This is a genomic window from Sporosarcina sp. GTC18466 (assembly GCF_055389225.1).
This window is the reverse complement of the sequence record NZ_AP044037.1, coordinates 2,090,535-2,148,205: the sequence shown is the minus strand read 5'-3', so window position 1 is coordinate 2,148,205 and position 57,671 is coordinate 2,090,535. Positions and strand designations below refer to the sequence as shown.

Sequence of the window (57,671 nt, the reverse complement as noted above, 5' to 3'; positions counted from 1 at the left end):
CTCCCGCCGAGCAGCAGGGACCGTGCCTTGTTCTCCGTCTCTTTGTATTCCAGCGCAGGGATGGAGTCCGCGACGATGCCGGCGCCTGCCTGGACGACTGCCTTTCCACCCTTCACAAGCATCGTGCGGATGGCGAGGGCGAAGTCGATGTTGCCATTCAGCCCGATATAGCCGATTGCGCCGCCGTACAGGCCGCGCGGGGAGGGTTCGAGATCCGCAATCACTTCCATTGCCACCCGTTTCGGCGAGCCGGTTACGGTTCCGGCCGGCATCGTGCCTCTCAGCGCGTCGAGCGGATGAACGCCACTCGCCAGCCGGCCTTCCACTTCCGATACGAGATGCATGACATGTTCGTACCGGACGGTTTCCATATCCGCTGTCACGCACACCGATTCAGGCATGCAGATTCCGGCCATTTCCCTCTTGCTGAGCTTAACGAGCATCCGGTGCTCCGCCAGCTCTTTCGGATCGTGCCGTAATTCAGCCTCAAGCGCCTGATCCTCCGCTTCGTCATGCCCCCGCCGCCTTGTGCCGGCAATCGGATTCGTCACGACTAGGCCATCCGTTACGCGGACAAGGCTCTCGGGAGACGATCCGACCACGGCGTGATCATCGAACTCCATGTAGTACAGATAGGGCGACGGGTTCCGCTTGCGCAGCCGGCGGTAAAGCTCGAATGGATCGCCTTCCATGTCTGCTGTCAGCCGGCGGGACAAAACGATCTGCTCTGCCGCCCCTTCGGCAATGAACTGCTGAGCCTCGCGCACCCGCTCTTCGAATTCCTGCTTCGTCTGATCACTAGTGAATCCGGATAGCTCTGCTCCGGCCTCCATCTCCGCCGGTCCATTCAGAATCTGCTCCGCGAGCGCCTCCAGATCAGGCGCTTCCCTGGCTTCTACGCTGATATCGGCATGAAGGAGAGTCACATCATTTGCCAGATGGTCGAACACGATCACCGTGTCATACAAATGGAAATATAAATCCGGCAGGCCGGCATCTTCACCGCCAACGCCTGTTGCCCCGTAGCTGAAATAACCGACCGCCCCGCCCATGAATGGAAACTCACCCGTTTCTTCCATGCGGGGCAGCAGGCGCTTCATCAACGAAAACAGCTCCCCCGCATGTTCATACCGTTCTCCCGTCTGATAGACATATTCCTCCAGTTTCCCGGCAGTACCGCGGAACCGCTTGACCGGGTTCACGCCAATGAATGAATATCGTCCCGAACCCGCATGTTGCGCTGAACTTTCCAGCAGAAAGCGGTGCTTGCCGCGCAATCGCCTGAAGATCAAAACAGGTGTCAAAGAATCCCCTTCCAGCCGTTTCATCGTCACTCTCGTTCTCGTCTGTTCCATCTCTCATCTCTCCTCATCTCGTTTTGGCCAATAAAAAAATCCTCTGCAAACGGACAGAAAAATCCGTTTGCAGAGGACGAGACATGAAGTTCCCGCGTTGCCACCTCAAATTGAAGCCTTTCCCGGCTTCCGCTTGGCGCGCCTACCCGGCGCATCCCGTAACGTGGGAAAGACGTCCGCCCTGTTATCAAGGCAGCTCTCGTAAGTCCATTCACATCCGGCGCGGATCAGTTTCCACCATCCACTGACTCTCTGCACGCGCGGCCTGGATGCTACTCCTCTCACTCTTCAATTTCTCGGCTATGCTCTTCTCGTCTCAGCTCTTCTGCTCTCTGGGCGGCCCCGCTCCCGGCGCCTCTACCCTTATCCGAACAAAAAAGTTGACTCTACTTTACTATCATTTCGATCTAGTGTCAACCTTTCGACTAGATTGATTTCCGTCTTACCGGTGATCCTTTTGCTTCCATCAGATGAACACGATACAATAAAGAAAACAACTTCCGAAATCAGGTGACTTTCGATGCGTATCAATAAATTCCTAAGCGAGGCGGGCATTGTATCCCGCCGGGGCGCGGATAAATGGGTCGAGGACGGCCGCGTCACGATCAATGGCAAGCAAGCTGAACTCGGCAGCCAGGTCGAAGCGGGCGATGACGTCCGTGTCGACGGCAAACCGGTACAGGCCGAAGAGCAGCTCGTCTATCTTATGCTGAACAAACCGGTCGGTATTACGAGTACGACGGAGCGGCATATCAAAGGGAATGTCGTCGATTTCGTCAACCACCCGCTCCGCATCTTCCATATCGGGCGGCTCGATAAGGACTCCGACGGCCTGCTGCTGCTCACGAATGACGGGGATATCGTCAATGAAATCCTGCGCGAGGAGCATGGTCACGAGAAAGAGTATATCGTCACCGTCGACCGTCCCATCACCAAGGAGTTCATTCAGAAAATGGAATCGGGCGTTGACATCCTCGATACGACGACAAAGCCGTGCAAAGTGAAACAGCTCGGTCCGCGCAAGTTCAATATTACGCTCACGCAGGGGCTCAACCGCCAGATCCGCCGCATGTGTTCAGCGCTCGGCTACAATGTCCGCCGCTTGCAGCGCACGCGCATCATGAACCTCCACCTCGGCAGCCTGCCGATTGGCAAATGGCGCGACCTAACGGAGCAGGAACGAAAGGAACTGTTCCGTCTCCTTGATTACAGCCCGAAGCGATGACCAGTTGTATCGGCTTTTGCCGACTTTCAAAAGGAGACGTCCGCAAGCTGCAGGCGTCTCCTTTTCTTTCTTCAAACTCCTCTCACCACTGCTGCACGCTCCCTTCTCTTCCGCTGCCCTGCCCCTATGGCAAGCGAAGCGCCACCGACCAAAAGCAGTGCCGCGCCGAGGAGCAATGCACAGCCGAGGTATATACCGACCGCTGGATTATTCAGCAGTGTCAGAATCTCTCCGTCCACAATCTTCGGCACGTTCAAATACAGGAACGGCGAATAATGAGCGAAGTCATCCAGTTTTAAGCTGAGTATATAGCCTCCCGCACTGACGATCGCCGTCAGCGCATAGACGACGAGCGGCTGGCGCGCAACCAGGCCGATCACGTTGGCAAGTGCGATCAGGAATAGGGTGACGCACGTATAGAGCAGCAATGCTTTCAAGACATATTCACCGAGGGGCATGAGTGTATAGGCGCCTTCGAATGCGCGCAACCCGGTGAAATCAAAGGATTGTTTTTCGTAATTGCTATGAAAGCGGAGTACAGGGTAGGCCCAGTCGCCGAATCGATTGAATACGGTGCCGATCAGCACGACAAACAGGAACACCGCAAATGCGCTGCTGACCGCGACCACCGATGCATGGATGGTCTTCCCAAGGAATAGGGAACGCCTTTTGATCGGCAATGTTTCCAGCAGATGAAGCGTCGGCCGCTTTCCCCGCTCCCCGGCGAAACCTGCACCGACAAGGAACAGAAGCAGAAGAAGCGGGATGAAATACAGCTGATCACGAAACACCATATAGAGCGAAAAAAGTCCGCTATGATCCGCTTTCCGGTTCGCCTGTTCCCTCCATCGCTTCGCATCTTTTTCACCAGGTTCATACTGGTCATGAAAGCTTGGGTTGTACGTGCCTGCAAATACAGGTTTGATATTGTGCTCTTTCATCCATTCCAGTTGCGAGATGGCTGTCTCGTAGCCAAAGAAGGTATCTGATAGGGGAAAACCACCTTTCTTCGCCTCCGCCATCATGTCATGACTCCGCTGCGTTTCGAACAGCTGGTAGTCATACAGTGGTGCCCAATCACCCTGGCTATAGGCAGCGGCCGCTTCCTCGGCTAAGACCGCCTTTTCCTTTTGCTCCTCTATCAGCCCGTTGAAATAGTCGATATTATGACCGTATATGGACTCGCCGTCCTCCCCATTCCGGTTCGCCTCTTCGATTGAAGCCTCCGTGTCCGCGATCCACTCTTCGTAACCGGGGATTATTTCATCATTGATAGATTTTGGCTCGGCCGCGATTCTGCCGATCACATCGCGTTCTTTCTCCTTCACCTGCTCCGTCAGGAAAATGTAGCCCGCGACAGTTGCGACTGCAAGTACGATCAGCGCATGGCCAAGAAGCCCTCTGCGCCTCGACTTGCGCCATTCGAACGCACCTGCCGAGAGTGCCGGGAGAAGCTGATGAGGCCGCCCTTTCCGGAATGGCTTCCGTTCTTCCGCCGACTTGAACAGCCCCCTCGCCCTTTCCGGGAGAAGAATGGCGGCAGTGAGGAACAATGTGCTCCAGACGATAGCAGATAGTGCATACTGCCAAACCGGGAATGCCGGGTATTCCGCTAGAAAGCGATCTCCGCGGAATAGTTCAAACGGATTCCACGGCACCTGCAGCAGGCTTGCCGATTCCGTCCCCACGACCCCGAGCAACAGCAGGAAGCCGGTCAGCATGATAGCGGAAAACGAGGTCCGAAGCTGCGTACTGATGGCAAGCAGAAATGCGGACAGGAAAGCCGCCGCAGAGAGGAACAGCAGAGCGAACCTCCCGGAAAACTGCCAGGCGGGAACCAATGTGAACAGATTATCCGTCTCTAGGAAGACCGGGTAGTTCCAGTCATTGAACGTATCCCCGAGCAGTGAAGGAACAGCAAGGCCAGCCGTAAAGACGAGCACAATATATAGGCCAGCGATCCATAGAAGGCCGGCATATTTTGATAACAGGAAAGACTTCCTGAGAATAGGCTGCGTCCGCACGGACAGAACTGTCTGCTGCTCTTTCTCGCTCGTGTAAGCGCTGCCGAACAGAAGCAGCAACAGCAGAAGTCCTGCCGGTCCGAGCAGAATGGCTGAGACTTCATTCAGCAGCAGGAAAGGTGATATGGGCTTTGTCACTTTCGCGTAAGGCAATTCATGCTCGATCAGATAGGCATTCTTCGCAATCGCCTTGTCACGCTCCGTTCCTTGCAGCGCATCAAAGACGCCCCCTGCCTCCTCAAAGTGTTCTAAATTCTCCAGGAAATTCTTCTCATGGCCAGGAATTTCCCCCCAGCGCTGTTCATAAATCGCGCCTTTCCAATGAAAGATTGCATTCGCCATATTATTCAAGCTGTCAAACTGGATCTTCTGTTCATCGGTCAACTTGTCTTCCCGGTCGAGCGGGCGCAATTGGGCATACAATTGGTCGGTCTTCAGAACGGTCATCAGCAGTGCATCTTCCGCCTCTTTCACCATCCGCCCCTGCTCTTGCTTATTCTCATAGAAGAACCATCCCGTGCCAAGGAGTGCAACAACGAGCAGCCAGATCAGCTTTTTCTGACGCCAGATCTTCTTCAGCTCAAACTTCAACAAGCTCATGGGCCTTCGTCTCTTCCGCAAAGATTTTCCGGTACCGCTCCTCGGAACCGAACACTTTCTTGTCTACATCTTCCACCAAGATCCCCTCTCGGCTGAAAAGACGCAATATACGCTCCAGTGCGGCGTCCACCTGATAGACCTGCAGCTTCCCGCCGCTTGTTTCAAACGGGATGCCCGCAGCCTTTAGGATCCGTTCCGCTTTCTCCAGCCGGTCAACAGTCATCTGATACTGGACCCTCTCAAATGCGGACATGTCCTCCTGGATCAGATGCCCTTTCTTCAAGAATAGAATGGACGACGTCACCCGGTCGATCTCCGCCAGGTTATGCGAGGACAGCAGAATCGTCGTCCCTTCCTCACGCAGGGCAAGCAGCAATTCGCGCACTTTGATCGCGCTCGTCGGGTCGAGCCCGTTCAGCGGTTCGTCCAAGATGAGCAGTTTCGGCTTGTTGACAATCGCCATCGCGAGCAGCAAATGCTGTTTCATCCCGAGCGAGTAGTTCTTCACTTTTTTATGCATATACCGCGTAATTCCGATGCGGTCGGCCGCGGAGAGCAGCTGTTTCTTGGAAAGTCCCTGCACGTCGCAGATGAACTGCAAGTGATCATACCCGGTCAGATATTCATACAGCACCGTGTTGTCCTGCATGAACGAGATCTCCCGGAACATATTTGGATCCTTGTTGCTTTTGCCTAGAACCGTCACGTTCCCCTTATCCGCCGGTAGCAGATTCGTAATGATGTTCAGCAGCGTCGACTTCCCTGACCCGTTGGGCCCCACCAGCGCAATGATCTGCGGCTCCTTCAGTTCAATGGTGACCCCCTTCAGCACCTGCTCCCTGCCGTACGACTTGTAGATGTCTTTTACAGATAAAATCATATCCATCCCCCTGTCAATTGACTTATAGGCATCGTACCATATTTCACCAACCAAGTGATCCAAAGTTCCGATTATTTTATTCAATTAAATAAAGTCATGGCAACATAGACGACTCCCGTCACCGTTATCCCGCTCATGACGGTCGAGAAAAGGACTGTTTGGGCAGCCAGGTCCGGACAGACATCATACTCGAGGGCCAGCGAAGAGCTGTTCCGCGAGGTTGGGAAAGAGCTGGCGATAAGCAGCGATTGGGCGACGACCCCGTCCAGCCGGAACAGGTAAATGAGTGCAAGGGAAACGGCCGGCCCGAGGAGGAGTCTGCCGATAGTACCGATGACAATGGTGCGGTTCACGATCGTCTTCAGTTCAATTTGCGCGAGTTGTGCACCCAGCAGAATTAGTGCAATTGCCAGAAACGCGTCGGACAGATGGCTGATGGGCGCAAAGAGGAACTGCGGAATTGGGACACCTAAGAAGTTCAGCAGCCCGCCGAGCAGCATCGCGTGGATGATCGGCATGCGCATCAGTGATTTGATGATCTCCCAGCCTGATTTGGTGGCTGAGATGAGATTATAAAGACCGTATGTATATGTCAACACGTTCTGAAACACCATCACGATGATCTGGATGGAAATGCCGAGCGGGCTTGCCTGGAAGAGCAGCTGGCTGACTGGAATCCCGTAGTTCCCCGAATTGATGAGGGTCATGCCATTTTTGAAAACTGCCGCCTCCCCTCTGTCAAGCCCGAGCAGTTTGCTGAGCAATGTGGTGACGATGATGAGGCACAGGCTGAATGCCAGCAAGTACCCGAGGATCTCAAGCAACACGCGCCCATTAATCTCCGTCTTATAGAGATTGATGAATACGGCGGCCGGCATGAGACAGTAGGTGATCAAATTCGAAATCGCCCGCAGATTGAATGCGAATTTCCGCTGTAACCCTGCGCCGATAACAACTAGGATCAGAATTGGAACAATTATATTGATAAAAATGCTTCCTATGAACATGAATGCCTCCCCCTGATAAAAAACGCCTATCTGATGTAATCCTATGATTATACTACACGGCAAGGGAGGAGTTAGGTAAACCATCGGATGCGAAAGCGAGAAACTGAATTTCGTTATGTGCAATAGCCAATGACGAGTCGGCTCATGTGTATCGGAACATAAATAAGCAGCCTCCCCTTTCACAATGGAAGCTGCTGCCTGGAACCTATTATGAATTCAATCCATAGAACTCCTTATACTTCTCCTCCAGTGCCACAGAGCTCTGCTGGACGGCCTGGATTTTCGCCCCGCTCTTGATCAACTGCTCCAAATACAATTCCACCTCAACTGAAGGATCGGTCAGCAGTCCGCTAGCGTATGTCTGGTAAGGCAACTGGCTGCCTGTCATCAGCTGGTCCACTGTCTGCCCTTCCTTTAGCTGGATGTCGATTTGATAAGGTGCTTTGTCCTCCACGCCAATTCCGGTCTTAACCAATTCGCCATCTTTGATGAACCAGATGGTCTTCGTTATATCTTCTAAAATATCCAGGTTATGCGTTGAGACGAGAATGCCGATCCCTTCCGCCCGCAAATCATGGATCAATTGCTTCAGCTCGATGATGCTCGTTGGATCAAGTCCGTTAAACGGCTCATCCATCAAAATGACAAGCGGCTTGGTCAAAATGGACAAGGCGATCAGCAAATGCTGCCGCATCCCATAAGAATAGGATTTGACGGGATCATTTACATAGGAGCGGATGCCGATGCTGTCAACCACCTCTTCAATCGCCTCTTTGCCGAGTCCGTACACATTTGCCACGAACGCCAAATGATCGTATCCCGTCAAGTGCATATACAAATAGTTGTCACTCGGCAGGAATGAGACATATTTGAAAAACTCCGGCGTCTGATTCGAGACCCCCTGCACGGTTACCGTCCCTTCATCCACCTCTTCCAGCGCAAGGATGGAACGCATGAGCGTCGACTTCCCCGCGCCGTTCGGTCCGACAAGCCCGATGACTTCCCCTGCGCCCAGCTCGAACGTGACTGTTTGCAGGACAGGTCTTTTTCCATACCGTTTCGTCAGCTTCTCCACCTGTAACATTAGACATCACGACACCTTTCCCTTTTTTGAGATCAATCCCGCCAAGAAAAGCACAACTCCCGCAGTGAACAGTACGAGACACCCCATCCACACATTGACGAGGGCCGACTCCGTAATAATCGATTTCCAGCCATCCACGACCTGCCATGTATCAAAATACAAAAACGGATTCAGCATCATCATATCAGCAGCTGGATAATAGCTGGCTGCTAGATATCCCACCGCTGTGATGATGAGCGTAGTGACGATGACCACATACTGGTTCCCCGCCCATCTGCCGATCAGGCTGAACAGGCTATTTAAAAAGAAAATCTGCGCCAGAATAAGGGCTATACACTTCAGGACCATCCATAGCAGACTGTCAAAGAAGAAATAGACGTTGTCGACAGGCGAAAAAAATTGACCTTTGCCATTTCCATTCTCCGCAACCGCATACGTCGGGATCGGATAATCCGCTTCCCCAAGCCCCCCTAGCGTCCAGCTGACCACGAAGGTGACCGCGCCACTGAACAGGAAAAGCAAACATGCTGCTATCAGGTTGTATGCCCACTTGCTGACATAGACCGATCGGAGACGGAGCGGCTTCGTCACGAGGAAATAGAGAGTTCGTGCCGGCCGTTGCTCCTCCGCCAAGCTTGCCCATGTCACGAAGAGGAATACGCCCAGCACAAGCCACGCAACATTCCTATTCATGTAGGAAAAGGCGGTGAATAGTGCGCTTTTCCCATATTTTTCATTCCCCTCTTGCAATCTCTCCAGCAATCGCTGGTGTTCATAGCTGAATGCCTTTCGGGGATCATCAAAACGGGTAGCCCATAAGTCGCCGATCGGCCATGGATGAATCCCTCTTTCCCGCAAGAGGTTGAGCTGTTCTTCGGAAGCCATAACGGTCATATCCCAAAGACGGGGCTCCAACTCCTTGTAAGAAGTGAACGAGTTTAAGGATTTCATCGTTTCTCTATACAGATCCAGAAAGGCCGGGGAACCCGCCTCTTTCTTCAAGTCATCCAAGACGGAGATGCTCTGCTTTGCGTCTTCCACCCATTCGGTATACGGATTCTCATAAGTCGGATATTCCACTTCATGCTCTTCCTGTAATAATTCGTTTGTAACTTGTATGGAAAGAAAATGATTCTGTGTTTCTTCAATGGCGCGTACCATGTTCTTCTCAACGTTCTGATATTGCTGGTTCACAAATATGGACGTTCCGATACTGATACCAAGCAGCAAGAGCACTGTCAACAGAAGTCTGCTTTCACGCCTTTTCTTCAAATGCTCGAACCAGAAAATCTTCCATTTCCGTTTGGGCTCATATGTTTTATGGGCTTCCCTTCTTCCCTTCTGCTGAAAAATCGTCCATTTTGAATGGAAGATCGGATAGGAGATTATCACAAAAACAAGCAATAGCAGCAGCATGCCCGCCAAATAAGCGACGAACCGGTTGGATGTCAGGAGTTCAGTCTCATAGCCTGTGACTAGATGGATTGGATTCCCCATCGAGAAACCGGATTGATCGGCGACCACATACAGCGCCAGAAGCGGTACGGTAAGGAAGCCCGCCAGAACTCCTAGCGAGACACGCTGCTTACATAGCCAGGACGCCACGAGAAGAAGCAGGGAAACGAACAACCCCCAGCCGAGTGGCACGAAGAGCAGCCACTTCCATATGGGTACCATCCTGGTCTCCCCGCCCGAAACGACTTCCATAGGATAGAAAACTGTGTCCATCTGCCCTGTGACAAGCGGCGGCAAAAACGCCAAAATGACCGAAAACAAAAGATAGCCGGCCATAAACAGCCAAAACGAAATGACGTAGCCCGTATAGATCGCCGGATTGGCCAGCGAGTTCAGTTTGAGTAAGTCGAATATCCGGTTCTGCCGGTCGCTTGTATATCTATAGCTGAAAATGAGGAGATAGAGCAGGGCGGTCAGCGGATTGAATAACAGATGCAACAACTGCTTGGTAAATAACGCCGTTTGATACGGGGTCTCCTGTTCGGTGAAAGACAGTCGATGAGCAGCTAAGTCTTCCGCCTTCCTTTTCTCAACCTCCAATTGCTCTTCGTTGTGATAGTCAACAACTCGGTATGCTTTATATAGTTCATATTCCTCTATATAGGCGAGAATATCAGGTGCTATGTACAGATCGTTATCAGCAATCTTTTGAGAAATGACTTTGACGTAGTCCTCTTGAATCAGTAAACTTTCCAGTGCTGCCTCTTGGTTTTCCGGCAGTCCTACATGTCGTTTCTTATTCAGCGTTTTTCCGATTAAGGTGTCCAAAAAGTCTTTCCTATCATCAAATATCTCTTTCAGTTCTGTTTGAACAGAGTCTGTTGATTGATAGTTGATCGTCCACAGCGAAACGGAAAAAAGGATAATTGCGAGCGGTAAGTAAAATGTATATCTACTTTTTAAAATACCTTTTATTATGAACTGTACGGTCTTCCCCATGGAACTCCCCCCTATACTGCAAGCCAGATGCCAGCAGAGGCATGCACAAAACACTAGAAATCGAATACATCAGTATGTCCGTTGTATTCGATTTCCAGTTTATTATTGATCATCCGTCGACAACATTATCTAACGACAAACAGGAGACACTTCATTCATCAGGGTTTAGAACATTTGGCATATGTGGGCCCGCTATTAAATATCCAGTGAATGCCACTGTCCTCCCATCCCTGTCAGCAGCCCCTCTGTTATAAAGTAATCCTGAATACGTCTTACCATTTATAACTTTAGTAACCCACATGGTTGGATTGTTTGTTGCAGCCACAACTTCCCGTACAAAAATTTGATCAGTAGCCTGTGTTACTTCTTGAGGTTGAAGCGCTTCAGACGCATGTGCATTTGAAACTTGCCCTATGAAGCCAATGCTCATAGCAGCGACCGCACTCAATGTAAGGTATTTAAACTTCTTCATTTGGTGCTCCTCCCTTTTCATCCTTCCTCATCTATCGATTCGGAATATGTCAATTCGAAGGACATCGGCCGATAGTTCTTACAATTCAATCATTCCATGCCATTTAACTAATGTCCACCTTTGTTTTTTACACAAATAGAAATGAAAAAGGATTGATTTTCGCATGTTTATAATCGTTACTTACATGAATCTCTTTGCTTTATCCCTCTTGAATCAAGGTTTCCGAAGATAGGCCTGGTAGATCCTCTTCTTCCCCCCCAACCGGGCTATCATTTTTTTCTGCAAAAAAGAACAAAACAAGGAGCAGAATTAGTAACCATCGTTTCATATTCAATATCTCCCTTCCTCCATCGACAGTTTCAAATAGTGGACCGCCTTTTTATACTTACGATTTTCAGCATAGAAGTTTCCAAGTCGCTCTGCATACTCTCTCCACTCGGGGTAATTGCCCCTCCTCTTAAATACGGAGAGAGCCTGTAAAAGAGCTTGTTCCGTCGCTGAATCGTCTCGCGTACAGACGGCTTCGAAGATGGTAAAGTGCGTTTCATAGTACTCCTGCTTTTTGGCAGTCAGTTTTGGCAATAAAGATTTTCCTTTAGTTAACCAGAAGACGACCTTGTCATATTGTTTGTTCTTTTCATACTCTTGAACGAGGGCCAAAATTGAATACATGCTCTCTAATGGCATTTTTTTAAGTTCAAATGCTTTGTTAAAATGTGCGATAGCCTGTTCAGTCTTTTCCATCCGTGAATAGACGCTTCCAATATTTTGATAGAGAATGCCAAGCAAAGAAGTGATCCCGTTATGCATGCAAATCTGTTCCGCCAGCTTAAACTTGTCCAGCGCCTTACATAGTCGGCCGCTGTTTTTATAGGCGACTCCACTGATAATATGGCTCTCGGCAACACGCTGCACTGCTATGATTGATTGGAAATAAGTGAGGGCCTCGCTCAGCTGCTCAAGCGCTTCAAATCCATCATCATTTCTCATCAGGATAACCGCTCGGATGTAAGCGAAGTCCGCACGCTCTCGCGGTTCCAGAGACAATTGCTCCATCATACCAGCCGCTTCCTCAAGAGCTGCCAAACAGTTTTTCATGTCCCCGTTTTCGTAGAACGCCATCCCCATCATCTGTTCCACCCGGAAGGCTTGCAGGGGAGTCAAGTTCCCCTCAATCGCCTTATACACAGTCAACTCATGTAAGAGCTTCTTCGTGTCTTTCGTAACAAACCGCAGCCGGAGCACGAGCAATTCGAGGTCAACTTTGGCCTGCCATCCATAGTCCGCAGCCGCGAGACGTTCTCTAATCAGCGCACTTAGTTGAACTGCTGCCTGTTGATCGCGGAAATGAATCGCATGCCATAATTGGGCCTCCAGCTCCATATACTCATCTGCTGTAATCGGTTCTTCATTAGTTGGCAAAGCGATGCCCAGCCACTTCACCAATTGCAATATCACTTCTTCACTCGGCTTTCCGATACTATTCTCAAATCGACTTAAGTGAGCAGGCGAACAAATATTGTCTGTAAGCGCTTCCAATTTCATTTCATGTCGCAGACGTTCTTGTTTAATTCGAACACCGAGCATCATATCAATCCCCCCAGTTGATAGTTACCATATTCCAACACAGATAGTGACAAGTAGGCAGCATACTGGAAAATGAAAAAGAACGATATACCGAAATGAAGAAGGAGACCAAGACGCATAGAGCACATTAAGAAAATTTCTGCAACAAAATTTACATCATATGGACATAAGAAAAGCAGCCTCCCAATTACAAAGGAAGCTGCTTTTTCTTTCACACATTCACCATCTCTAAAAACTGGCGTGCGCGTTCGTTTGTTGTATAGTTGAAGAAGGTGTCCGGGTCTTCGTCTACGATGATGCGCCCTTTGTCGAGCATGATGACACGGCTTGCGACTTCTTTGGCGAATTTCATCTCGTGGGTGACGACGACCATTGTCATGCCTTCGTTCGCAAGGTCCTGCATGACTTGCAGCACTTCGCCAACGAGTTCCGGATCGAGCGCGGATGTCGGTTCGTCGAACAACAGTGCTTTCGGTTCCATGGCAAGCGCTCTAGCGATGGCGACCCGCTGCTTCTGGCCGCCTGACAGCTTGTTCGGGTAGACGTCCGCCTTATCGGACAGACCTACTTTTTCAAGCAGCTCACGCGCGAGCTGTTCCGCTTTCGCCTTGTCCATCTTTTTCACGATTATCGGTGCTTCGATGATGTTCTCCAGCACCGTCTTATGCGGAAACAGGTTGAAGTGCTGGAACACCATGCCGACTTCCGCCCGGACGTCCGGCAAGTTGTCCTTTTTCCGGTCGACGGGATGGCCGTCGATGATGATGCTGCCTTTCTGCGCTTTTTCGAGGAAGTTCAGGCAGCGGAGCAACGTACTTTTCCCGGAGCCACTGACGCCGACAAGGACGACAACTTCACCTGGCGCGACGTCGAGGCTGATGCCTTTCAGCACTTCCAGCTTGCCGAATGATTTATGGAGATCTTTTGTTTTGATCATAGCTGTTTCCTCCTCACACTCTGTCCACGTTAAGTTTGTTCTCATACAGCCGGAGCAGTCCTGTGAAGATGAGGACGAGGACGAGATAGTAGAGTCCGACTACCATGAATGTCTCAAACGGCATGAACGAGGATGCCGCTTCACGGTTCGCGAGCCCAAACAGTTCGGTGACACCGATTACGTATACAAGAGACGAGTCTTTCAGTGTAATGATGAATTGGTTGCCAAGCGGCGGAATCGCAATACGTAACGCTTGCGGGAAGATGATGCGGCGCATGGTCTGCGCGCGGTTCATCCCAAGTGCAAGGCTCGCTTCTCTTTGCCCGCGGTCGACACCTTGGATGGCTCCCCGGAATATTTCCGCGATGTAGGCCCCGTTATGGATGCCGAGCGCAATTGCGCCAGCCCAGAAGTTGGATAATACAATGATGGATGTAATTCCGTAGTAGAGGAACATGATCTGAACGATCAGCGGTGTCCCCCTAATGACAGCGATATAGACACCTGCTATCGAGCTAAGTATTTTCGAATTCGAAATCCGCATGAGTGCGAAAACAATCCCGAGCACAGTCCCGATGACGAGGGCGATCGCTGTGATTTCGAGCGTGACGAGGGCTGCTTTCAAGAAGCCCTCGTACGTCCGCATGAATACTTCGTATAAAGTCACGAATATGTTATCTTCCACTGGTCACTCCCTCTTTCCGTCCATGGTCTATTATTCAAGCAGTTCCGCATCGTCGAGATCGATCTCAAGCAAGTTGCGGTCGAACCACTTTTGTGAGATTTCATCGTATGTGCCGTCGTCGATGATCTCTTTCAATGCTTTGTCGAGTTCATCACGAAGCTTTTCATTGTCCTTCCTAACGGCGATGGACGGCTGCTCGACCCAAAGCGGAGTGCCGACTTCTTTGATGGCGAATCCATTGTCTTTCGCTTCAAAACCGACGATGTCCGACGTGACGACAGCGTCCAGTCTTCCTGCGACCGTCAAGTCTTTCAAGGCGACAACGTCACTGCTGTAGTATTGGATATCGTCTGAAAGTGTCTTCGCCGGCTCTTCGTATGTGGATTGTGCAACAACGCCGATCTTCTTGCCTTTCAGATCATCGGGGGATGTGATATCGTTGTTATCCGCGGATACCCAGATCATCCCGCCCGAATAATAGTACGGCTCTGTGAAAGCGGCCTGCTCTGCACGCTTTTTCGTATACGCCATCGAGCCGATGATTGCGTCATATTTTTTTGCGACAAGTCCCTGCAAAATCGTTTCGAACGGGTTGGTCACCGGATTCGGCTCAAGGCCCATCTTCTCAGCGATCGCTTTCCCGATTTCCACGTCAAACCCTGTAAGTTCTCCATTCTCTTCAAAGTTAAAAGGTTTATAAAGTCCGCTTGCTGCATATGTCAGCTTTCCTTTGTTTACAAGCTCATACCCTTCATCTGTCGTGGTAGCACTACCCTTGCCATCCTTGTCATCGTCTTTCTTCCCGCATGCCGCGAGGACGAGCGTCAGTGCTGCAAGTACGACGATCCACTGTTTCCATTTTCCCATTTGAACCTCTCCCTTTTTAATTCCGACATAGAATGCCGTTTTTTAGGTCACTAACTCACTTTCCCTACTATCTTTTCGATAAACATGTTTTTTTAGTTGTTTCCGATTGTTTGATTGAGGGAAGTAGTCTCGATAGGATGCTATACGTGTGAATAGGAATCGAGGTGGAGAGGATGACAATTAAAGGAAACCAGGAAGAGGTGCTGCGGGCGCTCATCCAGCTGCTGCGGGAAGGGAAGATTGAAACTGCCAAAAAGGCGATCGACGAAATGCCGCCTCATGATATGGCGGCCCACTACCGCGGTCTGCCGAAGAAGCGCCGCCCTTTATACCTGGAGATCTTGTCAACCGATCAATTGGTCATGTTGCTCCGGTATTTAACGAAGAATGAGCAGCTGGCCGTCCTTCGTTTCATCGGGCCGAAGCGGGCGCACGAACTGCTTGATAAGATGAAGAGCGAAGACTTGTCCTACTTGCTGTCAGACCTCCCCGACAAAGATGTCGAGCGTATCATCGCTGAGATGAGGCAGGAGGAGAAGCGGGAGATCCGCAAAATGATGAAGTACCCGAAACGGTCTGCGGGGCGCATCATGACGAGCCGCTATGTCTGGGTGCACAAATCCTATTCAGTAGCAGACGCGATCTCCAAGCTGAAGGCGTATCGGGAATACGCCCACTATCTGAATTACATCTATATTATCAATGATGAGAAGCAGCTCGTCGGTGTTCTGTCCTATCGCGACTTGCTGCTCGCGCTGCCTGACGAGTGCGTGGAGGATATCATGACAAAGGATGTTGTTCGCGTGAACGAGGACACCCAGCAAAGTGATGTGGCCAAAATGATCGGCCGCTACGATTTCGTTTCGGTGCCTGTCGTCAATGACGAGAACATCCTCGTCGGCATCATCACCGCGGATGACGTTCTCGATATCGTCGTACGGGAAGCGAATGAGGATATCGAGATGCTGTTCGCTTCCGGGAAGGAGATCGATTTCGAGACGCCCCCCGTGACCGCCGCCCGCCGCAGGTTGCCGTGGCTTATTCTGCTTTTATTCATCGGATTGGTCTCCGGAAGCATTATATCGAAGTTCGAAGAGACGCTCGAGGCCGTTGTGGCGCTCGCCTTCTTCATGCCGATGATCGCGGGGATGACCGGGAACACAGGGACGCAATCCCTCGCGGTCGTCGTACGGGGACTTGCATCCGGCGACGTCAATTTTAAACAAGGACTGAAACTCATCTTCAGGGAACTCATCGTAGGTGTCATTCTCGGGGTCGTCTGCGGGGCGGTCATCGCCGTCATCGCTTATTTCTGGCAGGGCAGCATGACGCTCGGTCTCGTAGTCGGTTCGTCGCTCGTCGCGACACTGATCATCGGGACCTTCGCAGGTACTGTCATACCGCTGATCCTCAATAAATTCAAAGTCGACCCTGCTGTCGCTTCAGGGCCTTTGATCACCACGATCAATGACATCCTTTCGCTGCTGATCTACTTCGGCATCGCGACGATGTTCATCTCAAGACTGATGTGAACCATGCTAAGAACCGGCCGCCCTGCTTGGGACGGCCGGTTTCGTCTTGCTTATACCGTTTCTGAAATTGCTGGCCGCATCGTGCCGTGCTCCCGAAGGTTCGCGTGCCAGGAGAGGGCCTTTTCGAGGGCATGCGGCGTGTGGCCGCCCCGCTCCAGCGCTTCATTGTAATAGGACCATAATTCCTGGCGATAGGACGGGTGCGCGCAATGTTCGATGATCCGGCCGGCGCGCTCCCGCGGCGCGAGCCCCCGCAAATCGGCATACCCCTGCTCCGTGACGAGGACATCGACGTCATGCTCGGTATGATCGACATGAGAAGCGAACGGGACGACACTTGAGATATCTCCGCCTTTCGCAATCGATTTTGTGACAAAAATGGCAAGCCGCGCGTTGCGTGCAAAATCTCCTGAACCCCCGATGCCGTTCATCATATTCGTGCCCGTCACATGGGTGGAGTTGACATTCCCGTAAATATCAAACTCTAGCGCCGTGTTAATGGAGATCAGACCGAGACGGCGGATGATTTCAGGGTGGTTCGAAATTTCCTGCGGCCGCATGACCAGCTTGTCTTTGTAGCGTTCCATTTTCGAGAACACTTGGTCCATTTTCTCCTGGGACAGCGTGATTGAGGCGCAGGAGGCGAAACGCACCTTCCCTGCGTCGATCAAGTCGAATACCGCATCCTGCAGCACTTCCGAATAGACTTCCAAATCCTTAAACTCAGAATCAAGCAGCCCATGCAGCACCGCATTCGCCTGTGATCCGATCCCCGACTGAAGCGGTGCAAGGGAGTTTGTCAGGCGGCCTGCCGCCACTTCCTTCCTCAAAAAATCGAGCAAGTATCCAGCCATCACTTTCGTTTCCGCATCGGGCTGGTCGATCGTTGACGGTGAATCCGGCTGATGGGTGATGACAATGCCGCGGATTTTCTCCACATCCACCGGAATGCCGGCCGTACCGATCCGATCATCTGGCCGGGTAAGAGGAATCGGTCCGCGCTCCCCTTGCTTGCCTGGATCGTACAGATCATGCAAGCCTTCAAGCGCCGCCGAATGCGCCGTGTTGATCTCCACTATGATCGCCTGGGCGTGCTGCGCGAAGGAGTAAGAATTGCCGACAGACGTGGATGGGATGATCATGCCGTCTTCCGTAATTGCAACCGCTTCCAAAATCGCGACATTGACACGGTCAATCACGTCTGCACGGATCCACTCCGCCGTATGCGAGAGATGATGATCGCAGAACAGGATATTGCCTGCATTGATTTCATTGCGCATCGCCCGCTCTGCTTGGAACGGCAAACGCTTCTTCACAATGCCCGCTTCCGCAAATAACTTGTCGATATCAGACCCGAGAGAGGCCCCTGTATACACATTCACCTTGAACGATTCTGTCTCCGCCCGTTTCACAAGCGCCATTGGAACCGCTTTCGCATCACCCGCTCGTGTAAAGCCGCTCATGCCAAGCGTCATTCCATCCTCGATCCACGAAGCCGCCTCTTCCGGCGACACGATTTTCTCTCTGAGGGATTCAATCCGAATCCGATCTGCATGCTGATTCATCTAGTCTTCCCCTTTTCATGACTTTTCGATATACATAGTATTATCGTACCCCACTTGCCATAGTGCAGAGCGAATCTCGCATAAGCAACGGAATTATGGGGCGAGAGAGGAAAAGAGCAGGATAAGCCAGCATGCGTCGGCAGATGGCGTGCAAAGGAAGCAATTGTGGTGCTATTCGAAGCAACACAGCCCGATGAATGCGCAATCGCGTATGTCACAGAAGCAACTAAGGCCGTTTCTGAAGCAATGCGGCCAAGTTCCGAAGCAATCGAGGCTGTATTCAAAGCAACAGCCATCAAAAAAGCCCCTTGCACGAAGGGACTCGTTTGATAATTTATTCAAAACCCAAGCATTTTCCGGAAGTGGCTGGAATAGGATTGGCTGACGGGAACCTTTGCGCCATTCGTCATGGCAAGGACGAACGTGGAGTGGGTATCCGGGTAGATTTCTTTGATATGGTGGACATTGACGATGAACGAACGGTGGCAGCGGACGAATTGATCGTGCGGCAAGGTGTATTCGAATTGCTGCAAGGAATTGCGGTGCGTGCCCGTGAACTGAGCGCCGACGACGTATGTTCTGCGGTCTGACACTTCGATGTATTCCACGTCTTTGAATGGGACCGGCACCCAGCCGTCCTGTGTTTTGACCGTAACAACAGACTTTCCCTCTGTAAAAGCTGGATGGATGGCTATGACACAGCCGGCCACTTGCCCACCCGTATGATAGGGAACCGCCATGCCGTGATACGGGACGCCAAATACGTCACGGTGAATAAACTCGGACACTTTCTGATCGCTGTGAATTGCTTTATACGCAATCGTCCCCTCTTTGACGCAGTCCCCTGGTCGGATTTTCAGGTCAACACGTTTACTGGGGCGGTAGTAGAGGTATTTCTTAGTATTAGACACGACTAATGAGATTTCATCCGAGAATAGTTCGCCGATTACATCCAGCAATTCCTTCAGGCTTAACGCTTCCATTTTCAAGCTCCTTTTTGCTTCATTTACTAGAATTAGTATAATAGCGCTTGCTAAAGTTTCAAGCGTTCCATTATAATATAGTTTAATCAATATTTTGATAAGACAGAACAAAGGGGGATTTCCATGCACATCCGAGATTTGACACTAGAGCGGCTAGCGGTCGCAACTCTAGGAATTGACGAGACCGTAAAAAATGCACTGATGAAGATCAAAGAAACTGGCTATCGCTGCATCCCGGTCGTGGACAAGGACGACAATTACAAAGGGATGATCTATAAAGTTGATGTCATCGAGCACCTGTACGAAAACGGGGACGGCGATTCCAGCATTAAACCGCTCCTCAAACATCAGGATGTCTTCATCGCGGAGGATGAATCCTTCCTGGATGCGCTTTTGCAAATCAAAGCGCTTCCTTTCATCAGCGTTGTGAAAAACGGCAAACTTCAAGGCATTTTGACACACAACAAAGTGGAAAGCGTCTTTGAGGATGCATTCGGCCTCAAAACCGGAGGCATCAACATCACTGTAGCCTCCACGGAAGCGAAAGGCATGCTGAACCGCCTGACGAAGGCTTTGAAAGACGATAATATCGAAGGGCTTCTGACTCTGGATAATGGCTCGGCTCTTGCCCGTCGCGTCGTTCTCACTTTGGAAGATACCAGGACGGACGAAGAGATTGCAAAACTTCGGGAGAAATTGGAGAAGAACGGTTTCCGCATCCTGCAAGTTTCGCGTTTGACAAAAACATTTTAATCTCACCCCCTTGGCGCTGAACTTGCCGCCAAGGGGGTCTTTTTTCTGTTAGCAGAATAAATTCGTAAAACCTTTGTCTTGTTTTCTGATGAATCGGAGTAGCAAGCCAGATCTTTAACTGCTATAATTGGTGAGAACGTACCGTGAAAAAAGTCATGTTATATTCATCAATTAATTGGTATTCATATATACATTTCTACCATCTCTAAGAATTTGGAAAGGAAACGGGCCATGATCCTTGAAGAACTAAAAAAACATAACTCCATCTATCTGCTCGTCAACGAGAAATTTTGTGTATCCATCATCGATCGAAATGGCGTCCTTTTGCATGTGAACGAAAACTTTTGCAAGCTCTCTAAATACCAGGCCGATGAATTGCTTGGCCAAGAGTACGGTATCGTCAACCCTGTCTATGACAGAGTATCCTTCCTCGAAGAACTTGAGAGGAATCTGGAACATCATCACTATTGGCATAAGAAAATCCGTAGTGTTGCAAAAGACGGGGCTGTGTACTGGGTGGATGCAACCATCGCCCCCATTCGTAGTGATGATGGGTCGGTTTCAGGGTTTATTTCCATCGACTCTGATATTACCGCTTCCGAAATTACGACCTTGAATTACACAGAAACACTGAACGATCTGCAAAATGTAAAAAATGCCCTTGATCATTCATCCGTCGTCGCCATCACGGACAGTAAAGGCGTCATCACCTATGTGAATGAAAAGTTTTGCGAACTATCCCAGTATACACCCGCTGAATTGATTGGCAATACACATCGTGTCATCAATTCAGGATACCACGATAATGCCTTTTTCAAGGAAATGTGGGAGACCATCCAGAATGGTGCCATTTGGCAAGGCGATATCCGGAACCGTGCGAAGGACGGCTCTTTTTACTGGGTTGCTACCACGGTTGTTCCGTTTCTAAAAGAAAACGGAAAACCTGTCCAGTTCATTTCCATCCGGCATGATATTACAACCCGCAAAGAAGCAGAGCACTCCCTGGAAATCGCCCTGCGCAATGATTTTCGGCAGACGGTGAAGAACTTGCAGAATGGGATATTCAAATTCCGTTCGGGCGAGGGCGGACGTGTCCTTTACACGTTAATTGAAGGGAAAATCGTGGAGAAACTTGGGTTGACTGTTGAATTGATGAACAGAAAATTATATAAGACGGACTACACTGAAAAGCAATGGAGTCTTCTGTCCGCTAAATGCCAGGAGGCGCTGACCGGAAGTACGGTGCAATTTGAACTCCATTATGCCTCCCGTACATTTCTTGTGTATCTGTCGCCTATTTTTGAAAATGGCACAGTCCTCGAAGTGGTCGGGACTGCCACGGACATCAGCGACCGCATCAAAGCCGAAAAAGCAATTGAGCGGATGGCCTATTACGATACTTTAACCGGGCTAGCGAACCGGGTGCTGCTCAAAGAGACGCTCGCGGAGTGGATGGAGCAGAATAACGCAAGGTTTGCCTTGCTGTTCATGGACCTGGATCGATTCAAATCGATCAACGATTCCCTAGGCCATCAATTTGGAGACAGCTTGCTGGAGGCTGTCGCATCGAGGCTCTCCTCGTCCATCGGCAAGCACGATTTCGCGGCACGTCTTGGCGGAGATGAATTTGTGGTATTGCTGCAATCGGCTGATCGACAGCAGGTGGAAACGGCAGCCCGCAAGATCGTCGAGGATCTGTCTGAGCCGTACATTATCAATCAGCATGAAATCTTCATCACCCCAAGCATCGGGATCACTCTTTTCCCGGAAGACGGATCAGATTACAGCACCTTGCTGCGAAATGCCGATTCGGCCATGTATGTCGCAAAGGAATCCGGCAAGGGAACATTCGAATTCTTTACGAAGCAGCTGCAGGACGAAATGGTCGAGCAGACCATGATTGAGATGGAAATGCGCCACGCAATCCAGCGCCGCCAGCTGTCCCTTGTCTACCAGCCGCAATATGACCTGGCAGGCGGCGGCATGAAAGGGATGGAGGCTCTGCTCCGCTGGCATCATCCGATCCACGGCTATATTTCTCCCGCCTATCTCATTCCGATTGCAGAAGACACGGGGCTCATCATGCAGATCGGCGAATGGGTGCTGCGGACCGCATGCCAGCAAGCGAAGGAATGGCAGGACGAAGGACTTCTTCCCGTTCGGGTGAGCGTCAACGTCTCCATCCGTCAGTTTCACAGGCCGACTTTCGTCCAGGAAGTGCGGGACATACTGGAGCAGACGGGACTTAAAGCAGAATATCTGAACCTCGAAATAACAGAAAGCATGATGGCGGATGTCCTCCATTGCAAGCCTGTCTTGGAAGAACTCAGGGAGCTCGGCGTCCATGTAAGCGTAGACGACTTTGGCACCGGCTACTCATCACTCCTGTATTTGAGCAAATACCCGCTCACCCATCTGAAAATCGACCAGGCTTTCATCAAGGATCTTAACGCCAGCAATACGATGATCGTCAAAGCAATCATCGACCTCGCGAAAAATCTTCAGCTGGATGTTGTGGCGGAAGGCGTAGAAACAGCAGAGCAGGCAGAATTTCTGAAACAGCTGGAATGCGACGAAGCCCAAGGCTATCTGTATTCACGCCCATTGCCGAAAGACGAATTCGCCCAGCTGCTCCGCAGCGAACAGACCTTATTGGAGATCAAATGAATTGTAGCCGATCCCGTTTGCCTATTAGGCGGCGGGATTTTTTGTTGTTTGGAAGAGATTGCTTACTTTTGGCAGGCCATTGCTTACTTCGCTCGCTGCATTGCTCACTTCCACTGGGCCATTGCTCACTTCACCTGCTTCATTGCTCACTTTCGCCAGGCGATTGCTTACTTTGCGTGATAGATTGCTTACTTTCGCGGGCGGGGCCTGCTCGCCATATCCGCGGGGATCACCACCTGCCAGCAGCTCGTCCCGGCGCGCTGCATGCACTTGACCATTTAAAAAGGTATGCTGCCGGGTCGCTATTCAGCCTCATTGCTCACTTTTGCCCGGCCGATGCTTTCTTTAGAAGGTGCATTGCTCACTTCCGCCAGGCGATTGCTTACTTTGCGTGATAGATTGCTTACTTTCGCGGGCGGGGCCTGCTCGCCATATCCGCGGGGATCACCACCTGCCAGCAGCCCGTCCCGGCGCGCTGCATGCACTTGACCATTTAAAGGGGTATGCAACCATGTCGCTATTCAGCCTCATTGCTTACTTTTGCCCGGCCGATGCTTTCTTTAGAAGGTGCATTGCTCACTTCCGCCAGGCGATTGCTTACTTTGCGTGATAGATTGCTTACTTTCGCGGGCGGGGCCTGCTCGCCATATCCGCGGGGATCACCACCTGCCAGCAGCCCGTCCCGGCGCGCTGCATGCACTTGACCATTTAAAGGGGTATGCAACCATGTCGCTATTCAGCCTCATTGCTTACTTTTGCCCGGCCGATGCTTACTTTAGTAGGTACATTGCTCACTTCTGCCCAGCCATTGCTCACTTCGCCTGACTCATTGCTCACTTTCGCCAGGCGATTGCTCGCTTTGCTTGCCCTATTGCTTACTGACGCGAAAACGCTCCGCCGAACCCGGCCCCCGATGCGGTATACTAGAAGAAAGTGATAACAATGAGGTGGCTTTGATGCATAAAACGATAGGAATTCTAGCTCACGTAGACGCGGGGAAGACGACTTTTTCAGAGCAGCTGCTGTACCATACGAACAGCATCCGGACGCGGGGGCGGGTGGATCATCAGGATGCATTTCTGGATAACCATGCTATCGAGCGCAGCCGGGGCATCACGATTTTCGCCGAACAGGGGCATTTTGAGTATAATGGTTCATCCTACACGATCATCGACACGCCCGGTCACGTCGATTTCTCGCCCGAGATGGAGCGTGCTATCCAGGTGATGGATGTCGCCATCATCCTAGTCAGTGCAGCAGATGGCGTGGAAGGTCATACGGAGACGGTCTGGCAGCTGTTGCGGAAGCACCGGGTGCCCACTTTTTTCTTTGTGAATAAAACCGACCGGGACAGCGCGGATGTGCCCGCCGTCTTACAAGAAATGCGGGCAGCGTTCTCCAGCAGCCTGATTGATGTCTCCTCCCTGGCTGGCGGCGGCTTCAGCGAGGAATTGATCGAACAGATTGCAGAGCGTGATGAAGGATTGCTTGAGAAGTACCTGGCAGGTGAATTTGATGAGAGGGCTTGGATGGAGGCATGTAAACGGATGATCAAAGATGCAGAGGTCTTTCCGTACAGCACGGGTTCGGCATTAAAAGATGTGGGCGTGCTGGATTTTCTGAAAGCGTTCGACCAGCTGACCGAAACCGATTATTCTTCCGGCGGAGAACTGTCGGCACGTGTCTACAAAATCCGGCATGATAAAAACGGCAGCCGGGTGACATTCTTGAAGCTGCTTTCGGGGACGATATGCGTGCGGGATGAGGTGCTGGTCAGCTCCAAGCTTGAAAAAGTGACCCAGCTTCGGAGGTACAACGGAAGCAAGTACACCCCGGTCGACAAGGCGGTTGCCGGCGAGCTGATCGGTGTAACCGGGCTGGCGGAAGCTGCAGCGGGTGACGGGATCGGCGCCCTGTCTCAAAAAGCCTCTTACGAACTGGTCCCGGCTCTCCAGTCCAGTGTCCGCTTTGATCCGTCGATTCCGCTGAAAGACATGCTGCATGCCTTCCGCACTCTGGATGCCGAGGATCCATCCCTGCAAGTCATCTGGGATGAGACTGTCCAGGAACTGCATGTCCATGTGATGGGCGTCATCCAGCTGGAAGTACTGCAGCAAGTGGTGTTCGAGCGATTCGGCTATAAGGTCGAGTTCGGCAAGCCCGCTATTCTTTACAAGGAGACAATTGCCGCTCCAGTAAACGGCTATGGCCATTTCGAACCGCTCAAGCATTATGCGGAAGTCCATTTGCGGATCGAGCCTGCGGAGCGGGGTTCGGGCATTTCATTCGCAAACGAGTGCCATACGAACGATCTGTCCACGGGGAATCAAAACCTGGTCCGCCATCATCTATTCGAGCAGGACCATCACGGGTTATTGACCGGCTCCCCGATCACCGATGTGCACATCACCTTGCTCACCGGCAGAGGCCATAACGAACATACGTCGGGCGGCGATTTCCGGGAAGCGACATTCCGCGCTCTCCGGCAGGGCCTCGAAAAAGCGGAGAATGTCCTGCTGGAACCGTATTATGATGTGAAGATCAAAGTCAGCACGGACCATATCGGGCGTGTCCTCTCCGATATCCAGCAGGCGCATGGCAAGTTCGAAGCGCCTGAAACGGCTGGCGATCTGGCAGTCGTAACCGCTCGCGTTCCCGTATCGACGTTCATGGACTACAGCACCCTGTTCGCATCTTTCACAGGCGGTAAAGGGGCGCTGTCGATGCGGTTCGGAGGATACGATGCCTGCCATAATTCCGAGGAAGTCATCGAGCGCATCGGCTACGACAAAGATGCCGATCCGGATTATTCGTCGACGTCCATCTTCTGTGCCAAAGGAAAAGGTTATGCAGTTCCATGGGACGAGGCGGAAGACGCGATGCATTTGTTATAAGGAGGGCTTTTCCGGATGGACATCCAGCCGGTAGATGACAAAGCGTTCGTTCTCATCTTGCTCGCTGAGACCTGCGACTGGCACTTCCATGAGCCGCCCGAATGGAGTGCTGGTCTCTAAGAAGTGCAGGTATTCAACGGTCGGATAATACAGGATGACATCCATCTGCCTAGGATGATCGGAAAATGATCCGAGAAGACGGCTGATGACGTTTATGAAAATTTCGATTGAAAACGGATTAAAAAAATAGAAACGGCTGTCCACCGGTTCCACCTCATATGTTTCGGCAAGCTGCCGCTCGAACCGGAGCGATCCGCCTCTCTTCCGCCTGTTCTTCCTCTGGTACTGCATCCAATTCGCCATGGCGTCCTCGTACAGGCGGGCATTCATCTCAATGCCGGTCACAGGCACGCCGAACCGGTCATGGACGTAGAAGGAGACTCGGCCTTTGCCGCATCCGTAATCGACAAACCCGTCTGTCCGTCCCATATCATATGCAGAAAACAGATCACCCAGCGCTTCATAAGGCGTCGCCTCATACCGGTTGTAATGCGGTGACTGGCTAAGCAATTCCAGCGTGCCCTCTGTCCGGATGCGCAGCCTGTCATCCATTTCTCTCGCCTTCATGGCCCCACCTCTTTCTCCTTTTAGTGTACTCCAGCTGACAGAAAAAAGATGCCGGAAAGATGAACTCTTCCCGGCATCCTTTGTTATTCTATTACAGGACCTCTTCCAAGAAATCAAGGAAATCTTGGCGGTTCATATAGCCCATGAATGTTTTGACGACTTCTCCATTTTTGAAGAGATATAGTGAAGGAAAACCTGAAATATCATATTTCACTTGGACTGGGTTCGATTTAGCTTCGTAATCTTCAAACGTAATCCAGTGCTTAACAAACTTGACCTTATCAGACAAGTCTTCCGCTACATCCTCAAGAACAGGTTCGAATGCCTGGCAAGGGCCGCATTCATCCGTATAGAAATCTACAAACACCGGCAATTCGCATTCTAGTACTTCCTTTTGAAACTCATCCGCTGTAATTGATTTTACGTGAGACATTGTAATTCCTCCTACTCATTTTGTTTGTACCATTCTTACAATTCAATAACATTACTCTACCGGAGATTCAAGACTCCTTCAAGAGACTGCGCCTATGACATCCTTTTTCATGTTCATTCTGTCGCTTTTATTCAGCATGAACTTACAAATTTCCACGTGGAACATTAGACAAATTTCGCAAACAAGGAGCGTCCCACTTGGACAACACAATCAGCGAGGTGAAAGCCCCAAGCAGCAGCGGCGCCATTTTCCGCTCGCCCGCCTTCAGCAGATGAAGTCCGGTTCCATAAATTGCATAAAATGCAAAGGCAGGTACATGCTCCCTTATACTCATGTCAAAATCGGTTCCGCTCCCTGCCATTTCGGAGAAAACACGCAATAGAACGACAACAGCCCCCGTCACGATTCCTGCCTGAATCAGTGACCGGGGCGGCTTGATAAGGATATAGAGGAAGAACGCGATGCTGCCAAGGCCGAAGCGGAACAGCTCGCCACTAAATGGCAGAACCTTGATTTCGCTTGCGAACGCTGTCAGTAGAGCGAGGGCGAGCAATGGGATGAAAGATTGACTTGGTTGGCGTTTGCTTTTCATGCGTGTCTCCCGTCCTTCTCCTTACTTGATTCTTTCAGGCTCCATTGCAGGCTTCCCTTTTTTCATCGTCATCAGGAAGAAAGCGACGAACATGACAAGGACAACGCCCGCGACTGATAAATACATGCCGCTGTAGCCAGTGTACCTCACAAGCTGGCCGAGGACATATGGACCGAACCCGAAGCCGCTATCGAGGAAAATATAGAATGTCGATGTAGCGACGCCAATTCGCTCAATGGAAACGCCTTGCAGTGCGATTGCTTGGGCGCATGACTGGAAATTCCCGAAGCCAAGACCAATGATCGCTCCGGCGAGCAGGAGAACAAAGCCGCTGGATGCGTTACTCAAAATGAAAAGGCCTGCCGCAAACAGCAGAAGCGCCGGCAAGACGACAAATTTTGCCCCTTTAAGATCCAGTAGTTTCCCAGAAAACGGACGGGACACCATGACAATCAGCGCATAGACAAGGAAAAAAAAGCTGGCAGCCTGTACGACGTTCAACTGTTTCGCATAGAACGACAGGAATGAAAGGACTCCTGAGTAAGACAATGCGACGAACAAGGTGATGATGGAAATCGGCAGCGCCTTTTTCTCAATCAGTTTGGAGCCGCCTGTCTTTACCTCTGCCTGATGCGATGGGGCAGGTGCCGGAGAAGTATCCCGTACGAAGAAGAACATCGCAAGGTTTGCAATACTAAGGATTAAGCAAAGAGCGAACAGCATCGTGAACGGATAATGCTGGCTCATGAAAATACCGAAGAACGGACCGATTGCCGTTGCAAGGATCGTACTCATGCTGAAATAACCGATCCCTTCCCCTCTTCTCGCGGGTGGAATGATGTGAGCAATCATCGTCCCGGTCGCGGTCGAGGCATACCCGAGGCCGATCCCGTGGATGAGCCGGTTTGCAAGCAAGAGCGGCATTGAGACAGCGCCGAAGTAAAGACCGGCACCGACCGCGAAAATCAAGAGCCCGAGCAGCAGCATCTTCTTCGCTCCTATTTTCTCCAAGATCTTCCCGGCGGAGAAACGGGCAATCAATGTGCCAATGATGAAAATTCCCGAAACGAGTCCGCCAGTCCCTTCAGAAACCCCGTAATGATCGACCGCATACGGCGCCATAGTGACGAGCAATAAATACATGACCAGCATCAAGAAGAAGTTGATAATCGATATGATGACAAAATCTTTTGTCCATAAGCTTTGTTTTTTCGCTTCCATCATTTCACTCTTTCTGTTTGTAGATTTTTATATATTTGTTCCAGAACGGACGTTGTAATTGCGATCTCCTTTTCGGAAATTCCCGCAAGCAATCCTTCATATAGCGTGGAAAGCTTTTCTTTGATCTCCCGGCACTGCGCCATTCCGGTATCCGAAAGATAGATCCACTTCTCGCGTTTGTCTTCTCCGGGCTTCACCTCGATGAGTCCAAGCTCGTCCAGCCGCTGAAGCACCTTTGTCACACTCGGCTTCTCCACCTGCTGCCGCGTGGCGATCTCGGCAGGTGTCATTGCCTTTTCCGCAAGAAGCAACTTCAGGATGGCCCATTGGGCATTAAATAACCGATAGTCGGCCAGCACATTGTTTATTTCCGCAACAAGCGGACGATAGACATTCGAATATTGCCCAAACAGATCTAAGGGTTCCATATGAGAAGACCCTCCTTTAAAATGATTAGTTAACCTAATTAACATTAAATCATATTTTCATGATATTGTCCAGAGATGCATTCGATTTCTCGTCAATTTTATGAATGAAAAGTTCAGTCGTTCCATAACGCACTAATACTGCCTTCCGGGCATATAGTAGATGCAGCCGCGTCAAATCCTGGCCGGCTGATCTCGCAAAGGGGGCTGCCGACCTACATAGTATTTAGGTAAACCAACGATGGACGACTGAACAATCTTTCCTGATCGGGTCGGATGAAAAGATTGCAAGGTCGCATTTTTTTAGCTGAATGTTGCGCAAAGGAAAGAATTGATTAATTTTCTATCAGGGGGAATGGATTTGAGGATAAAGAGAATCCGATTGGCGGCGGCAGGCCTTCTATGCTCCATGTTATTGCTTGGAGCTTGCTCAAAGACAACGGCTAGTGATGAAGATGACGGAAAGATTCATATTGTGACCACCATCGCCCAGATCGCCGAACCGATTTCATTCATCGGGGGCGAACATGTAGCTGTTGAAAGTTTGATGGGGCCGGGTGTCGATCCGCATCTATACAAAGCGACGCAAGGCGATATTAAGAAACTGGAAGGCAGCGACATTGTCTTTTACAGCGGGCTGAACTTGGAAGGGAATATGACAGAGGCGTTCAAAAAAATTGGAAGCAAGAAGCCGGTCCGCGGAATTTCCGAAGCAATCCCTGAAGGAATACTGCTCCATGATGTAAATGGCGCGATTGATCCGCATGTCTGGTTCGATATTGATTTGTGGAAGATTTCACTTGAAGCCGCGACGGAGGAATTGAAGAAATTCGATCCTGCGAATGCAGATGAATTCGAAACAAACAAGGAAACGTATTTTGCAAAATTGGATGAGTTGATTGCAGAGTCGAAAGAGAAGCTTTCCGAAATCCCAACGGAGAAACGGGTCCTCGTAACTGCCCATGACGCATTCGGCTATTTCGGACGCGCGTATGACATCGAAGTTGTCGGCCTCCAGGGGTTGAGCACAGAAGACGAAATCGGCATTTCGGACATAGACGATACAATCGGCATCCTTCTTGACTATAAGATTCCCGCGGTCTTTGTGGAAAGCAGTATCAATCAGAATTCCATCAAAGCCGTCATTGAAGGAGCCGGCAAGAAAGGGCTCGACGTAAAACTCGGCGGGGAGCTGTATTCGGACGCCATGGGAGATGCCGGAACCGAGGAAGGCACGTATATCGGCATGTACAAACATAACGTCAATACCATCCATAAGGCTTTGTTAGGGGAGGGGAACTGAATGTCCGTCTTGAAAGTGGAGGATCTGTCTGCGTCTTACCGTAAAAACAAAGTGCTCCATGATGTGAATTTCGATGTAGCCCCCGGGTCCCTCACAGGTATCGTAGGACCGAATGGCGCTGGCAAGTCCACTTTGCTGAAAGTCATGCTGGAGTTGCATCCTTCCCTATCCGGAAACGTTTCCTTTTTCGAATCCAGCTTGGCGAAAACAAAGACGCGCGTAGGCTATGTACCGCAACGGGGCTCTGTCGACTGGGATTTTCCGACGAATGCCCTCGATGTCGTCTTAATGGGCCTGTATGGCAAAATCGGCTGGTTCAAGTGGCCGTCCAAGCGGGATAAGGAGTTGGCGATGGAGTCCCTTTCGCAAATGGGGATGGCCGATTATGCCGACCGGCAGATCAGCCAGCTATCAGGCGGTCAGCAGCAGCGCGTCTTCCTGGCCCGCGCGCTCGTCCAGAATGCGGATCTGTACTTCATGGATGAACCGCTCGTCGGTGTCGATGCAGCGACTGAGACCGCGATCATGAATACGCTGAAACGGTTAAAGGCGGACGGGAAGACGGTCATGGTCATTCATCACGACCTGCTGACCGTAGAAGACTATTTTGATCATGTCATGCTGCTGAACCGGACGATCGTAGAATACGGAAAGACGGCCGACATCTTTACGAAGGAGAACGTCCAAAGAACATACGGCGGATCCCTTCGCTGGATGAAGGAGGCGTAACGATGCTCGATACCATTCTATCGCCTAACGCCCAGTGGGTCCTGTTCAGCACACTGATCCTCGGCATGGCAGCCGGCATGGTCGGATGCCTGGCTTATTGGAAGCGTCAAAGCCTGATGAGTGACGCCCTGTCTCACGCAGCGTTGCCTGGCGTGGTCATCGCTTTTTCCCTTCTTGGCTACAAAAACCTGCCCTTCATGATCTTTGGCGCTGCCATCAGTGCATTGGTCGGCGCATGGATGATCACCTGGATCCGCTCCTCGACCCGGGTGAAGGATGATGCCGCGATGGGCATCATCCTTTCCGTCTTCTTCGGCTTCGGGATCATGCTGCTCACCGTTGTCAGCAGAAAAGGCGGCGGAAATCAGGCGGGACTTGATAATTTCATCTTCGGCCAGGCGGCATCCATGGTCCGTACCGATGTCTTCACGATGATGGCGGTCGCCATTGTCATTATTGCCGTTGTCATTGTCGGCTTTAAGGAATGGAAGCTGTTCTTGTTTGATCCGGATTTCGGGAAAGGGCTCGGCCTCTCGACGCGCCTGATGGATGCAGCATATTTGTCCATGCTTGTCCTTGTCATTGTCATCGGCATTCAGGCGGTCGGCGTCATTCTGATGGCCGCCCTGCTGATCATACCTGCCGTCAGTGCCCATTATTGGACACACTCGTTCAAGCAGATGCTCATCTTGTCGGCCCTTTTCGGCGGCGGTTCCGGCATGGCGGGCACGTTGATCAGTACAATCGGGAAAGGGTGGCCGACGGGGCCGTTCATCGTGATTGCGTCCGCTGTCATCTTTCTCATTTCCATGTTCATCGGCTCACAGCGCGGCCTTTTAATCCGTGCCTGGCAGCTTCGTGTGCAGCGCAAACAACATGAACTTGAAAGCCGCACGCTTCAAGACTGCTCCGCCAAGGAGGGGAAATAAATGAGTTACGAAGGCTGGATCCTGCTGACCGCCTCTTTGGTCGGCCTGTCCTGCGGCATCATGGGAACCTTCCTGATCTTGCGGCGGATGGCCATGATGGCTGATGCCATCAGTCATACGGTGCTGCTCGGAATTGTCACCGCCTACCTGATCACCCGCGAACTGAGCGGATGGCATATGCTGCTTGGCGCAATCATCGCCGGTTTACTGACAGCGATCCTCGTCCAATGGCTGCACTCGTTAGGTGTTCAGCAAGATGCTTCGATCGGAGTCGTATTCACTACATTGTTCGCTATCGGCGTCATCTTGATTGCGACGAAAACAGGGAATGTCCACTTGGATGTCCAGCATGCGCTGATGGGTGAAATTACGTTCGTGCCTTGGCATACGATGGACGTTCCGATTATCGGTGAGATTCCTCAGGCGACGTTCATTCTCATGCTCGTCCTCCTCGTGGTGCTGACTGTCATCTTGGCCTTTTACAAAGAGTGGAAGATCACGACATTCGATGCAGCCCTGGCCGTAAGTCTCGGCATTCCGGTCATGTTCCTGCATTATGTGTTCATGACAATGGTGTCCATCACGACGGTCGCTTCCTTTGACGCGGTCGGCGCCATCATGGTTGTCGCCATGCTGATCACACCTGCCGCATCCGCCTATTTATGGACCGACAAGCTATCGGTCATGCTTATGCTGAGTGCATTGTTTGGTGTCATTTCTGCAATCGGCGGGTATTACATCGCTTCGTGGATCGATACGTCGATTTCCGGATCGATGGCCTTTGCCACGGGAATCCTCTTCCTGTTCAGCTTCCTCTGCTCGCCGAAACATGGCTATGTCTCACGGTTCGTCAAGCCTGTCACGCTGGCAAAATAATAGAAAGAGCTGCTCCGTTCAGGCGGGCAGCTCTTTCCCATTACACAAGCAATTCCAGTATATCCTCTTCGGTCAGGGTCGACAGTGCCATCTGTTTGTCGCCCACCACTTCGTCAATCAAAGCCCGCTTCCGCTCCTGCAGCTCATACATCTTCTCTTCGATTGTGCCGCGTGCAAGCAGTTTGATCACTTGGACCGTGTTCTCCTGGCCGATGCGGTGTGCCCGGTCTGCCGCCTGTTCCTCGACCGCGGGATTCCACCAGAGGTCGTACAGGATCACCGTGTCCGCCCCTGTCAGATTGAGACCCGTCCCGCCCGCTTTCAGAGAAATCAAGAACAGGTCGCGTTCGCCTCGGTTGAATCTTCCACATAGTTCGAGACGTTCCTCGGATGGCGTCTCGCCGTCGAGGTAAAAATACGGGATGCCCTGCGCTGCTAATTCCTGCCCGATCAATCCGAGCATTCTCGTGAACTGCGAAAAGATCAGCACTCGACGTCCCGACTGCTGTGCTTCCAGGAGCAATTCCTTCAGCTGTTCGAACTTTGAGGAGGTGCCTTGATACCCGTCCACGAACAAAGCCGGATGGCAGCAGATCTGCCGGAGACGTGTCAGCCCGGCCAGAATCCGAATTTTGTTCTTTCGGATCGTATCCTTGTCGAGATGCTTCAGCGTATCGTGACGCAGCTTTGCGAGGTATGCCGCATAGAACTTTTTCTGCTCTGGCAACAGCTCTGACGTATCAATCGTCTCCATTTTTTCCGGCAATTCACTCGCGACATCTTCTTTCATCCGCCGCAGCAGGAAGGGCCTGATGCGTTTCGCGACAGTTTTGCGGTCCAGTTCGCTGAATTCGCGGAGGCCGCCGAACAGTTCCGGCAAGATCACATGAAACAGCGACCATACTTCCTCAAGCGAATTCTCGATCGGCGTTCCGGTGAGCGCAAAGCGGTGATCCGCCTGGATGCGCTTCACGGTCCGTGCTGTTTGCGTAAACGGGTTTTTAAATGCTTGTGCTTCATCGAAGAAGACGGTGTGGAATAAAACCTTTCCGGCCTGTTCGATATCCCGGCGAAGCAGCGGGTACGAGGTGATGAGGACATCCGTCTCCTCGGACCTCTTCCACGCGTCTATCCGCTTCTTCCGCTCCCCGTCCGCAACGTGCGCCCGGATGGACGGGGCAAACTTCGCAAATTCCTGTTTCCAGTTATACGTCAAGGAGGAAGGACAGACGATCAGCACGGGCTGCTTCTTCTCGCGGATCCGAGGCAGTTCGGACAGGATATATGTGATGCTCTGTGCGGTTTTGCCGAGCCCCATGTCGTCCGCCAAAATGCCGCCCACGCCGAGCGATGCCAGCAGTTTCATCCAGCGGAAGCCATCTTTCTGGTACTCCCGCAAGATCCCATCCAGCTCACCCGGAACAGGGAAATCCACGCGGGACGGGGACTTTAGCTGCTCGAGGAAACGGCTCGCCGACTCCTCCAGCGTGAACGGCTCGTCGTTGCCTGAGTTGAGCAGCCGGATGCCTTGCGCAAACGGCAGCGACAGCCCCTTTTCGAGGTCCTCGAGACTCTCCGGCAGTTCATCCATCAATTGCCGGAGCCGTTCCAGTTCTTTTGATTCCAATGAAAACAGGGTGCCGTCCCGCAGCCGGTAATACTTGCGCTTCTCTTCCAAAGCCGCGAGGATCTGCTTGATCTCTTTGCCTGGGATGCCGTCCATCTCGAATTTGAAGTCCAGCCAGTTCGTCCGCTCCTCGAAATGCTTCACGCGGATGCGCGGTTTCGTGCTTCCTTTGAAGATCCGGATCCGGATGGCGGTCGTCGCATACACGCGGACAAGCTGTTGTAGTTTTGGCAGGAGATGATACAGGAATTCGTACTCAAGCTCCTCATTGTGAAGGAAGTACCCTTCGTCTGTCGTGGCAAATTGTGCTTCTTCCATGAGTGCGAGGATTGCCTCCTCCTTCTCGCGATCCCGCCAGACGACCGAGTGTCTCGGCAGTTCCCGGTTCACGAGCGGATTGATCGTCAGCTGGCCGTAGACGAATTCAAGGCTCGCGAGCAGGCGATTGTTCAGCCGGTCGAGATAGAGTTTTGCTTCGAGCGGCGACTGGGCGAACCGTTTTGTTACAGAGCCATCGACCTCGACGGTACCGATCTTCCGAAGGCCGGGCACTACCTTTTCAAGGAAAAACCCTACCTCTGCGTCCGGAATAGCAATATGCCGTGCGTTTGCAGTTTTCAACATGGCGGCGAGATCAGCGAGACGCTTGATGTCCTCTGTTTCCAGTAGAAAGACATCTCCGCCACGCACCGCCGTACGGTACGGAGGCAAAATGGTCAGCGTTTCGATGCCGTCGACATGCAGAAGATGCCCATTTTCCGCTGTTTGTGTGAAACGGTAGGTAACCGGCAACGTCTCCGATTTGAATACAAGCGGATGGTCGTTCAATTTTGCATCAGACAAATCGTGAAGCAGCGGCAATAGGGAGTGCCAGGTGTGCACCGGAATGGTCAGCCGGGAATCAAGGCCATAGCCCGCTAGTGAACGGTCATCCTTTACCGCAGCCAGCTGGCGGAGCACCGCGTCCACTCCGCCGCTGAAGCATTCTTCTGCAGGATTGAAATGCGCATTTGCCTCGCCGTCCGAAAGGCTTTTAAGAAACGCGCGGATGTCCCGCACTTCTTCATTATCCACCTGCATCCGAATGTCCAGATGAGGGGGACCGCCAAACTGGTTGGTGCCTAGCAGGAAGCGTACGGGCACCTCTCGCCGATCTTCGAAATGGCGCTGGTGGCCCGGCGGCCGTACAGCAGGCTGATTGAACAGATTGAACAGCCCGGCAGACAGGCCGTGTTGATCTGACAGGGCCAGCAGAATAGCGGCTACATGCTGGCATTTGTATTTGAAGGAAGGGCCGAGCGTGGGACAGCTGCATGCGGCATGGCTGACCTCGCTGTCCTTCAGATCGATATGGACCAAGAACCGCTCCGCTCCTGCAACTACGCCTTCATAGCGGCCGCCGCCCTGATCGGAGAGCGTAACTTTGCCCGCCTGCACATACGCCTTCCCTTTCCTAAGCGCCACGACTCCGCATAGATCCGCCACCGTCTTCTCCGTAATCGCCGGCATCCCTTCACCCCCTTGATGATGTTTCCTTCATTATATAGGATACGAAGCAGTGTTTCGAACACCAGTGCTTACCTGACTTGCACTTCATAGCCGGATACTTTTCTGTTCTCCGTAAAAAGAGGAGGGAATCAACCCTCCTCCTCGGCCGCTGCTTCCCCAGCCACCCGTTCCCGGTCCGGCCCTTCAGCAGGTTTCCTGAAAACAACTTTCCATGTACCTATATTCGCAATGAGCAACACCGCGAGATAGCCGTAGACGCCATATTGCCACTGCAGGACAATCGCATGGAGGCCGACGAAGCCGAGCGTGATGAGGCTGATGAAGAACACTTTCATGCTGCCGCCGTCCTGGGAAAATTCAAAGCTCCGGGAGAACGGGAATCTGCCCGGTTCCGTCCAGTGGAAGACGAGGACGCTTTGCAATAAGCCTGCTGCAAATACTGCAAGTAGATGAGGCAGGATGGACAGAGAGAAAATCAATGTGAAGATAATGGACAGCACCGCAAATATCGGCGTGTAAATCGTAGCAAGCATGGCTTTCAGTGAACCGCGATTCACCAGCTGCGGCTCGCGGATCGGGGCTGCCTCGAACAGCCAGCTTCCCTTGTAATTGCCTGAATACCGTAGCATGTTAATGACTGTCGGCATGAGGAAATTACACATATAGATGAACAGGAACATATTCCCCGTCCCGATGTCCGCAAGGCTCCGTTCCCTGAGTTCCATGACGATGAACAGGAACGGAAAGACAAGCGCCATCCCAAGGACAGGATACGTCTTCAGTTTGAATTCCCTCTCCCGCCGCATCATTTGCGTGGCAAACCGGAAGTAAACCCGTTCCTCTTTCGTCCGGCATGTCAGCTTTGCCAGCAGCACAGTCACCCGGTGCGCTTTCGGCTTTTTCATCCGGGCGACGCTGGTCAGTTTATCCAGGCTTGCTTCAAATTGCGGGATCAGCCGGATGTAAATGACGATTGCGATGAGCGGGATGACGGCGGCCAAAGCGGCGCCCGTGATGATTCCGGGGTTTGCCGCTGACCCCAGCAGCGCCTCGAATGTCGCACCGAACCAGAGCGGCGGCAGCAGCAGATGCCACCAGCTGAACGTATAGACGATGTCCAGATTGACAAATTCAAAAGAGCGCGCGACAACTTGATACCCGATGATCGTTCCGACAGACAGAAGGATCTGCACGTAGTTGATCAAATCCTTCAGCTTCTCGCCGTCAAAGAACCGGAGGACAACGAGATAGAGAAGGGACGTCAGCACGACGATGAACGCAATTGTCAGCAGAATATCGGCGAGGAAAATCAGCGTGAACAACATCCCTTTTGCAAACAGCCCGACAATGACCGGAATGATGAGAAGGGCTCCGGCGACGTAGAACATATAGATGAGGATATGCATCAGCTTCGCTGCATTCGCCGTCCGGCTGTTGATCGGCTTCGCCCCGAGAATCGTCTTGTCCCGTACATCCAGGAGGACGGAGGAAAAGTCCGCGATCATTGTCGTCGCCAGGATGAACATGATGATGCCGAATGAGATGCCCATCTGGAACATGAATTGATCCCCGAGAAACAGGAACGGAATGATGATCACTCCATATAAGGCATAGATCCAAAGGGATTTCAGGAACTGATTGCCTTCCTTTTTCTTAGCCGCGTCATTGAAAACGGTCGGCACCCGCCTCGCATCCATCAGCAATTTGACCCGGAGAATCGCTTCCATGGCGGAATAGTCGACGCCGAATTTCGTGAATAGCCCCCTGAACCGGGAGATGAACCGCAGTGTCGCATTCGTTTCACGCATCCGCTTCCACATCCTCTACGATGGACACAAGACGCGCCGCACGCTCCTCGTGATCCGTGAAGCCGGTCAATTGATTGAAAATGCCCGAAAGCGTCCCCTGCTGGCTCAATTGCTGAAGTTCCTCGAACGACCCATCCGCGACGATTTCGCCCTTCACGAGAAGGACGATGCGGTTGCTGATCTTCTCGACGACATCCATGATGTGCGACGAATAGAAGATCGTCTTCCCCTGCGCCGCAAGCTGGGCGAGCATCTCCCGGATGATCATCATGCTGTTCGCATCCAGCCCGCTAAGCGGTTCATCCAGGAAAAGAAGGTCCGGATCATGCAACAGGCTCGATGTGATCAGGACCTTCTGCCGCATCCCCTTCGAGAACGACGAAATGCGTGCATGCATGACGTCCTGCAGGTCGAATTCCTTTAATAGAAGTTCCGCCTTCCGCTCCGCCTGCTTGCGCGCCATTCCATACAATTCACCGCTGAACGTCAAATATTCCATCGCCGTCAGATTTTCATAGAGTTCCGCAAGCTCCGGCACATAGCCGATCCTGCGTTTATAGGAAGGATCGCCTGAAGCGATGTCCTGGCCGAACAGCTCCACCGTCCCTGTATAGTCACGGATCAGGCCGAGCATGATCTTCACCGTCGTACTCTTCCCCGCTCCGTTCGGTCCGATATATCCAATGATCTGCCCGCGGCCGACGTCTAGATTGATATCATGCAGTACGCGCTTCGGTCCGTACTGCATCGACAGATTCCGTAAAGTCAGTATCGTTTCCATGGAAACACCCCTTTAAAAGTCTCTTTCTTATACGAATGAAATTGGAAATGGTTCCCTGAGTATTTGATGAGAATCTTCTTCGGAAACTCTCATTTCCCTCACAGAACTCTCTAAAACTAGCGAGGTATTATAAGACCATACCAAAAACAAGGGAGACGATTTACATGAAAAAACTACTTACTACAACACTCAGCGCAGCACTACTATCAGCAGGAGGTTTCAGCGCAGTCAACGTGCTCCACACAGACAACGTCGATGCCGCGGCAGTCAGCTATGAGGCAGCACCCTCTCATTCCCACTATCAATTGCAAGTGGCGGGCGAATCATTAACACAGCTTCCTGAATATGCAACAGTCGAAAGCCATGTTGACGTAGCCGGATTGCAAGCGAAAATCACAGAGGACTCCGCGTTCAAACGCGTCATCCTTTTCAAGGAAATGAACGGACAAGCCAAATACAAATCCATCTTCTCCAAGAAATCAAACGTACTGGAAGTCGTTGATCTTCGCGGCGGACAAATCTTCCGCGGCACTATCGGCACTGAAACAGCAGCGCCTGCTCCGGAAGCGAAACCGGACGTGAAACCTGTACAGCCAGGCAGCGACGTGAGCGCACTTCCTGAATACGCAATGATCACTTCAAAAGCCGACGTAGCTGGCCTTAACGCATTCGTCGCAGAAGATAACGTCAGCAAGCGCGTGGTCGTCTTCAAAGACCAGAACGGCCGTGAGCAATACAAAACCTACTTCATGAAACGCGACAACACATTGAAGATCATCAGCACAACAGGCGGCGGCCAAGTCTACTACGGCCCGGCAGCTCAACCTGCAGCAGTTCCAGCCGCAACTGTGACTGCACCTGCAAAACAAGTGGCTCCAGTACAGCAGGCAGCACCGGTTCAAACACAAGCGAAAGCACCTGCAGCAAGTGCAGTGAGCGCATTGCCTGAATACGCGACACTTGCATCCGTCGTGGATGTAACCGGCTATACAGCACAAGTGGCAAATGATAACCGGAACAGCCGTACCATCCTATTGAAAAATGCAAACGGCAGCGTTGCGTATAAATCCATCTATGTGAAACGCACTAACATGCTGAAAGTCATCAACACACGCGGCGGCCAAATCTTCTACGGCGCAGCGAAATAAGAGAGTTTGTGAGGAAGCCCCGCGGCCGTGCGGGGCTTTTTTACGTGGATCATAACGCCTTTTTGCCGTTATCACCGGGTAGAGTCGATTTATCACCGGGTACCGGCGTTTTATCACCGGCTAGAACGACTTTATCACCGGGTAGGAACAGTTTATCACCGGCTACAGCGAATTTATCACCGCCTGGCTACAATTTCCCTCTGTCGAAAATCTGCCGGTCAGCTGCTGTTTCATTTTGGGGAGGCGGGGTACTTAGAAGATATGTAATTGATTGTCTCTGTAGCTCTGTAACTCTTATGCAAGGAGGTGTGAATATGGCTGATCACGACAAGCGGAAGCAAGATGAGTATTTCGAGGATCGCGCCGGCACGGACGACGCGCGGTTCCATGTCGTCCCGCACGACGAGGACGGCTGGGCGGTGAAGAAGGAAGGCTATGATGATCCGGAATATACATCAGGTTCGCAGGATGAAGCCATCGACAAAGCGAAGGAACTGGCGGAAAACGCCGGAACGATGGTATATATTCACGGAGATGACGGCAAGATCGAGAAACAAGTGGATTACGGAAAAGAATCATAACAACAGCCCGGGGAGCCTCTGCCCCGGGCTGTTGTTTGCTGATGAAGCTGGGCCCCCCTTCCCACGCCAGTTGATTTTGGGTCGTGCCAGTTTCGGCGGCTTGCGCCAATTAAACCGGGAACGCACCATTTACATGGCTTGTACGCCAATTTAATCCGGCCGACGCCAGCTTCGGCGGCTCGTACGCCAGTTCAACCGTGACCGTGCCAGTTTCCACGACGCTCACTCCAGTTATATCCGTTCGCCGCCACGTCAGGCGGTTTGCACGCCACTTACTTCCGCCCTGCGCCATTCCACCCGCCTTTGCCAAATGAAACACCAAAAAACCGGATCACCATTTTCGGCGATCCGGCCTTCTTCTTCAGTTCATCAACCTCTGCCGTTTACTGCAAGTATCGGCGGGCGCCTGCGTAGTTGGTCTTGTAAATGCCGGCGTTGATGGAGATGATTTCGACCTTCTTCGATGAGTTCGGCGCGTGGATCATCTTGCCGTCGCCGATGTACATGGAGACGTGGTAGACTTTCCCTTTGCCGCCATTGTAGGCGAAGAACATGAGATCGCCGGGCTGCAGGTCGCTCCGTTTCACTGCCTTGCCGGCTGTCGCTTGGACGAAGGAGTCGCGCGGAATGATGATGCCGTGGTTCCGGTAGACTGCATACATGAGACCTGAGCAGTCATAGCCGTAGGACGAGACACCCGCCCATAGGTAGCGAAGGCCCAGGAATTGCTTGGCGCTGTCGACGATGTCTTTCTGCGTCGGTTTTGGTACGCTGGCGTATGTGTCGTAGACCTTCATATCTTTCGCACGGATGTACTTTTCACCATCCGTCTTCGTTTGGACTTTCACCCAATCGCCCTGCTGTTCAACGACTGACAGGATGGTCGAGTAGCTGACATCCATGAATGCATACTTTGCGTGGAGCTTCGGTTCATTGTACATCGTCGCGACTTTCGCTTCGACGATGCCTACTTCGCAGGATTCAAAGTTTGGGTAGTATTCTTTGACATGGGTTTTCGGCACCCATCCCTGATACCCCTTCGGATGGCCGGTTTTTGCCTGGCTGGTCACTGCAATCAGCAGCCAGTCGCCCTGTTCTTTCAATATTTCCACCCGGTCGCCGTAGAGCGCCTGGGTGTCGGTGCGGCCGACGAGCCATTGCCGCTGCCCCGTTGTCAGGTCCTTCGACCATTTCGCCATGTCCGGTTTTGCCTGGATGGAGATCCGGTCGAGCGGACGCGTCTGTCCCGGTTTGTTCCAGACGTTGGTCACCGGTACGCTGATGGCATATTGCTTTGTGTTATCCGGCTTGAAGCAGGCCGCGTACACCGGCTTCATGTCTGGGTTCAGGATTCTCGCAAGGAATACGGAGAAATGCGCTTTTGTCAGGCTGCCGGATGGCCGGAATGTATTGTCTTCGAATCCTCTTGTCACCCCGTTAACGTAGAGCGTCTGGATGGAAGGGGCTGCCCAGTAGGAAGCGGGTACATCCCGGAACTGGTAGGATGTGGTCCCCTCGAGGTCAAATGCCTTCACGAGGATGGCAGCCATCTGGCCCCGCGTCAATTGACCGGACGGGTTGAATTCCCTTGCTTTGTTGCCGCCCATGATGCCCGCCGCAACAATCGCTTTGATCACGGCATACCCGTCTTCTTCCGGATTCACGTCAATGAATGAAACATCCGGTACATCCTCTGTCGGCAGCTGCAGCGCCTTTACGATCATTTCAGACGCCTCCAGCCGTGTGATGGCCGTTTCTGCTCCGAATGATGCATCCGGATTAGCAGAAAGAATGCCTTGGCTGATCAGGTAATTGATCTCGGCATGAGCCGGGTGTTTGTCATGCACGTCCTTGAAAAGCGATGCTGCCGATGCCTGAATGGTAGCGGCGAATAGACAGACGATAACTGCTGCCGCATAAGTAAGTTTCTTACGCATAAAAGCCTCCCTCAGATATGTACTGTTTCCACAATCATACAATAGCATGGAAGAAATAGATACATAATTTTCTATCAAGGGAGGCGGATTTTATTTACTTAATAAATACTGTTTTTGCGGTAGCATCCCAGCTAATTGCCTTGCCGGCAGCCATCTGTACGAGCTCCATCGGCACCATTGTCTGCCCATTGATCAGTTTGGGAGCAGCTTCGAGCGTCGCTGCCTTGCCATGGATCACCGCTTTTTTTGAACCAATTGTAATCTTTACATCCGGACTCGTCATCGTAATGACGTTTCCTTTCTTCTGAAGCTTCATGCCAGGGCTCACTTCTTCGAATACCGCGCGGATCGGGATGAACACCACTCCGTCCTGGACGACGGGTGCTTGCGGCACGGCCAGCCACTTGCCGCCTGCCATGACCATCGTCTCGCCGAGATCAGGGAGCAGGGCTTCAAATGTAATTCCTTCTCCAAACAGCTCTTTCCGTTTATCGGAGATCGCCTGCAGCGTCGTGTTCCGTTGTTCGAGGATGCCATTGATGGATGTTGATTTTTGCGAAAGGATCTTGGCGCTAGTGTCTGCAGCGGTCGCGTCGATGTCCTTTTTCGCCTTCGAGATGATGGCTTGCAGCGCCTTGCCTTCGCGCTTTTGCGACTTGCTCCACTCGGCAAGCGCCTGCTTTTGCGTCAATTTCCCCTGCCGGTACTTCGCCATTGTGCTGCCAAGCGAACCCGGGCTGCTTTCACTGCGCAGTTTCGCCATCGGGCTGCCCAGACTGTTCGGGTTCACGCCCGCCCGGTATTTGCTCATCGAGCTGCCGAGTGAGACTTCATTCACCGCTGCCTTGTAGCCCGCCATCGGACTGCCAAGCGACACTTCGTTAATGGCCGTCTTGTAGTTGGTCATATGGCTGCCAAGTGAACTTGGGTTAATACTTTGGGCGTATTTCTGCATCGGACTGCCAAGCGACTTCGCATTGATCTCGCTCTTATAACTGCGAATGCTGGATGAATTCCCGTATTGGGCTTCCAGCCTCGCCGCGTCTTCCTGCAGCTGGCGGGTCAGTTGATCCAGATCAGCCGCCGTCTGTTTCACGAATCGGTCATGCGACACCTTTTCACGGTCGCGGTATTTTTCGTAAGCACCGGTCGTTTTCTCGCGATACGCTTCATACCCCTTCGCGGACTGCTTCTCATACGCCTCATATTCCTTTTTCACCTGGTTCAGGATTTTCTGGCTCGCTGCGTGTGCCTCGCCTGCGGCTCCAGCTGCCAGAACGAACACCATCAGTAAGCTGAGCAGCATATGGACTCGTTTCATTCTCCGAATCTTCCTCCTTCTATAACAGTTTAGTTCTAACTGTAATATAAGCAGGTAAATTTAGGTAGAGGAAGGAAGCACCAATTGGAATCATATGGATTTAGTCATATGATGCTGGAACCCATTCTTCTTTTAGCAATGAATACATGTACAAATCATCGAACTTCCCGCCTGTCATCTCATACTTCCGCAGCAGTCCTTCTTCCTGAAAACCGATTTTCGTCAGCAGCTTTCTTGAGGAAATATTGCCTGGTTCCACTAATCCCTGGATGCGCATCAGCCCCATCTCGCCAAATCCATGGGGAAGGATTGCGGAAACAGCTTCCGTCATGATGCCGCCATGCCAGAATTCGTGCGACAGTTCATACCCGATATCAGCCCGTTGATGGCGGTCTGACCGATCAAAGAACCCGCAGCTGCCGATGATGCGGCCGGGCTCCTCTTTCCGGGCGATGCCCCAGCGGATGCCTGTGCCGCCTGCAAAAATCGATTTATACCATCCAATTTCTTCGATCACTTCCGCCACATCAGCAAATGGCGCCATTCCATAGTATTTCATGACCTCTTCATCTGAAAGATAGTGCAGCATGGCAGGTGCATCACTGATGCTCACCTGCCGCAGGATGAGCCGCTCTGTTTCCAACTGGGGAAATTCCATAGACATGCCCCTTTTACGCTTTCTTCACAAATTCCGTCTTCAGCTGCATGGCGCCGAAGCCGTCAATCTTGCAGTCGATGTCGTGATCGCCGTCGACGAGCTTGATGTTCTTCACTTTTGTTCCGATCTTGACGACGGATGAACTACCTTTCACCTTAAGATCCTTGATCACCGTCACTGTATCGCCGTCCTGGAGGACATTTCCGTTGGCATCACGGAAGACCTTTTCTTCGGCCGCCTCTTTTGCGTCCCCCGGCATCCACTCATGGGCGCATTCCGGACAGACAAGCTGATTCCCGTCTTCATATGTATACTCTGATTTGCATTCTGGACAATTTGGCAATACCGCCATTTCCCATCACTCCTATGTTTTGTCTATGCATCCATCGTATCATGTGCAGATGGAAGGGTCTATGGCGGATTGGCAGGGATGTCGATTGCTTACTTATGGCGGTGGATTGCTGACTTTCGGCGCGGTGTTGCTTCGTTTCGATGCCTGATTGCTTGCTTTGAATGGCGTGTTGCTGACTTTCCATGCTTCATTGCTTGCTTCCGCTGTTTATTGCTTACTTCGGCTTGCCGCGTGGTTCTAGCTGGCCCATTGCTTACTTATGATCGCTGATTGCTTACTTCCGGCGCGGGGTTGCTTCGTTTCGATGCTTGATTGCTTCCTTTGACTGGCTTGTTGCTGACTTTCCATGCTTCATTGCTTGCTTCCGCCGTTTATTGCTTACTTTGACCGGCCGCGTAATTCCGGCTGGCCCGTTGCTTACTTATGGCGGCTGATTGCTTACTTCCGGCGCGGGGTTGCTTCGTTTCGATGCTTGATTGCTTGTTTTAAATGGCGTGTTGCTGACTTTTCATGCTTCATTGCTTGTTTCCGCCGTTTATTGCTTACTTCGGCCAGCCGCGGGGTTCCGGCTGGCCCATTGCTTACTTCTGACGGCTGATTGCTTACTTCCGGCGCGGGGTTGCTTCGTTTCGATGCCTGGTTGCTTGTTTTGAATGGCGTGTTGCTGACTTTTCGTGCTTCATTGCTTGCTTCCGCTGTTTATTGCTTACTTTGGCCAGCCGCGTGGTTCCGGCTGGCCCATTGCTTACTTCTGACGGCTGATTGCTGACTTCCGGCGCGGGGTTGCTTCGTTTCGATGCTTGATTGCTTACTTTGACTGGCGTGTTGCTGACTTTCCGTGCTTCATTGCTTGCTTCCGCGATTTATTGCTCATTTCTGCCAGCCGCGTGGTTCCGGCTGGCAGATGGCTGATTTCCTCTATCCACGCGATTCGCCTTTATATTTCCTGACGATTCCCGCCTATTTTCCGTACAAAAACGGTTGACTTGCAGATGAATGTACGGTAAAGTACAAAAGTACGAACATTACTCATTAAACGATAAATAATATTCGCCTTTAGGAGTGTTATCTATGGATACAGTATTTGATTATGAAGATATTCAATTGATTCCTAATAAATGTGTGGTGTCGAGCCGTTCGGAGTGTGATACGACGGTGAAAATGGGCAAGCATACGTTCGCTTTGCCGGTCGTGCCTGCCAATATGCAGACGATCATCGATGAGAAGATTGCGATTGAGCTTGCGGAGAATGGCTATTTCTATATCATGCACCGGTTTAATCCGGAAACACGCGTGGCGTTCATTAAGGATATGCATGCGCGCGGGTTGATTGCGTCCATCAGCGTGGGCGTGAAAGAAGAAGAATATGGATTTGTCGAGCAACTGGCGGCGGATGGATTGGTTCCCGATTACATCACGATTGACATTGCGCATGGCCATTCCAATAACGTCATCAAGATGATCCAGCATATTAAGAAGCATTTGCCAGAGTCGTTTGTCATCGCAGGCAATGTCGGCACGCCGGAAGCGGTCCGCGAACTGGAAAACGCTGGAGCAGACGCGACAAAAGTCGGCATCGGGCCGGGCAAGGTATGCATCACGAAAATCAAAACCGGTTTCGGTACAGGCGGCTGGCAGCTTGCGGCTGTGCGTTTGTGCGCGAAAGCGGCAACGAAGCCGATCATTGCGGACGGCGGGATCCGTACGCATGGCGACATCGCAAAATCGGTGCGTTTCGGTGCTACCATGGTCATGATCGGATCTCTTTTCGCAGGCCATGAGGAATCTCCGGGCCAGACGATCGAGATTGACGGCAAGACGTACAAGGAATATTTCGGTTCGGCTTCTGAATTCCAAAAGGGCGAGCGCAAGAACGTTGAAGGCAAGAAGATGCATGTGGAATATAAAGGGAAGCTACAGGACACTCTTACGGAGATGAAGCAGGATCTCCAGTCTTCCATTTCGTATGCAGGCGGCACAACGCTTGACGCCATCCGCACGGTGGATTATGTAGTCGTGAAAAACTCTATCTTCAATGGAGATAAAGTCTATTGATTAAAAAAGGCGAAGGACGCGCAGCATGCGCTCCTTCGCCTTTTCTTACCCGGCCGGCTGTCCCTCATAGACGACGACCCGGTTTCTTCCTGTTTCTTTCGCTTGATACAGGCATTGATCTGCGAGTTCCATCAACTCGGCCGGATGATCGGAATGCACCGGATATGCCGCGACTCCGGCGGACACCGTGACGATTTCCCCGCACGGGCTCACCGTCGATTCCATACTTTTACGCAGACGTTCCGCGACGCTCCTTGCCCCTTCCTCGCTTGTCTCCGGCAGCAGGATGACGAACTCTTCGCCGCCGTATCTGCAGCAGCGATCTTGTTCGCGCGTCACACTTTTCATCTGCTTGGCAAGGAACTTCAGCACATCGTCGCCCTTCGCGTGGCCGTATGTGTCATTCACCCGCTTGAATTTATCGATATCAAGGATGATCAAGGCGTATGGCGTCCCCTGATCCGTCCACTTTTTCATGTATTCATCCATCGACCGCCGGTTCCACAGCCTGGTCAGCGGATCGGTCGTTGACTGGTGGATGAAGAAATTCACACGGTCCTGGAAGTAGTTCAAGCTGTAGGAGAGTGCCTTTTTCAGCTGGCTTGCCTCATAATACCAGGCATTGATCCCTTTGATCTTCTCTTCCTCGTAATTCTCTGTGCTCGTCTCTGTATAGACCGCCATTTTTTGGAGCGGCAGTGCAATCTGCCTGGCGAGCAGCAAAATGAACAGAATGGAAAAGATGAAAATCGGAAGCGCCATCCAGATCATCCGCTTCGTCATCGAGATCGTCGGAGCGACGGCGGCTTGCTTTTCCTTCTGCGACACGACGCCCCAGTCCGCAACGGGGATGGTGGCGTATCCTGCGAGCATCGTGACCCCTTTCGTATTGACGACTTCCTCAGCGCCGCTATTTCCAGCCATCAGCTGCTGCACAACCGGATTTGCGGACACATCATCATTCACCCGTTTCGGATCCTGATGATAGATGACACGCCCTTCCCGGTCGACGACATACACATACGAGCCGTCTTCATTGAAATGCTCACCCAGCACTTCTTGCAGGATGTTCGTTTCCTTCAAATAAATCGTGCCGCCGACAATTCCGAGGTACGCCCCGTCCTCCCGGAAGATCGGTTGGGAGATGAAGATGATCAGGCGGCCCGTCAGGCTGTAGTACGGCTGGGAGATGAACGGTTTTTTGATCTCCAGCGCCTGCTTCCCCCCTTCACTCGTCAGCTTATGGCCGACGAGCTCCAATGTTTGCGGGGATGTCGCTAGGATCCGGCCCTCTTTGCTCGCAATAATGACCGAATTGAAGGTATGCGTCTGGAATTTCAGGCGATCCGCTTCTTCGGTCAGTATCGCTTCATTGCCGCTTTCCTCTATTTCATGTGACAGCGCCCGCGCGCTCACTTCCAATTGCTGTAATGTCATGGACAGGTAGGTCTCCGTGACATTGGAAAGTTTCTTTGCGTAGGCACGGTTCGTGTCCAGTGTGTTTTCAATCAATGATTCCTGGCTCACCCGGTAGCCGGATGTAATGCTTCCGAGCAGCGTAAGAACAACGGAGAGTAATGCTACTCCCATAATCAAATATTTCAACGACAGCCTCATGGCTTGACGATATCCCCTTCAGCTTTAAATTTGCATATCCAATCTACTATACCACTATTTCCCTGTCGATACAGTACTTTTCTCCAATAAAGATAGAAATCCCTTCCCTTTTCTTAAGGGAAAGGATCTTTGTGCTTACTTTGTAGTAATTTCAACTTTCATATCCAACCCACTCATTGTAAAGAACGTATTCAGATTCCGTTCCAGCGCTGATCTCAAGTCTTCCGCCAATTCGTCCGGAATCACTTTCTGGTAGATCATCTCCACGCCGCAGAAGCAATCTTCCACCGGATTGAGCGCGGTCCCTTCGCCGCCTTCCCCTTTACTTCCGACAAGCAGGGCGCTTCTCATGGCTGCGATTTGGAGGACGGCCGCATTTACAATCTTCTGCGTCCGTTCATCAAGTCCGTTTTCATCGTAAACTTTCACTAGTACCCTTTGTTTCAACTGCATAACCCCTTTCCAGACAAGTATATAACAATATTCAAAAAAGACAATACAACTTGTTGACGGATAGGTGCACGCCTGTTTAGGGTATAGGAAAACTAGCAAACTGGCGGGAGGAACGATTATGCTCAAACAAAAGTGGAGACAATCCAAACGGTATCAGGAAATTTTGAATGCCTTCCTGAAAAACGGATTCAGTCATATATTATTCAGGCTCGGCATTACGAATGAAAACGCCCGGGCTGCCGACACACGTGAAGAGATGAACCTTGCGGATATTGGCGTGAAGCTGCGGAAGACACTGCAGGATCTCGGCCCGACGTTCATCAAACTGGGACAGATTGCGAGCACGCGGCATGATCTCGTGCCAGCTGAGATTGCGGCTGAACTTGCAAAACTGCAAGACGATGTGCCGCCGTTCCCCTCAAAGCAGGCGCGCGAAATCATCGAACAGGAACTCGGCGGCCCGATTGTGGAATTGTTCGTGGAATTTGAAGATGAGCCGCTTGCCGCCGCCTCCATCGGCCAGGTGCACGTGGCGACTCTTCCGAGCGGCGAGCGGGTAGCGGTGAAAGTGCAGCGGCCTGATATCCAGCCGATTGTCGAGACGGATCTGTCCATCTTGGAGGATGTCGCCCGTTTTCTGGACGGCTCGATGGATTGGGCGGAGCGGTACCATCTGCAGGACATGATCGAAGAGTTCTCCAGGACGATGCGTGATGAACTGGATTACCGGATTGAGGGCCGTAATGGCGAGCGGATTGCCAAGCAGTTGAGCAGCCGCAAACATATCCGGATCCCTGCCGTCTTCTGGGATTACACAACGGATATCGTCCTGACGACGGAACTCCTGGAAGGCATCAAGTCGAATGATGTGAGAAAGCTCGAAGCGGAAGGATATGATCCCGCTTTGATCGCTGAGCGCATCATCGATTCGATATTCTACCAGGTGCTGGAGATGGGCTTTTTCCACGGCGATCCGCACCCCGGCAATATCAGTGTGCTGCCGGGAAACACAATCGTCTTTATGGATTTCGGCATGGTCGGAAGGCTTGACGATGACTTGAAATACCATTTTGCCTCGTTAGTGCTCCATATGCGGAAAGGCGATACCGCCGGGATGATCGATACGCTTCTAGAGATGGGCATCATCCCAGATGAAGTGGATATGCGCTCGTTCAAACGCGATCTTGATCTGCTGCAGACGAAGTATTATGAAGTGCCGCTGAATGATATTCATCTGGGCACCGTGTTCATGGACCTCTATGATGTCGCTTACCGTCATCAGATTCAGATACCGAATGACATCACCATCCTCGGCAAGACGGTGATTACGCTGGAAGGGCTCATCACGGCGCTCGACTCTGACTTCAACATCATGAAAGCGGTCGAGCCGTTCGGCCGTAAGCTTGTGCTGGAGCGGTACAACCCGGCGAAGCTGATGAGGAATAGCGCGAAGCAGTGGGTGGAGAACATCGAGATCCTCACCCATCTGCCGGAGGATTTGAAGGCGATCACCAATACGATCAAAAAAGGCAAGTTGCGGCTCGACATTGATTTCAAGCAGACGAACGTGGCGTTGCGCCGTCTTGATCAGATCAGTAACAGGCTCTCCTTCAGTATCATCCTTTTGTCATTCAGCATCCTGATGGTTGGTTTAATTATCGGTTCTGCCATCGTAGGCGGCCATACGGCACTCTGGCGTCTGCCCGTCATCGAGATTGGCTCTATTATCGCCGGACTCATGTTCATCTTCCTGCTCTTCCGGATTTTCCGTTCAGGGCGGATGTAACGTTTTATCTGTGCGGCCGTATCCCCCTGTCTGACAGGCAGATACGGTCTTTTTTACTGGACTATGTTTCATTATTCTGGGATAGGGAACTGATGGTTATCAAGTCAGCTAGGGGGAACTGATTATGGAAAGTACTGAACCGCCACGAAGGAAGAAGCTGGAGAGGACCCTGAAGCCGTCCTGGGTATTCGCGATTGCGCTTGGCTCATCTGTCGGATGGGGGGCGTTCATCCTGCCGGGTGACTGGATCCGCGAGTCGGGCCCGCTCGGAGCGATGATCGGACTGCTGATCGGCGCCGCTCTCATGATGGTGATCGCGTCAAGTTATGGTGTGATGATTAAGAAATTCCCTGTTTCCGGGGGAGGATTCACATATGCATTCATTGCCGCAGGGAAGCTATGGGCTTTCATATGCGGATGGTTTTTATCACTCGGCTACATGTCGATTGTAGCGCTGAATGCGTCTGCATTCACACTGCTGTTGAAATTTTTAGCGCCGGGCTTCATGAAGCAAGGATACCTCTATTCCATTGCAGGATGGGATGTCTATTTGCCGGAAGTCATTATTGCAAGCGCTCTCATTTTATTGTTCGCTTTCATCAACTCGACTGGAACTAGCGTATCGGGAAGGATGCAGTTCTATTTCAGTGTTCTGCTGATCGGCGGAGTCGTCCTTCTCGGCGCATTCACTTACGGCGTCGCTGACCAGCCGCTTCAGAACATGCTGCCTCTATTTAGCGGCAAACAGTCGATGCTGACGTCCATTCTTGTCATTGTCGCGATTGCACCTTGGGCTTATGTCGGATTTGACAATGTGCCGCAAGCAGCGGAAGAATTCAAATTCTCGCCGCGGAAAGCGACCGTGCTCATCGTCGCGTCACTGTTCACTTCGTTCTTGATCTATGCGGTCATGATCGGGCTCACCGCTTGGACATTTCCGGGATCAGGCGGCGGTGGCGAAAGCAATCTATGGCTCACAGGCGACGTCGTCTATTCGTCACTCGGCATGATCGGACTCGTCGTCATGGCCATCGCCATCATGATGGGCATCTTCACCGGCCTGAACGGATTCTATATGTCATCCAGCCGTTTGCTGTTCTCGATGTCGCGGGCCCGGGCGCTTCCGAATTTCTTCCGGAAAGTGTCTCCAAAACACCAGACTCCGGTGTGGGGCATCTGGTTTGTCGCACTGATTACGCTGCCGATGCCCTGGTTCGGCCGGCAAGCGTTGTCGTGGATAGTTGACATGTCCTCGACAGGCGTCTCGATCGCCTACCTGTTCACATGCATCGCAGCGTATAAAGTGCTCGCATGGAAAAAGGAGGCCGCCGGGCGGGAAATTGCTCCGTTGAAAAAGACGTTTGCTTTGATTGGAATTGTCGCGAGCTCTTCATTCCTCGCGCTTCTGCTCATCCCGAATTCACCGGCCGCATTGTCGACGCCGTCCTACTTGCTGTTGCTTGCCTGGGCAGTGACCGGATCGGTATTTTACCTCGCGATGCGTAAACAATACAACAGCCTGACGCAAGAGGAGACCGAATACCACTTGCTTGGAAAGTCGATCGAGTCGGAAGTGCTGGATGCGGATGAGACAGAGCCTTCCATTGACGGATTATCGATGAATAAAGGATAATTTGAGGACCATGCAGCCTGCTGCGTGGTTCTTCCGCTTTGCCGGCAGGAGTGCTTGGCGCGTTCGACGGCAAGGATGGGATGATCACGTGTAAATTTGGGATGTTCAGCAGCATGCTTGCTATGTTAACGGGAATCATAGGGACTTTCGAGTGGTGGCTTGAGATGTTCAAGCCCCGGCATGCGACATTTGCGGCCACTTCTCCGAATCACAACCACTCCCGCCGCCGTGTTGCATGCCCTGTGCAAATTAACGTTTTTTCAAATTCACATGTATATCCCTCACAAAACCAGTCCATGATAGGAGTACACCATTCCGAAATAGCTCAGCGGTAGAGCAATCGGCTGTTAACCGATAGGCCGTAGGTTCGAATCCTACTTTCGGAGTACACCAGGCTGTTCCGGTTGCCGATAGGCTGCCGGGATGGCCTTTTTATTTTCACGTAGGGAGGATATTCATGTGACTTCGACTGTTTCTGTTTTCGCGCTTGGCGGCATCCAGGAGATCGGCAAAAATATGTATGTGCTGGAGTGCGGCGAGGATTTGTATGTCATTGATTGCGGCGGGAAGTTTCCGAATGAAGAACTGCCGGGCGTCGATCTGATCATCCAGGATATTTCATATTTACTCGAGCGCAAAGATCACGTGCAGGCGCTCATCGTAACGCACGGCCATGAAGACCATATCGGCGGCATCCCTTATTTCCTGAAGCGGCTGAATGTGCCGGTCTACGCAACGCGGCTGACCCTTGGCTTGATCGAATTGAAGCTGAAAGAACATGGGCTGCTGCGCAGTTCGCAGCTCGTGCAGGTGGACCACGATACAGAAATCCGGCTCGGCGAGGTCGACTTGTCGTTCTTCCGGGTGAACCACAGCATCCCGGATTGTATCGGCGTGGCGTTTGATACGCCGCAGGGATTGATTGTGCATACAGGCGATTTCAAATTCGATCTGACGCCGATCCACGGGGAATTCGCAGACTTCCATAAGCTCTCGGACCTCGGCAAAAAAGGCGTCCTGCTTCTCTTATCCGAGAGCACAAACGCCGAGCGGCCGGGAATTTCCGAATCCGAGCGTGCGGTCGGCGAGCGGATTGCGGAGGAGTTCCATAAAGCGGAAGGGCGGATTTTCATTTCAACCTTCGCGTCAAATGTCCACCGGGTGCAGCAGATCATTGACGCAGCCTATATGACGAACCGCAAAGTCGCCCTGCTCGGCCGCAGCATGGTGAACGTGGCCACGGTCTCCGAGGAGCTCGGCTATTTGGACATACCGGAAGACCTTCTGATCGATATAAAAGAAGTAGACCGGATGATCCCCGAGCAGGTCGCTGTCATTTGTACTGGCAGCCAAGGGGAGCCGATGGCGGCGCTGTCCCGTCTGTCGAGCTCCTCGTACCGCGACGTCTCCATCAACCCCGGCGACACGATCATCTTCTCGTCGAGCCCGATTCCGGGGAATGAAAAAAGCGTCTCCCGGATCGTCGACAATTTCTACCGGCTCGGCGCGCACGTCGTCTACGGATCGACCGGCATGCATGTGTCGGGCCACGCCTATCAGGAAGAACTGAAACTCATGCTGACGCTCTTGAAACCGACATACTTCATGCCGATCCACGGGGAGTACCGGATGCTTGAAAAACACCGGGAACTTGCAGAGTCGGTCGGTGTCCTGCATGAGAACATCTTCATCGTTTCTAACGGAGATGTGGTGGAGATCAAAGATGGGACGGCACGTCTCGGCGGATCGGTCGATGCCGGCAATGTCTTCGTCGACGGACTCGGCATCGGGGACGTCGGAAAAATCGTACTACGCGACCGCAAAGTCCTGTCAGAAGAAGGAATGCTCGTCATCGTCGTATCCATTAATAAGAGGGACGGCCAGCTCATCACCGATCCGGCCACCCTGTCCCGCGGATTCGTTTACGAGCGTGACGCCGACAAGTTATATGAAGAAGTCAACCAGCTCGTAAAAGACATACTCCAAGACGGACAGCCCGCGAGCCGCCGCCGCCGGAATGATGTCAAACACGAAATTCGGATCGCGGTCGAGAAGCTCCTGTTCGCACGGACAAAGCGCCGGCCGATGATCTTGCCATTTTTGATTGAGATTTAAGCTTTGGGCCCCGGGATCCCTATCCCCGAGGGCCTTTTCATTTCCGTTCGATCAACCCCACAAATTTGCCCGATGCTGGCGATAAGGGTACACTTTTCAACGAACAGATGCCAATGCTTCTTGGCGGTATTTCCTCTTCTAGCTGCACTTCCTGCAAAATCCCTCGATCCAGGTAATCTTCCGTGAATTCCCTTGTGACGCAGGCGATACCCATGTTGACTCGTGCGAACTCGACGAGAAGGTCGTGAGAGCCGAGTTCGAATTCAGGTTCGATGGACACGCCTTTTTCGCGCAAGAAGGCTTCGACGTATTTCCGTGAATTGGAGTTGCGCTCGAGGAAGATGAGCGGCAGCTTCGCGAGTTCTGCAAAATCAATCGTCCGTGCTAGCAGTTTCCGATACTTCTCCCCGTAGACGAATGTATCGTGGATATCAAAGAACGGTCTGATGGTGAGAGACGGATCCTCAATTGGCAAATTGCAGATGCCGAGATCCACTTCGCCTGACTTCAAGTACGCGATGAGCTCCTCGGTCGTCCCGTTGACGATTTTCAGTTTGATATTCGGGTACCGGTTACGGAACGTTTCGAGTTCAGGCAAAATGACGTGCTTTGATATTGTGTCACCGACTCCAATACGCAGCTGGCCGGTCGTCAGATTTTTAAATTCGGCCATTTTTTCTTCGCCCATTTCGATTAGATTGATGGCAGAATTGACATACTCAAGCAGAAGGCTCCCTTCCGTTGTCGGTGTCACCCCTTTTGGCGTGCGGGTAAACAGCCTCGTCTCCAGTTCCCGTTCCAGCTGCATGATGGACTGGCTGACGGCCGGCTGCGTCATATAAAGGGACTTCGCTGCTTTCGAGAAGCTTTCATTCCTGCAGACAGAGCTAAAAATCCGGTACAGATCCAATTTACTCACCATATAACCACTCCTTATACCCATTATTACATATATTAATTTTACTTATAGCAGGAAGGCAAGGTATAGTACAAGTAGAGTGAAAATCAAACATGCGTAAGGAGCGATATACGTGGAACGAGTTGTAGGTACTGTTGTTAGAGGTCTTCGTTGCCCGATCATCAATAAAGGGGACAATATCGAGGAAATCGTCGTAGATAGCGTCATCAAAGCGTCGGAAGTTGAGGGCTTTTCCATCAATGACCGGGATATCGTTACCGTAACAGAATCCATCGTGGCACGCGCGCAAGGAAATTACGCAACTGTCGATCATATCGCCAAAGACATCGAGTCGAAATTTGCGGACGAAACAATTGGCGTCATCTTCCCGATTTTGAGCCGGAACCGGTTCGCCATCTGCCTTCGCGGTATCGCAAAAGGCGCAGCGAAGAAAATCGTACTGATGCTCAGCTATCCGTCTGACGAAGTCGGCAACCACTTGGTCGATATCGACACACTTGACGAAAAAGGCATCAACCCATGGACGGACGTGCTGACAGAAGCGGAATTCCGCGAGCACTTCGGCTACAACAAACATACATTCACAGGCGTCGATTACATCGACTACTATAAATCGATCGTTGAAGAATACGGCGTGGAATGTGAAGTCATCTTCTCCAACCACGCGAAGACGATCCTTGATTATACAAAAAATGTGCTGACATGCGACATCCATTCCCGTTTCCGCACGAAGCGGATTCTGAAAGCAAACGGCGGCGAGAAAATCTACAGTCTTGACAACATCTTGAGCGAATCCATCGACGGCAGTGGCTACAACGAAGCATACGGCCTGCTCGGCTCGAACAAAGCGACAGAAGATAGCGTCAAACTGTTCCCGCGTAATTCTCAGCCTGTCGTCGACACGATCCAGTCGATCCTGAAAGAGAAGACCGGCAAAATGGTTGAAGTGATGATTTACGGCGACGGTGCGTTCAAAGACCCTGTCGGCAAGATTTGGGAGCTCGCGGATCCCGTCGTCTCCCCGGCTTTCACAGCTGGCCTCGAAGGCACGCCGAATGAAATCAAACTGAAATACTTGGCAGACAACGACTTTGCAGGACTTCGCGGCGAAGAAGCGAAAAAGGCGATCGCCGAGTACATTCAAAACAAAGAATCCGACCTCGTCGGCTCCATGGCGGCACAAGGCACAACCCCGCGTAAACTGACTGACCTGATCGGTTCCCTTTCCGACTTGACGTCCGGAAGCGGCGACAAAGGAACGCCGATCGTCTTCATCCAAGGATATTTCGACAACTATACGAAATAAGAAATAGCCTGCGACCGCTTAGGTGGCAGGCTTTTCGTTATCTATGTGCGTCCGATTTCAGCAACCCATACACGTCATGATCCACATACCGATCATACAGCCACTCCGCCTCGCGGATGCGGCCTTCCTTTGTGAAACCGAGGCGCTCGGGGATGGCTCGGCTCTTGCTGTTTTCGGCTGCTGCCCGGATCTCAATCCGGTTCAGCCCCAGTTCGCTAAAGCAATAATTGATGACTGCCTCACAAGATTTCGTCATTAGCCCTTTCCCGACGAATCCGTCGCCCAGCCAATAACCGATCGACGTGGATCGATATGACCAATTGATCCCATGCAGTCCGATGACGCCTGCCAGCTCACCTTTATACCAGATGCCCGCTTGGAAGCCGTTGTTTGCGCTAAACTGCTTCATCGTCCCTTCGATGAATTTCTTCGAATCCTCGACAGTTTGGGTGAAATCAATCCATGGAAGCCATTCACGCAGACTGCTCCGCGATCCGTCCGTTAGTGCAAATAGCTCTTCCGCATGACGGATTTCGAGCAGCCGCAACTCCATTTCTTCGGTAACTTGGTATGTAAACATATGAACACCACCTATTGATCTATCCGATAGATCCCTTTCTTATCTCGAAATACACAGCCATTCTTTTTGAAGATCGCGATCATGGGCACATTCGCTTCGTCCGTGCTTCCGACGTATGTCACGGCATCCATCTGGATAGAGCAGCACATTATGAAATTCAAGATTGCCTCAACGCATCCAACACTTTCTGCGCCTCATAGCCGACTTCGAAGTCATAGATTTCTGCGTGCTCTCCTCGTACCGCTTTCACAAGCTCATTGATTAGCGATGGAGTGTTTGTACCGTCTGCTGCTATCACTTCAAGCGTCTCGCCAGTCATTCCGCCTCGCAGCGTTCCCCAGTTTTCCAGCGCCAGGACGCCAGCCGTGCCATAAGCCGTGAAGCCGATATGCTCGTTTCCTGCAATGCCGCTCATGCCTTCAATTAAGACAGGAGTGCCATCCGCTAGCTTGGCGGTCGCGATGATACCCGTCTCGCATTTTGTAGAATCCGTCGGCAGTTCAAGCCGGGATTCGATCTGCGAGATGCCGCCGAACAGTTTTAGCGCCTGCTGGATGAAGTGGACGCCGACTTCGAGCACGAAACCGCCTTGCTCGCGGCTCGCAATCCAATCATTCTGCTGCCAAGTGCGCGGCCACTCCGGAAAGCGCATCGACAGTTCCAGCCGGCGCAAGTTCCCGACGTAACCGCCTCGGATCAATTCAGCGAACTTCGCACCCGCGGCTCCGTAGTTGAGCGGGAAATTCATCGCATGCACGACGCCAGCAACACGCGCCGCT

At 51.8% G+C, this 57,671-nt stretch carries 49 protein-coding genes, 1 tRNA gene and 1 other annotated feature (2 of these 51 cut by a window edge); of the genes, 19 read left to right on the top strand and 31 right to left on the bottom strand.

Features of this window, described 5'->3' with window-relative positions:
• Positions 1 to 1,355, bottom strand: the 5' portion of a protein-coding gene (locus tag ACZ5FK_RS10460; RefSeq protein ID WP_464804848.1) for an anthranilate synthase component I family protein. The gene continues 13 nt to the left of window position 1, outside the view; only the first 1,355 of its 1,368 coding nucleotides appear in the window; its start codon is at positions 1,353 to 1,355; its stop codon lies beyond the left edge, outside the window.
• 69 nt (positions 1,356 to 1,424) lie between these two features.
• Positions 1,425 to 1,653: a binding site (T-box leader), on the bottom strand.
• Between the two features lie 222 nt (positions 1,654 to 1,875).
• On the opposite strand from ACZ5FK_RS10460, the gene rluF reads away from it, so the two are divergent.
• On the top strand, positions 1,876 to 2,580 hold the full coding sequence (gene rluF, locus ACZ5FK_RS10455) for a 23S rRNA pseudouridine(2604) synthase RluF (RefSeq protein WP_464804847.1): 705 nt from the start codon (positions 1,876 to 1,878) through the stop codon (positions 2,578 to 2,580).
• A gap of 71 nt (positions 2,581 to 2,651) precedes the next feature.
• Here the strand turns inward: rluF and ACZ5FK_RS10450 are convergent, their stop codons facing one another.
• The 11 genes from ACZ5FK_RS10450 to ACZ5FK_RS10400 all read right to left on the bottom strand — a co-directional run bounded on the left by ACZ5FK_RS10450 (position 2,652) and on the right by ACZ5FK_RS10400 (position 15,177).
• Positions 2,652 to 5,204 (bottom strand): ABC transporter permease subunit, encoded by a 2,553-nt coding sequence (locus ACZ5FK_RS10450; RefSeq protein ID WP_464804846.1) that lies wholly within the window; start codon positions 5,202 to 5,204, stop codon positions 2,652 to 2,654.
• A complete protein-coding gene (locus ACZ5FK_RS10445) occupies positions 5,185 to 6,084 on the bottom strand; it encodes an ABC transporter ATP-binding protein (RefSeq protein ID WP_464804845.1) in 900 nt (299 codons plus the stop codon). Before ACZ5FK_RS10445 ends, ACZ5FK_RS10450 begins: the two co-directional genes overlap by 20 nt.
• 80 nt (positions 6,085 to 6,164) lie before the next feature.
• The gene (locus ACZ5FK_RS10440; RefSeq protein ID WP_464804844.1) at positions 6,165 to 7,091 is read right to left on the bottom strand and encodes an AEC family transporter; all 927 of its coding nucleotides are present in this window, start codon (positions 7,089 to 7,091) and stop codon (positions 6,165 to 6,167) included.
• Between the two features lie 208 nt (positions 7,092 to 7,299).
• Positions 7,300 to 8,175, bottom strand: a complete 876-nt coding sequence (locus ACZ5FK_RS10435) for an ABC transporter ATP-binding protein (RefSeq protein ID WP_464804843.1) — start codon at positions 8,173 to 8,175, stop codon at positions 7,300 to 7,302.
• Positions 8,176 to 8,181: 6 nt separating this feature from the next.
• Positions 8,182 to 10,629: a hypothetical protein gene (locus ACZ5FK_RS10430; protein WP_464804842.1), complete on the bottom strand. Its 2,448-nt coding sequence runs from the start codon at positions 10,627 to 10,629 to the stop codon at positions 8,182 to 8,184.
• Positions 10,630 to 10,780: 151 nt separating this feature from the next.
• Positions 10,781 to 11,101 (bottom strand): hypothetical protein, encoded by a 321-nt coding sequence (locus ACZ5FK_RS10425; RefSeq protein WP_464804841.1) that lies wholly within the window; start codon positions 11,099 to 11,101, stop codon positions 10,781 to 10,783.
• A gap of 199 nt (positions 11,102 to 11,300) precedes the next feature.
• Positions 11,301 to 11,429, bottom strand: coding sequence for a hypothetical protein (locus ACZ5FK_RS10420; protein WP_464804840.1), 129 nt, complete (start codon positions 11,427 to 11,429; stop codon positions 11,301 to 11,303).
• Between the two features lie 2 nt (positions 11,430 to 11,431).
• Entirely contained in the window at positions 11,432 to 12,691 is a 1,260-nt protein-coding gene (locus ACZ5FK_RS10415) for a helix-turn-helix domain-containing protein (RefSeq protein ID WP_464804839.1), read from the bottom strand.
• A 208-nt stretch (positions 12,692 to 12,899) separates the two neighbouring features.
• Positions 12,900 to 13,625, bottom strand: a complete 726-nt coding sequence (locus tag ACZ5FK_RS10410) for an amino acid ABC transporter ATP-binding protein (protein ID WP_464804838.1) — start codon at positions 13,623 to 13,625, stop codon at positions 12,900 to 12,902.
• 13 nt (positions 13,626 to 13,638) lie between these two features.
• Positions 13,639 to 14,271: an amino acid ABC transporter permease gene (locus tag ACZ5FK_RS10405; protein WP_464807416.1), complete on the bottom strand. Its 633-nt coding sequence runs from the start codon at positions 14,269 to 14,271 to the stop codon at positions 13,639 to 13,641.
• Between the two features lie 69 nt (positions 14,272 to 14,340).
• The gene (locus ACZ5FK_RS10400) at positions 14,341 to 15,177 is read right to left on the bottom strand and encodes a transporter substrate-binding domain-containing protein (RefSeq protein WP_464804837.1); all 837 of its coding nucleotides are present in this window, start codon (positions 15,175 to 15,177) and stop codon (positions 14,341 to 14,343) included.
• A gap of 173 nt (positions 15,178 to 15,350) precedes the next feature.
• Between ACZ5FK_RS10400 and mgtE the strand changes: the two genes are divergently transcribed.
• Positions 15,351 to 16,709, top strand: coding sequence for a magnesium transporter (gene mgtE, locus ACZ5FK_RS10395; protein WP_464804836.1), 1,359 nt, complete (start codon positions 15,351 to 15,353; stop codon positions 16,707 to 16,709).
• A 50-nt stretch (positions 16,710 to 16,759) separates the two neighbouring features.
• Here the strand turns inward: mgtE and ACZ5FK_RS10390 are convergent, their stop codons facing one another.
• Positions 16,760 to 18,274, bottom strand: a complete 1,515-nt coding sequence (locus ACZ5FK_RS10390) for an acetyl-CoA hydrolase/transferase family protein (RefSeq protein ID WP_464804835.1) — start codon at positions 18,272 to 18,274, stop codon at positions 16,760 to 16,762.
• Positions 18,275 to 18,442: 168 nt separating this feature from the next.
• Between ACZ5FK_RS10390 and ACZ5FK_RS10385 the strand changes: the two genes are divergently transcribed.
• Positions 18,443 to 18,604 carry a hypothetical protein gene (locus ACZ5FK_RS10385; protein WP_464804834.1) on the top strand — a complete coding sequence of 54 codons (162 nt, stop codon included), beginning with the start codon at positions 18,443 to 18,445 and terminating at the stop codon, positions 18,602 to 18,604.
• Positions 18,605 to 18,612: 8 nt separating this feature from the next.
• On the opposite strand, the gene ACZ5FK_RS10380 is transcribed toward ACZ5FK_RS10385, so the two are convergent.
• The gene (locus ACZ5FK_RS10380) at positions 18,613 to 19,257 is read right to left on the bottom strand and encodes a LytTR family DNA-binding domain-containing protein (protein ID WP_464804833.1); all 645 of its coding nucleotides are present in this window, start codon (positions 19,255 to 19,257) and stop codon (positions 18,613 to 18,615) included.
• Between the two features lie 123 nt (positions 19,258 to 19,380).
• Between ACZ5FK_RS10380 and ACZ5FK_RS10375 the strand changes: the two genes are divergently transcribed.
• The 4 genes from ACZ5FK_RS10375 (at position 19,381) to ACZ5FK_RS10360 (ending at position 25,571) form a co-directional block, all read left to right on the top strand.
• Positions 19,381 to 20,010 carry a CBS domain-containing protein gene (locus ACZ5FK_RS10375; protein WP_464804832.1) on the top strand — a complete coding sequence of 210 codons (630 nt, stop codon included), beginning with the start codon at positions 19,381 to 19,383 and terminating at the stop codon, positions 20,008 to 20,010.
• 231 nt (positions 20,011 to 20,241) lie between these two features.
• Positions 20,242 to 22,677, top strand: a complete 2,436-nt coding sequence (locus ACZ5FK_RS10370) for a sensor domain-containing protein (protein ID WP_464804831.1) — start codon at positions 20,242 to 20,244, stop codon at positions 22,675 to 22,677.
• 48 nt (positions 22,678 to 22,725) lie between these two features.
• The gene (locus tag ACZ5FK_RS10365) at positions 22,726 to 22,857 is read left to right on the top strand and encodes a hypothetical protein (protein WP_464804830.1); all 132 of its coding nucleotides are present in this window, start codon (positions 22,726 to 22,728) and stop codon (positions 22,855 to 22,857) included.
• A 776-nt stretch (positions 22,858 to 23,633) separates the two neighbouring features.
• On the top strand, positions 23,634 to 25,571 hold the full coding sequence (locus ACZ5FK_RS10360) for a GTP-binding protein (protein ID WP_464804829.1): 1,938 nt from the start codon (positions 23,634 to 23,636) through the stop codon (positions 25,569 to 25,571).
• On the opposite strand, the gene ACZ5FK_RS10355 is transcribed toward ACZ5FK_RS10360, so the two are convergent.
• From ACZ5FK_RS10355 to ACZ5FK_RS10335, 5 genes are all read right to left on the bottom strand, one after another.
• Positions 25,566 to 26,198: a class I SAM-dependent methyltransferase gene (locus tag ACZ5FK_RS10355; protein WP_464804828.1), complete on the bottom strand. Its 633-nt coding sequence runs from the start codon at positions 26,196 to 26,198 to the stop codon at positions 25,566 to 25,568. The genes ACZ5FK_RS10360 and ACZ5FK_RS10355 overlap by 6 nt on opposite strands.
• A 91-nt stretch (positions 26,199 to 26,289) precedes the next feature.
• A complete protein-coding gene (locus tag ACZ5FK_RS10350; protein WP_464804827.1) occupies positions 26,290 to 26,631 on the bottom strand; it encodes a thioredoxin family protein in 342 nt (113 codons plus the stop codon).
• 142 nt (positions 26,632 to 26,773) lie between these two features.
• A complete protein-coding gene (locus ACZ5FK_RS10345) occupies positions 26,774 to 27,223 on the bottom strand; it encodes a hypothetical protein (RefSeq protein WP_464804826.1) in 450 nt (149 codons plus the stop codon).
• Positions 27,224 to 27,244: 21 nt separating this feature from the next.
• Positions 27,245 to 28,444 carry an MFS transporter gene (locus ACZ5FK_RS10340; protein WP_464804825.1) on the bottom strand — a complete coding sequence of 400 codons (1,200 nt, stop codon included), beginning with the start codon at positions 28,442 to 28,444 and terminating at the stop codon, positions 27,245 to 27,247.
• Complete coding sequence (locus ACZ5FK_RS10335; protein ID WP_464804824.1) at positions 28,444 to 28,872, bottom strand: MarR family winged helix-turn-helix transcriptional regulator; 429 nt, start codon at positions 28,870 to 28,872, stop codon at positions 28,444 to 28,446. Before ACZ5FK_RS10335 ends, ACZ5FK_RS10340 begins: the two co-directional genes overlap by 1 nt.
• Before the next feature lie 352 nt (positions 28,873 to 29,224).
• Between ACZ5FK_RS10335 and ACZ5FK_RS10330 the strand changes: the two genes are divergently transcribed.
• From ACZ5FK_RS10330 to ACZ5FK_RS10315, 4 genes are read left to right on the top strand one after another with little or no spacing between them, the layout of a single operon-like run.
• Positions 29,225 to 30,172 carry a metal ABC transporter solute-binding protein, Zn/Mn family gene (locus tag ACZ5FK_RS10330; RefSeq protein ID WP_464804823.1) on the top strand — a complete coding sequence of 316 codons (948 nt, stop codon included), beginning with the start codon at positions 29,225 to 29,227 and terminating at the stop codon, positions 30,170 to 30,172.
• Positions 30,173 to 30,901, top strand: coding sequence for a metal ABC transporter ATP-binding protein (locus ACZ5FK_RS10325; RefSeq protein ID WP_464804822.1), 729 nt, complete (start codon positions 30,173 to 30,175; stop codon positions 30,899 to 30,901).
• A gap of 2 nt (positions 30,902 to 30,903) precedes the next feature.
• Positions 30,904 to 31,830, top strand: a complete 927-nt coding sequence (locus tag ACZ5FK_RS10320) for a metal ABC transporter permease (protein ID WP_464804821.1) — start codon at positions 30,904 to 30,906, stop codon at positions 31,828 to 31,830.
• Positions 31,831 to 32,706 carry a metal ABC transporter permease gene (locus ACZ5FK_RS10315; RefSeq protein ID WP_464804820.1) on the top strand — a complete coding sequence of 292 codons (876 nt, stop codon included), beginning with the start codon at positions 31,831 to 31,833 and terminating at the stop codon, positions 32,704 to 32,706.
• A 40-nt stretch (positions 32,707 to 32,746) separates the two neighbouring features.
• On the opposite strand, the gene ACZ5FK_RS10310 is transcribed toward ACZ5FK_RS10315, so the two are convergent.
• The 3 genes from ACZ5FK_RS10310 to ACZ5FK_RS10300 all read right to left on the bottom strand — a co-directional run bounded on the left by ACZ5FK_RS10310 (position 32,747) and on the right by ACZ5FK_RS10300 (position 38,431).
• Positions 32,747 to 35,842: a DEAD/DEAH box helicase gene (locus ACZ5FK_RS10310; RefSeq protein ID WP_464804819.1), complete on the bottom strand. Its 3,096-nt coding sequence runs from the start codon at positions 35,840 to 35,842 to the stop codon at positions 32,747 to 32,749.
• Positions 35,843 to 35,970: 128 nt separating this feature from the next.
• Entirely contained in the window at positions 35,971 to 37,650 is a 1,680-nt protein-coding gene (locus ACZ5FK_RS10305) for a hypothetical protein (RefSeq protein WP_464804818.1), read from the bottom strand.
• Entirely contained in the window at positions 37,643 to 38,431 is a 789-nt protein-coding gene (locus ACZ5FK_RS10300; RefSeq protein ID WP_464804817.1) for an ABC transporter ATP-binding protein, read from the bottom strand. The genes ACZ5FK_RS10305 and ACZ5FK_RS10300 overlap by 8 nt, the downstream gene beginning before the upstream one ends.
• A gap of 164 nt (positions 38,432 to 38,595) precedes the next feature.
• On the opposite strand from ACZ5FK_RS10300, the gene ACZ5FK_RS10295 reads away from it, so the two are divergent.
• Both ACZ5FK_RS10295 and ACZ5FK_RS10290 read left to right on the top strand, forming a co-directional pair.
• A complete protein-coding gene (locus ACZ5FK_RS10295) occupies positions 38,596 to 39,579 on the top strand; it encodes a hypothetical protein (protein ID WP_464804816.1) in 984 nt (327 codons plus the stop codon).
• A 314-nt stretch (positions 39,580 to 39,893) separates the two neighbouring features.
• Positions 39,894 to 40,160, top strand: a complete 267-nt coding sequence (locus ACZ5FK_RS10290; protein WP_464804815.1) for a DUF2188 domain-containing protein — start codon at positions 39,894 to 39,896, stop codon at positions 40,158 to 40,160.
• Between the two features lie 383 nt (positions 40,161 to 40,543).
• Here the strand turns inward: ACZ5FK_RS10290 and ACZ5FK_RS10285 are convergent, their stop codons facing one another.
• From ACZ5FK_RS10285 to ACZ5FK_RS10270, 4 genes are all read right to left on the bottom strand, one after another.
• Positions 40,544 to 42,097 carry an S-layer homology domain-containing protein gene (locus ACZ5FK_RS10285; protein ID WP_464804814.1) on the bottom strand — a complete coding sequence of 518 codons (1,554 nt, stop codon included), beginning with the start codon at positions 42,095 to 42,097 and terminating at the stop codon, positions 40,544 to 40,546.
• Between the two features lie 94 nt (positions 42,098 to 42,191).
• Complete coding sequence (locus ACZ5FK_RS10280) at positions 42,192 to 43,418, bottom strand: copper amine oxidase N-terminal domain-containing protein (protein ID WP_464804813.1); 1,227 nt, start codon at positions 43,416 to 43,418, stop codon at positions 42,192 to 42,194.
• Between the two features lie 100 nt (positions 43,419 to 43,518).
• Positions 43,519 to 44,076, bottom strand: a complete 558-nt coding sequence (locus tag ACZ5FK_RS10275) for a GNAT family N-acetyltransferase (RefSeq protein WP_464804812.1) — start codon at positions 44,074 to 44,076, stop codon at positions 43,519 to 43,521.
• A gap of 13 nt (positions 44,077 to 44,089) precedes the next feature.
• Complete coding sequence (locus tag ACZ5FK_RS10270; RefSeq protein ID WP_464804811.1) at positions 44,090 to 44,428, bottom strand: zinc ribbon domain-containing protein YjdM; 339 nt, start codon at positions 44,426 to 44,428, stop codon at positions 44,090 to 44,092.
• Positions 44,429 to 45,499: 1,071 nt separating this feature from the next.
• Between ACZ5FK_RS10270 and guaC the strand changes: the two genes are divergently transcribed.
• Positions 45,500 to 46,483 (top strand): GMP reductase, encoded by a 984-nt coding sequence (gene guaC, locus ACZ5FK_RS10265; protein ID WP_464804810.1) that lies wholly within the window; start codon positions 45,500 to 45,502, stop codon positions 46,481 to 46,483.
• 45 nt (positions 46,484 to 46,528) lie between these two features.
• Here guaC and ACZ5FK_RS10260 read toward each other — a convergent pair whose 3' ends face one another.
• Both ACZ5FK_RS10260 and ACZ5FK_RS10255 read right to left on the bottom strand, forming a co-directional pair.
• Positions 46,529 to 48,088: a sensor domain-containing diguanylate cyclase gene (locus ACZ5FK_RS10260; RefSeq protein WP_464804809.1), complete on the bottom strand. Its 1,560-nt coding sequence runs from the start codon at positions 48,086 to 48,088 to the stop codon at positions 46,529 to 46,531.
• A 147-nt stretch (positions 48,089 to 48,235) separates the two neighbouring features.
• Entirely contained in the window at positions 48,236 to 48,547 is a 312-nt protein-coding gene (locus tag ACZ5FK_RS10255) for a hypothetical protein (RefSeq protein ID WP_464804808.1), read from the bottom strand.
• Between the two features lie 124 nt (positions 48,548 to 48,671).
• On the opposite strand from ACZ5FK_RS10255, the gene ACZ5FK_RS10250 reads away from it, so the two are divergent.
• The 4 genes from ACZ5FK_RS10250 (at position 48,672) to ACZ5FK_RS10235 (ending at position 54,087) form a co-directional block, all read left to right on the top strand.
• The gene (locus tag ACZ5FK_RS10250) at positions 48,672 to 50,339 is read left to right on the top strand and encodes an ABC1 kinase family protein (RefSeq protein WP_464804807.1); all 1,668 of its coding nucleotides are present in this window, start codon (positions 48,672 to 48,674) and stop codon (positions 50,337 to 50,339) included.
• Between the two features lie 124 nt (positions 50,340 to 50,463).
• Positions 50,464 to 51,972: an APC family permease gene (locus ACZ5FK_RS10245; protein WP_464804806.1), complete on the top strand. Its 1,509-nt coding sequence runs from the start codon at positions 50,464 to 50,466 to the stop codon at positions 51,970 to 51,972.
• 314 nt (positions 51,973 to 52,286) lie between these two features.
• Positions 52,287 to 52,358: transfer RNA gene (locus ACZ5FK_RS10240), tRNA-Asn, on the top strand.
• Positions 52,359 to 52,488: 130 nt separating this feature from the next.
• A complete protein-coding gene (locus ACZ5FK_RS10235) occupies positions 52,489 to 54,087 on the top strand; it encodes a ribonuclease J (RefSeq protein WP_464807415.1) in 1,599 nt (532 codons plus the stop codon).
• 37 nt (positions 54,088 to 54,124) lie between these two features.
• Here ACZ5FK_RS10235 and ACZ5FK_RS10230 read toward each other — a convergent pair whose 3' ends face one another.
• Positions 54,125 to 55,009, bottom strand: a complete 885-nt coding sequence (locus ACZ5FK_RS10230; RefSeq protein WP_464804805.1) for a LysR family transcriptional regulator — start codon at positions 55,007 to 55,009, stop codon at positions 54,125 to 54,127.
• Between the two features lie 109 nt (positions 55,010 to 55,118).
• On the opposite strand from ACZ5FK_RS10230, the gene ACZ5FK_RS10225 reads away from it, so the two are divergent.
• On the top strand, positions 55,119 to 56,312 hold the full coding sequence (locus tag ACZ5FK_RS10225; protein ID WP_464804804.1) for a coenzyme F420-0:L-glutamate ligase: 1,194 nt from the start codon (positions 55,119 to 55,121) through the stop codon (positions 56,310 to 56,312).
• Between the two features lie 37 nt (positions 56,313 to 56,349).
• Here the strand turns inward: ACZ5FK_RS10225 and ACZ5FK_RS10220 are convergent, their stop codons facing one another.
• Both ACZ5FK_RS10220 and ACZ5FK_RS10215 read right to left on the bottom strand, forming a co-directional pair.
• On the bottom strand, positions 56,350 to 56,892 hold the full coding sequence (locus ACZ5FK_RS10220; protein ID WP_464804803.1) for a GNAT family N-acetyltransferase: 543 nt from the start codon (positions 56,890 to 56,892) through the stop codon (positions 56,350 to 56,352).
• 157 nt (positions 56,893 to 57,049) lie between these two features.
• Positions 57,050 to 57,671: the 3' portion of a Gfo/Idh/MocA family protein gene (locus ACZ5FK_RS10215; protein WP_464804802.1), read on the bottom strand. The gene runs 323 nt beyond the window's last position; 622 of the gene's 945 nt are visible here — the last part of the coding sequence; the start codon falls outside the window, past its right edge; it ends in the stop codon at positions 57,050 to 57,052.

Bases quoted from the DNA above. Each gene is read 5' to 3' on its own strand.
- ACZ5FK_RS10235 (WP_464807415.1), top strand. From the start codon at position 52,489: ATGTATGTGCTGGAGTGCGGCGAGGATTTGTATGTCATTGATTGCGGC.
- ACZ5FK_RS10315 (WP_464804820.1), top strand. From the start codon at position 31,831: ATGAGTTACGAAGGCTGGATCCTGCTGACCGCCTCTTTGGTCGGCCTG.
- rluF (WP_464804847.1), top strand. From the start codon at position 1,876: ATGCGTATCAATAAATTCCTAAGCGAGGCGGGCATTGTATCCCGCCGG.
- ACZ5FK_RS10280 (WP_464804813.1), bottom strand. From the start codon at position 43,418: ATGAAACGAGTCCATATGCTGCTCAGCTTACTGATGGTGTTCGTTCTG.
- ACZ5FK_RS10440 (WP_464804844.1), bottom strand. From the start codon at position 7,091: ATGTTCATAGGAAGCATTTTTATCAATATAATTGTTCCAATTCTGATC.
- ACZ5FK_RS10295 (WP_464804816.1), top strand. From the start codon at position 38,596: ATGAAAAAACTACTTACTACAACACTCAGCGCAGCACTACTATCAGCA.
- ACZ5FK_RS10250 (WP_464804807.1), top strand. From the start codon at position 48,672: ATGCTCAAACAAAAGTGGAGACAATCCAAACGGTATCAGGAAATTTTG.
- ACZ5FK_RS10245 (WP_464804806.1), top strand. From the start codon at position 50,464: ATGGAAAGTACTGAACCGCCACGAAGGAAGAAGCTGGAGAGGACCCTG.
- mgtE (WP_464804836.1), top strand. From the start codon at position 15,351: ATGACAATTAAAGGAAACCAGGAAGAGGTGCTGCGGGCGCTCATCCAG.
- ACZ5FK_RS10340 (WP_464804825.1), bottom strand. From the start codon at position 28,444: ATGGAAGCGAAAAAACAAAGCTTATGGACAAAAGATTTTGTCATCATA.
- ACZ5FK_RS10425 (WP_464804841.1), bottom strand. From the start codon at position 11,101: ATGAAGAAGTTTAAATACCTTACATTGAGTGCGGTCGCTGCTATGAGC.
- ACZ5FK_RS10445 (WP_464804845.1), bottom strand. From the start codon at position 6,084: ATGATTTTATCTGTAAAAGACATCTACAAGTCGTACGGCAGGGAGCAG.
- ACZ5FK_RS10325 (WP_464804822.1), top strand. From the start codon at position 30,173: ATGTCCGTCTTGAAAGTGGAGGATCTGTCTGCGTCTTACCGTAAAAAC.
- ACZ5FK_RS10420 (WP_464804840.1), bottom strand. From the start codon at position 11,429: ATGAAACGATGGTTACTAATTCTGCTCCTTGTTTTGTTCTTTTTTGCA.
- ACZ5FK_RS10430 (WP_464804842.1), bottom strand. From the start codon at position 10,629: ATGGGGAAGACCGTACAGTTCATAATAAAAGGTATTTTAAAAAGTAGA.
- ACZ5FK_RS10275 (WP_464804812.1), bottom strand. From the start codon at position 44,076: ATGGAATTTCCCCAGTTGGAAACAGAGCGGCTCATCCTGCGGCAGGTG.
- ACZ5FK_RS10450 (WP_464804846.1), bottom strand. From the start codon at position 5,204: ATGAGCTTGTTGAAGTTTGAGCTGAAGAAGATCTGGCGTCAGAAAAAG.
- guaC (WP_464804810.1), top strand. From the start codon at position 45,500: ATGGATACAGTATTTGATTATGAAGATATTCAATTGATTCCTAATAAA.
- ACZ5FK_RS10375 (WP_464804832.1), top strand. From the start codon at position 19,381: ATGCACATCCGAGATTTGACACTAGAGCGGCTAGCGGTCGCAACTCTA.
- ACZ5FK_RS10355 (WP_464804828.1), bottom strand. From the start codon at position 26,198: ATGAAGGCGAGAGAAATGGATGACAGGCTGCGCATCCGGACAGAGGGC.
- ACZ5FK_RS10380 (WP_464804833.1), bottom strand. From the start codon at position 19,257: ATGGAAGCGTTAAGCCTGAAGGAATTGCTGGATGTAATCGGCGAACTA.
- ACZ5FK_RS10400 (WP_464804837.1), bottom strand. From the start codon at position 15,177: ATGGGAAAATGGAAACAGTGGATCGTCGTACTTGCAGCACTGACGCTC.
- ACZ5FK_RS10220 (WP_464804803.1), bottom strand. From the start codon at position 56,892: ATGTTTACATACCAAGTTACCGAAGAAATGGAGTTGCGGCTGCTCGAA.
- ACZ5FK_RS10230 (WP_464804805.1), bottom strand. From the start codon at position 55,009: ATGGTGAGTAAATTGGATCTGTACCGGATTTTTAGCTCTGTCTGCAGG.
- ACZ5FK_RS10350 (WP_464804827.1), bottom strand. From the start codon at position 26,631: ATGTCTCACGTAAAATCAATTACAGCGGATGAGTTTCAAAAGGAAGTA.
- ACZ5FK_RS10335 (WP_464804824.1), bottom strand. From the start codon at position 28,872: ATGGAACCCTTAGATCTGTTTGGGCAATATTCGAATGTCTATCGTCCG.
- ACZ5FK_RS10285 (WP_464804814.1), bottom strand. From the start codon at position 42,097: ATGCGTAAGAAACTTACTTATGCGGCAGCAGTTATCGTCTGTCTATTC.
- ACZ5FK_RS10405 (WP_464807416.1), bottom strand. From the start codon at position 14,271: ATGCGGACGTACGAGGGCTTCTTGAAAGCAGCCCTCGTCACGCTCGAA.
- ACZ5FK_RS10320 (WP_464804821.1), top strand. From the start codon at position 30,904: ATGCTCGATACCATTCTATCGCCTAACGCCCAGTGGGTCCTGTTCAGC.
- ACZ5FK_RS10410 (WP_464804838.1), bottom strand. From the start codon at position 13,625: ATGATCAAAACAAAAGATCTCCATAAATCATTCGGCAAGCTGGAAGTG.
- ACZ5FK_RS10435 (WP_464804843.1), bottom strand. From the start codon at position 8,175: ATGTTACAGGTGGAGAAGCTGACGAAACGGTATGGAAAAAGACCTGTC.
- ACZ5FK_RS10330 (WP_464804823.1), top strand. From the start codon at position 29,225: ATGGATTTGAGGATAAAGAGAATCCGATTGGCGGCGGCAGGCCTTCTA.
- ACZ5FK_RS10270 (WP_464804811.1), bottom strand. From the start codon at position 44,428: ATGGCGGTATTGCCAAATTGTCCAGAATGCAAATCAGAGTATACATAT.
- ACZ5FK_RS10310 (WP_464804819.1), bottom strand. From the start codon at position 35,842: ATGCCGGCGATTACGGAGAAGACGGTGGCGGATCTATGCGGAGTCGTG.
- ACZ5FK_RS10305 (WP_464804818.1), bottom strand. From the start codon at position 37,650: ATGCGTGAAACGAATGCGACACTGCGGTTCATCTCCCGGTTCAGGGGG.
- ACZ5FK_RS10370 (WP_464804831.1), top strand. From the start codon at position 20,242: ATGATCCTTGAAGAACTAAAAAAACATAACTCCATCTATCTGCTCGTC.
- ACZ5FK_RS10390 (WP_464804835.1), bottom strand. From the start codon at position 18,274: ATGAATCAGCATGCAGATCGGATTCGGATTGAATCCCTCAGAGAGAAA.
- ACZ5FK_RS10290 (WP_464804815.1), top strand. From the start codon at position 39,894: ATGGCTGATCACGACAAGCGGAAGCAAGATGAGTATTTCGAGGATCGC.
- ACZ5FK_RS10345 (WP_464804826.1), bottom strand. From the start codon at position 27,223: ATGAAAAGCAAACGCCAACCAAGTCAATCTTTCATCCCATTGCTCGCC.
- ACZ5FK_RS10415 (WP_464804839.1), bottom strand. From the start codon at position 12,691: ATGATGCTCGGTGTTCGAATTAAACAAGAACGTCTGCGACATGAAATG.
- ACZ5FK_RS10360 (WP_464804829.1), top strand. From the start codon at position 23,634: ATGCATAAAACGATAGGAATTCTAGCTCACGTAGACGCGGGGAAGACG.
- ACZ5FK_RS10300 (WP_464804817.1), bottom strand. From the start codon at position 38,431: ATGGAAACGATACTGACTTTACGGAATCTGTCGATGCAGTACGGACCG.